Origin of the sequence: Microbaculum marinum, assembly GCF_037855135.1 — a bacterium.
Lineage (GTDB): Bacteria > Pseudomonadota > Alphaproteobacteria > Rhizobiales > Tepidamorphaceae > Microbaculum > Microbaculum marinum.
This window is the reverse complement of the sequence record NZ_JAZHOF010000002.1, coordinates 309012-362595: the sequence shown is the minus strand read 5'-3', so window position 1 is coordinate 362595 and position 53584 is coordinate 309012. Positions and strand designations below refer to the sequence as shown.

Below are 53584 nucleotides of genomic sequence, written 5' to 3'. Positions count from 1 at the left end.
GGCCGGCCGCGAGCCTTGCGAAGCGCTCCGCCCAGTCCGCGCTGTCCCAGCCCTGGATGGCAAGGAGGATGCTCATGCGTGCCATCTGCCTCGTATGGTCATTGCCTGGCGCCTACTGCGCCACCACGCCGTCGGGAGCGGCCTCGATCTCGAATGCGGCCGCCATCAGCGCCTTGGTGTAGTCCGTCTCCGGGCGCTCGAAGATCTTCTGCGCCGGGCCGTGTTCGACCACCTTGCCGGCCCGAAGGACGATGACATCATTGGCCAGCGCCCGGACGACCTTGAGGTCGTGGCTGATGAAGAGATAGGCCAGGCCGTGGCGCTTCTGCAGGTCGCGCAGCAGGTCGACGATCTGCGCCTGGACGCTCATGTCCAGCGCGCTGGTCGGCTCGTCGAGCATGACGAACTTCGGTTCCAGCACCATGGCGCGCGCGATCGCGACGCGCTGGCGCTGGCCGCCGGAGAACTCGTGCGGGTAGCGGTCCATGGTGGCGGGATCGATGCCGACCTCCGTGAGGGCGTTGGCGACGCGCGCCCGGCGCTCCTCGTATGAGAGGCCGGTCTGGTGCACCTTCAGTCCCTCGCCTACGATGTCGGCGATCGACATGCGCGGGCTGAGCGAGCCGTAGGGATCCTGGAAGACGATCTGGATGTCGTCGCGCATGGTGCGCATCTTGCCGAACGAGAAGGTGTCGATCTCCTGGCCGAGATAGACGATCCGGCCGTTGCTGGAGATCATCCGCAGCAACGCCAGCCCGAGCGTCGTCTTGCCCGAGCCGGATTCGCCGACCACCCCGAGCGTCTGGCCTTCGCGAACGGTCACGTCGACCCCGTCGACGGCCTTGATGTGACCGACGGTGCGGCGGAAGAAGCCGCGCTTGATCGGAAACCAGACCTTCAGGTCGTCGGCCTCCATGACCACCGGCGCGGTCGGATCGGCGGCAGGCGGATCGCCCTTCGGCTCGGCGGCGAGAAGGTGCCTCGTATACTCGTGCTGGGGGTTCTCGTAGACGTCCTTAGTGACGCCTGCCTCGACGATCTCCCCGTTGGTCATCACGCAGACCCGGTCGGCGACCTTGCGGACGATGCCGAGGTCATGGGTGATCAGCAGGATCGCCATGCCATGCTGTTCCTGCAGCTCCTTCAGCAGCTTCAGGATCTGCGCCTGGACGGTGACGTCGAGCGCCGTCGTCGGCTCGTCCGCGATCAGCAGGTCCGGCTCGTTGGCCAGCGCCATGGCGATCATGACGCGCTGGCGCTGGCCGCCCGAAAGCTGGTGCGGATAGCTGCCGAGCCGGGTTTCGGGGTCGCGGATGCCGACCCGGTCCAGCAGTTCTATGACGCGCTTGCGGGCCGCCGATCCCGACATGCCGCGATGGATCTCGAGGATCTCCCCGATCTGCCGCTCCACAGTATGCAGCGGATTGAGCGACGACATCGGCTCCTGGAACACCATGGTGATGTCGTTGCCGCGCACCCGCCGCAGGTCGCGGTCGTCCTCGTCGAGCAGGTTCTCGCCCCTGAAGAGTATCTCCCCCGAGGGATGCTCGGCCGGCGGATACGGAAGCAGCTTCAGGATGGACAGGGCGGTCACCGACTTGCCCGACCCGGACTCCCCGACCAGCGCCAGCGTCTCGCCCTTGGCGATGTCGAACGACACGCCGCGCACGGCATGCGTGACACCTCCGGCCTGGCGGAAGTCGACCCGGAGATCGCGGATGGAGAGGAGGGGTTGCGGGGTCATGTAGCGCGCCTCACCTGAACGTCTTTCGCGGATCGAAGGCGTCGCGGACGGCCTCGCCGACGAAGATCAGCAGGCTCAGCATGATGGCGATGGTGAAGAAGCCGGTGAGGCCGAGCCAGGGGGCCTGCAGGTTGGACTTGCCCTGGGCCAGCAGTTCGCCGAGCGACGGCGAGCCGGGCGGCAGGCCGAAGCCGAGGAAATCGAGCGAGGTCAGCGTCGTGATCGAGCCGTTCAGGATGAACGGCATGAAGGTCAGCGTCGCCACCATCGCGTTCGGCAGAAGATGCCGGAACATGATCGTGACGTTTCGCACGCCGAGCGCGCGGGCCGCCGCGATGTATTCGAAATTGCGGCCGCGCAGGAATTCCGCGCGCACCACGCCGACGAGCGCCACCCACGAGAACAGGAGCAGGATCCCCAGCAGGATCCAGAAGTTCGGCTCGATCACCGCGGCGATGATGATCAGCAGGTAGAGCGAGGGAATGGACGTCCAGATCTCGAGCACGCGCTGGAAGATCAGGTCGGTCCAGCCGCCGAAATAGCCCTGCACCGCGCCGGCGGCAACGCCGACGACGGAGGAGACGATGGTGAGGATCAGGCCGAACAGCACCGAGATGCGGAAGCCGTAGATCAGGCGGGCGACGACGTCGCGGGCCTGGTCGTCGGTGCCGAGCCAGTGCCAGTTGCCGATCGTGCAGTTCACGTCGTTGACGCCGTCCGGATAGCCCTGGCAGCGCTCCTCCAGGCTCATCAGCCAGAACGGCGGCGCCGGTGCTGGGACCGGGATCTCGTTGTCGACCGTGCGGTAGCTGTAGCGGATCGGCGGCCACAGGATCCAGCCGCCGGAGTCGTTGATCAGGTCCTGGACGAACGGGTCGCGGTAGTCGGCCTCGGTCTCGAAATCGCCGCCGAACTCCGTCTCCGGATAGAACGCGAAGATCGGCGCGTAATAGGCGCCCTCGTACTCCACCAGGATCGGCTTGTCGTTGGCCAGGAACTCGGCGAACAGGCTGAGGCCGAACAGGATCAGGAAGATCCAGAACGACCAGTAGCCCCGCTTGTGCGACTTGAAGTTGCTCAGGCGGCGCTGGTTGATCGGCGACAGGGCGAAACGGCCGCGGGCCGGCGGCGCATCGGCGACCGAGACCTCGCGGTCGCGTGGCAGGGATTCCGGATTGACGCGGGCTTCCACCTAGACCTCCCGCGATTCGAAGTCGATGCGCGGGTCGACCCAGGTGTAGGTCAGGTCGGAGATCAGCCCGACGATCAGGCCCATCAGCGAGAAGATGTAGAGCGTGGCGAAGACGACGGGATAGTCGCGGTTGACGATCGATTCGAACGACAGCAGCCCGAGGCCGTCCAGCGAAAAGATCGTCTCGATCAGGAGCGAGCCTGCGAAGAACGCGGAGATGAAGGCGCCGGGAAAGCCCGCGATGATGATCAGCATGGCGTTGCGGAAGACGTGCCCGTAGAGCACCTGACGCTCGGTCAGGCCCTTCATCCGCGCCGTCATCACGTACTGCTTGCGGATCTCGTCGAGAAACGAATTCTTGGTCAGGAGCGTCGTCGTCGCGAAGGCGCCCAGCGCCATCGAGATGATCGGCAGCGTCAGGTGCCAGAAGTAGTCGGTGATCTTCTGGTACCAGGGCAGGCTCTCCCAGTTGTCCGAGACGAGGCCGCGCAGAGGAAACCAGTCGAGGAAGCTGCCGCCGGCGAACAGCACGATAAGCAGCACGGCGAACAGGAAGCCCGGGATGGCGTAACCGACGATCACGATCGCCGACGTCCAGGTGTCGAATCGCGAGCCGTCGCGCACCGCCTTGGCGATCCCGAGCGGGATCGAGATCAGGTAGGAGATCAGCATCATCCACAGCCCGAGCGAGATCGACACGGGCATCTTCTCCACGATCAGGTCGATCACCGCGATATCGCGAAAATAGCTCTCGCCGAAATCGAAGCGGATGTAGCTGGAGATCATCTTCAGGAAGCGTTCGTGCGCCGGCTTGTCGAAGCCGTACTGGCGCTCCAGTTCCTTGATGAACTCAGGATCGAGGCCCTGCGCGCCGCGGTACTTCGACTGGACGGAATCGGTGCCGCCGGTCTGGGCGCCGCCGCCGGTCTCGCCGCCGCTTCCCCCGCCGATGCGCGCCGTGGCGGACACGTCGGTGCCCTGCAACTGGGCGATGACCCGTTCGATCGGCCCGCCCGGCGCGAACTGCACGATCACGAACGACACCAGCATGATCCCGAGAATGGTTGGGATCATCAGCAGCAGGCGCCTGAGGATATACGCGGCCATCGCGCTATGCGCCCTTGCCGAGCTTTTCCGCCTTGTCCGCGTCGAGCCACCAGGTCTCGACGACGCCAAGCGCGTAGCGCGGCTTTTCGGCCGGCTTGTCGTAGACGTCCCAGAATGCGACGTCGTGGGTGCCCTTGTACCAGTGCGGCACCCAGTAGCGGCCGGCACGCAGGACCCGGTCCAGCGCGCGCGCCGCGGTGATCTGCTGGTCGCGCGTCGCGGCGTTGATCACGAGGTCGGTGAGCGCATCGATCGCCGGGTTCCGGATGCCGGAGAGGTTGTTCGATCCCGGCACGTCGGCGGACGGGCTCGTCCAGAACTGCTTGATGCCCTCGCCCGGCGTCGGCGACATCGAATAGCGGCGCACGATCAGATCGAAGTCGAACTCGTTCAGCCGGCTCTGGAACTGCGAGGCGTCGACCGTGCGCGCGCGGGCGTCGATTCCGACCCGCTTCAGATTTCGGATGTAGGGCTGCACGACCCGGTCGAAGGTCGGCTCGTTGTCGAGGAACTCGACGCTCAGCGTCTCGCCCTCGGCGTTCTTGCGGACCCCGTCGACGATCTCCCAGCCGGCTGCGCTCAGGAGATCGGCGGCATGGCGCAGGAGCTTCCGGTCCTGGCCCGATCCGTCGGACACCGGCGGCGAGAACGGCTCGCCAAACACCTCGTCGGGAACCTTTCCGCGCCACGGCTCGAGCAACTCGAGTTCGGCCTCGTCCGGCAGACCTTCGGCCATCATGTCGGAGTTCTGGAAGTAGCTGTGCGTCCGCTTGTAGTGGTCGTAGAACAGCGTCCGGTTGGTCCACTCGAAGTCGAAGGCGTAGGTCAGCGCCTCGCGCACGCGCGGATCGGCGAACTTCTTCAGCCGGGTATTGATGAACCAGCCCTGCGCGCCGGACGGCGTATCGTCGGGGAGCGTCTCGCGAACGACGCGTCCATCCGTGACGGCAGGGAAATTGTAGCCTGTCGCCCAGACGCGCGCGGTGAACTCCTCCCGGAACAGGTAGCGCCCGGCCTTGAAGGCCTCGAAGGAGACGTCGCGGTCCCGGTAGAACTCGTAGCGGATCGTATCGAAGTTGAACTGGCCGCGGTTGACCGGCAGGTCCTTGCCCCAGTAGTCGTCGACGCGCTCGTAGTCGATGTATTTGCCGATATCGAGGCCGCCGACGCGGTACGGCCCCGAGCCCAGCGGCATGTCCATGGTCGATTCGTCGAACGGCCGCGCCTCGTAGTAGGCCGTCGAGACGATCGGCAGCGTCGCTACGGTCTGGGCGAGATCGCGCGCCTGCTTCCCCGAGAACACGACCTCAACCTCGTGCGATCCCTGCGCGGTCGCGGACACCATCTCGCGGATCGTCTGGCTGATCAGCGGGTGGCCCTTGTCCTTCAGGATGTTGAGCGAGAACTCGACGTCCTGTGCGGTCAGCGCGGTCCCGTCGTGCCAGCGCGCCTCGGGGCGCAGGAAGAATCGATAGGTGTTGCGGTCATCCGATACATCGACGGCTTCGGCGACCAGGCCGTAGATCGCGTCCGGCTCGTCGAGCGCGCGCACCATCAGGCTATCGTAGATGATCGTGAGGCCGACCGGCGCGTCGCCCTTCAGGATCAGCGTGTTCAGCGAATTGAAGGTCTGCGGATTCTGGTTGAACGCCCAGCTCGACGGCACCCGCGCCAGCCTGCCGCCCTTCGGCGCGGCCGGATTGACGTAGTCGAACGCCGCGAAATCCGCCGGATACTTGAGGTCGCCGAACACGGAGAGACCGTGCAGGCGCTCGGAGGCCCGGGCCGGCAGTCCCGGCAGGCAGGCGGCGCCGGCGATCGCGGCCGTACCGGCCAGGAGATCGCGCCGGCTGGGTCGGAACGACGACATGGCGGCCCTAGGAACCATTCTTGATGGCGGCCGCCTTTTCCGCGTCCCACCACCATGTCGAAGTCGAGAGCCCGTAGTCGGGCAGCACCTCGGGAAGCCCGAACCTGTCCCACCGCGCCGTTCTGATGACCGGGGTGTAGAATTGCGGCACCAGATAGTGGTTCCACAGAAGCACCCGATCGAGGGCTCGCGTTGCCGCGACCAGCGTCTCGCGATCCTCGGCATAGATGATCTCGTCGATCAGCTTGTCGACGGCGGGGTTCTTGATTCCGATCGTGTTGCGGCTGGCCGGAGCGTCGGCCGCCGCCGAGCCCCAGTAGTCGCGCTGTTCATTGCCCGGCGACAACGACTGGGCGAACATGTCGGTCGTCATGTCGAAGTCGAAATTGTCCATCCGGTTCTGATACTGCGAGGTATCCACCGTTCGGATCGTGGCCTTTATGCCGAGCCGCTGCAGGCTCTGGATGTAGGGTGACAGGATCCTCTCGGAATCGGGCTGATCGTTCAGGAACTCGACCGTGAAGGGTTCGCCGGTCTGGCCGTTGACCAGGACGCCGTTCCTCACTTCCCAGCCGGCGTCCTTGAGCAGTCCCGCCGCCTCGCGCAGGTTGGTGCGCGCCGCGCGCGTGTCGCCGCCGACCGGGTTCTCGAATTCGGTCGTGAACACCTCCGGGGGGACCTCGTCGCGCACCTTCTCCAGGAACTCCAGTTCCTTGCCCTCGGGAAGGCCTTTCGCCGCAAGTTCCGAATTCTCGAAGAAGCTGCCGGTACGCTTGTACTGGCCGTAGAAGATGTTCGCGTTCAGCCATTCGAAGTCGAACGCGTAGTTGAACGCCTGCCGGACCCGCGGATCCTGGAATTTCTGCCGGCGCAGGTTGAAGATGAACCCCTGCATGGGCTCCGCATTCTTGGTCAGGAACTCCTGCAGCACCACGTCGCCGCGCTGCACGGCGGGGAAGTCGTAGCCGGTTGCCCAGCGCTTGGCGCTGTTTTCCGCGCGCAGGTCGAACTGGTCCGCCTTGAACGCTTCCAGCGCGATCGTCATGTCGCGATAATACTCGTAACGGATCTCGTCGAAGTTGTTCTGCCCGACGTTGACCGGCAGGTCCGCGCCCCAGTAGTCCGGGACGCGCTCGTAGGAGATCGACCGTCCGGGCTGCACGCTCTTGATCCGGTACGGCCCGGACGCCAGCGGCGGCTCCAGTGTAGAGCCGCTGAAATCGCGCGGATTGCCGTTCGCGTCCTCGCCTTCCCAGTAGTGCTTGGGCAGTACGAAGAGCTGGCCGGTGATCTGCGGAAGCTCGCGGTTGCCCGACTGGTCGAAGGTGAACGTGACCTCACGCTCGCCGGTCTTCTCCGCGCTCACCACGTTGTGGTAGTAGTAGTTGTACTGGGGATGGCTCTTCTTCAGCGTCTCCAGGCTCCAGATCACGTCCTCGACGGTGATCGGCTCGCCGTCGTGCCAGCGCGCCTCGGGCCGCAGCCGGAAGGTCACCGAGGAAAAGTCGTCCGGGTACTTCATCGATTCGGCGATGAGGCCGTATTCCGAACTCGGCTCGTCGAGCGAGTTCGTCATCAGCGATTCGTAGACCAGCCCGGACCCGGCGGCCGGCGCGCCCTTGATGTTGAAGGGGTTGAGGGTGTCGAAGGTGCCGATCGCCGACTGGCGGAAGGTGCCGCCCTTAGGCGCGTCGGGGTTTGCGTAGTCGAAATGGGTGAAACCGGCGGGGTACTTCAGATCCCCGAACAGGGACGCGCCGTGTCGCCAGTTGCCACCGTCGGCCTCCGGCTCGCTCCGGATCTGGTTCCCGGTCTGATCCTGGGCCTCCACGGTCGCTGCGAACGGCGCCGCAGCCACCGCCACGGCAACGGCCATGGCTATCCGCCGGATCGGAATCCGCATCGCTCTCTTGCCCCTCTCTGGTTCGCTCGTTCCGGCTAATCTAGACCGTTTCCGGCCCTGCGCACCGTTCATGACGTAAATTTAATTCGGTCAAAGTTTGGCGCGCGGATGCAAAAACGCCCGCCAGCGGTACCGCGGCGGGCGTTGTTGGTCCAGACTTCACGGCTGGCGCTCGGGCCATTTCCGGCCGGCAGCACGATCAGTTGGTCTGCTGCGGCTCTGCGTTCGCATCGCCGCCGTCGTTCGCCTCGCCGCCCTCTTGCTCGGGCGGCACGACCTCGGCGGTCGGGAATGGCTGCGGATCGCTCGACAGGGTCTGGAGATAGGCCAAGAGGTTTGCCCGCTCCTCCGGCTTGCGCAGGCCGGCGAAAGCCATCTTCGTGCCGGGCATGAACTGTTTCGGATTGGCCAGGAAGTGGCTCAGGTTTTCGTAGGTCCAGTCGGAGCCTTCGGCATTGACGTGCTCCTTCATGGCGTCCGAATAGGCGAAATCCGGCACCGAGGCGATCGTCCGGCCGACGACATCCCAAAGATGCGGACCGACCTTGTTCGCTCCGCCCTCTTCGAAGGTATGGCACGCCTGGCACTTCTTGGTGACCGCTTCGCCGGCCGTGATGTCGGCCGACGCGAGAAGCGTGGGCAGGTCGACGACCTCCTCGCTCTCGGCCTCCGCCTCCCCGGGCGCGCCTTCCTCGGCCACGGCAACCTCGTAGCCGGGCTGTTCGGGCTCGTGCGGGGTGAAGAGTTCCTCGGCGAGGATCCCGACGCCCAGCGTCACCAGGAGGGTGAACAGTATCGCGCCCGCGAACTTGTTGAATTCGAAGCTGTCCATGCGCTCCGTACTCCAGGTCGATTGTCAATGAACGGCGCCGCCCGATCAGCCAGTCCGCACCGTTCGGAAAGGTGCGGAACTGATACTCGCAATTGCCCGGAAAAGGCAACACGTATAAAGGACGCACCCCGGACTTGGCCGGTTCTGGAGAGGCTTTCGATGACGGCGCTCGTGCTCATTCCCGCCCGCATGGCCTCGACGAGGCTGCCGGGCAAGCCATTGGCCGACATCGCCGGCAAGCCGATGATCGTCAGGGTCTACGAGCGCGCCCGCGAGGCCGATGTCGGACCGGTGATCGTGGCGACCGACAGCGCCGGCATCGCGCAGGCCATCGCCGCAGCAGGCGGCGAGGCCGTCATGACCCGCCCGGATCACCCCTCGGGGTCGGACCGCATCGACGAGGCGCTGCGGACCATCGACCCGCAGGGCAAGGTCGACGTCGCCGTCAACGTGCAGGGCGACCTGCCGGATCTCGACCCTGCGGCGATCCGCCTCGCCCACGACCTGCTCTCCGACGAGGACGTCGACATCGCGACGCTTGCCGCCGAGATCGTCGAGGCAGGCGAGCGCGACGACCCGAACGTCGTGAAGGCCGTCGGCAGCCCTGTCGCCCCCAACCGGCTGCGGGCGCTTTACTTCACCCGCGCCACCGCCCCCTGGGGCGAGGGACCCGTCTATCATCACATCGGCCTTTACGCTTGGCGGCGCAGCGCCCTGACCCGCTTCGTTAAGCTGCCCCCCTCGCCGCTGGAAAAACGCGAACGTCTGGAACAGCTTCGCGCGCTCGAGGCCGGCATGCGCATCGACATCGGCCTCGTTGACACGGTTCCGGTCGGTGTCGATACTCCCGCCGACCTTGAGCAGGCCCGCCGCCGGTTCGGCGGCTAGCGGCGTTCCCCGTACAGGATCGACGACATGATGACGACACGGCCGCGCCGGATCGTGTTCCAGGGCGAGCCCGGCGCCAATTCCCACATGGCCTGCAGCGACGTCTACCCGGACTACGAGGCTGTCGCCTGCGCCACCTTCGAGGACGCCTTCCAGGCGATCGCCGACGGCAGCGCCGCGCTTGGCATGATCCCGATCGAGAACTCGGTGGCCGGCCGCGTCGCCGACATCCACCACCTGATGCCGACGTCGGACCTGCACATCATCGGCGAGTACTTCCTGCCGATCCATCATTCGCTGGTCGCCGTACCTGGCGCCACCCTCGAGAGCGTCCGCACCGTCCACAGCCACGTCATGGCGCTCGGCCAGTGCCGCAAGGCGATCCGCAGGTTCGGGCTGACGGCGGAGGTGCATGCCGACACCGCAGGCGCTGCGCGAATGGTGTCGGAAGCTGGCGACCCGACAAAGGCGGCCATCGCCTCGCGGCTCGCCGCCGAGATCTACGGCCTCGAGGTGCTCGCCTCCGAAATCGAGGACGAGGACCACAACACGACCCGATTTGTCGTCCTGTCGAAGGAAAAGGCCTGGGCTGCGCGCGGTATCGGGCCCGTCATCACCACGTTCCTGTTCCGGGTGCGCAACGTCCCGGCGGCGCTCTACAAGGCGATGGGCGGCTTCGCCACCAACGGCGTCAACATGACCAAGCTGGAATCCTACCAGCTCGAGGGCGAGTTCTTCGCCACCCAGTTCTTTGCCGACGTCGAGGGCCATCCCGACGACCCGAACCTGAAGCTCGCCTTCGAGGAGCTCGACTTCTTCACCCGCGAGTTCCGTATCCTCGGCGTCTACCGCGCCAGCCCCTTCCGCGAGCGCATCAAGGAGCCGCGGGCGGACGGCAAGTAGGGTCCCCCGCTCACGTCATCCCGGAAGCCGCAACGCGGCTGTCCGGGATCGCCACAAGCGCAGATGCTGCAACCCTTGGCGATCCCGGCTCCGCGGCCGGGATGACGTGGGAAGAAGTGGAGTGGAAACCGACAACCGGCACGTGGCGACGCGCCCCCTTCGTGGAGCGAGCATCCGGTCGAACGTTTCCCACCCTACGTCATCCCGGAAGCCGCAACGCGGCTATCCGGGATCGCCACAAGCGCAGATGCTGCAACCCTTTGGCGATCCCGGCTCTGCGGCCGGGATGACGTTGAATCGAGGGCTCTTCCCAAACTAGCGATTCAGTTCGTCGAAGAGATCGTTCCAATCCGGATTCATCGCCTCGATCAGGTCGAACTTCCAACGGCGCTTCCAACGCTTCAGGCGCTTTTCGCGTTCGATTGCCAACGGCATCGTTGAATGGACTTCGTACCAGACCAGCCGCGCCGTCCGGTACCTTCGAGAAAATTCGCCGACCATTCCGTGGCGGTGCTCGTGGGCGCGCCGGGCTATGTCGTTCGTCACGCCCACATACAGCGTCCCGTACCGCTGGTTGGTAACGATGTACACATAGCCCGCCACGGCTGCGCCCCGGTCCTTCGTCCAGAGTCGGAGTATTTCTCCCACGTCATCCCGGAAGCCGCAACGCGGCTGTCCGGGATCGCAAGAGGCGCAGGCGCTGCGACCGGGCGCATAGCGAATGTCCGGAGGGAATCGGGCCGCTACGCCGGTCTCCCCGTCCTACAGGATCGCCTCGCCCTCGACGAAGCTCCTGAGCAGCTGGTGGGCGATCGCCATCTGCGGCGGCGCGGCGACGCCGTCGGGGTGCTCGCCGGCGAGGATCTGCACGACCTCGCCGCGCGAGAACCAGCGGCCCGCCTCCAGTTCGGTCGGATCGAGCACCAGTTCGCGGCCGCCGGCCTCGGCGAAGCAGCCGATCATCAGCGAGGCGGGGAACGGCCAGGGCTGGCTCGAATGGTAGCCGATGCGCAGGGCCGGGATGCCGGCCTCCTCCTTGACCTCGCGGCGGACCGCGTCCTCGATCGTCTCGCCGGGCTCGACGAAGCCGGCCAGCGCCGAGAACATGTTGGGCAGGAAGCGGGGGCTGCGGGCGAGCAGCACGTCGTCGCCGGAGATCACCAGCATGATGACGACGGGATCGGTGCGCGGAAAGTGGTGCGCCCCGCAACCGGCGCAGTCGCGCCGATAGCCTGCTTCCGCCATTAACGTCGCGGCGCCGCAGCGCGCGCAGAAGCCGTGCCGCGCGTGCCAGTCGAGCATGCTCTTGGCCTGCGCGATGGGCCCCAGCATGGCCGGCGTGACGATGCCCTGGACTGCGATCGAGCGCACGTCGATCGCCTTCAGCGCGGGGTCGCCCATGAACGATTCTCCGGGCTGCTCCTCCGCCGTCGCGTAGGTGACGGGGGCGGCGAACATCGCCGTGTCGCCATCCAGCCCGAGGAAGATCGCGCGGTCGTAGTCGGCCTGCATCCGGTCGGCGGCGCTCGCCTCGAAGACGGGATCGCTGCCGCCATCGGCGCCGACGCGGAACAGCGGCCGGTCGCCGGCAAACAGCAGATAGCGCGCCTCGGCGCGCACGGCATCGAGCCACTCGGCATCGACTCGCCGCTCGGCCGCGCGGTCGAGCAGGCTCAGGCTGTAGCCGGTGCGGCGGCTTCGCTCGTTCATTGGATTTCCTGATGCTGGCCCCGAAATGTCTGCGGCGGACCGTCGCACAGTGAGCGGACGGCGGCAACCGGGGCCGGTCAGCCGGACCCCTCGGCCAGCTTGTCGGCCAACCTGTCGATGAGTTCCATGCGGTCTTCCGACCGGTAGGCCAGGCGCGGCACCGCACCCCAGACCGGTTCGGGCCAGGCCGCATCCTCGCGGAAGCGCGCGATCACGTGCACGTGCAACTGGGCGACATGGTTGCCGAGGGCCGCGACGTTGAGCTTCTCGGCGTCCGTCACGTCGCGCAGCACGTCGCCGGCCCGCGCCACCTCGTCGATCAGCAGGTGGCGGACGTCGGCTTCCAGGTCGGCGATCTCGATCGCATCGGCGAGCCGCGGCACCAGGACGAGCCAGGGGTAGTTGGCATCGTTCATCAGCCGAACCTCGCAGAGGTCCAGCGCCGCGACGAACGCGGTGTCCGCCGCGAGGCTGGAATTCAGTTTGAACCTGGCGGTCATCCGTCGCGTCCCGTTGCGCATTGTCTTTGCGGCGATGATACAGCGCAACGGCAGGCGCGGACAGGGCCGGCGCTCCGGCATGCCCCACCGGCATGCCCCACCGGCATGCGGCGGAGCGTTTCCTCTGGACAATCGCCGGGACGACCGTCGCGGGGTTGCGCCGGGCGCGGGTAAGTCTGATATAGTCGCCTCAGGGAGGTTGGCGGCGGACGAGCCGCTCGCCAACCGGGTCAGGTCCGGAAGGAAGCAGCCCCAACGAGTTCTGGTTCGGGTTGTCGTCCAGCCTCCCGCCTAATCCGATCGAACACCGGCCCCGGAGAGGGCCGGCGCCGCCGGGCGCAGCGCTCCGGCGCGAGCAGGGACATCCGATGGACCAGCGCAGCCCGGACGATTCGCCCGGCCCGGCCCCTGGCCCCTCCCGGGGCCCTTCGGGGGCGGAGCGCGCCGCCGGGTACCGCGTGCTCGCCCGCAAGTACCGTCCCTCCAGCTTCGACGACCTGATCGGCCAGGAGCCGATGGTCCGCACCCTGTCGAACGCCTTCGCCACCGGCCGCATCGCCCAGGCCTACATGCTGACCGGCGTGCGCGGGGTCGGCAAGACCACGACGGCGCGCATCCTCGCCCGGGCGCTGAACTACGAGCCGATGGACGGTGGTCCCGAGGCAAAGGCGGCCGGGCCGACCCTGGACATGCCGGAAGAGGGCCGCCACTGCCGGTCGATCCTGGAATCGCGCCATGTCGACGTGATCGAGATGGACGCCGCCTCGCATACCGGCATCGACGACATCCGCGAGATCATCGAGGCGGTGCGCTACCGCCCGGCCGAGGCGCGCTACAAGATCTACATCATCGACGAGGTGCACATGCTCTCCAAGGCGGCCTTCAACGGGCTGCTGAAGACGCTGGAGGAGCCGCCCGAGCATGTGAAGTTCATCTTCGCCACCACCGAGATACGCAAGGTTCCGATCACCGTTCTGTCGCGCTGCCAGCGCTTCGACCTGAGGCGTGTCGACGCCGACCTGCTGGTCAGGCACCTGGCCGGTATCGCCCGGGCCGAATCCGTCGACGTCGAGGACGAGGCCCTGCGCCTGGTCGCCCGTGCCAGCGAGGGCTCGGTACGCGATTCCCTGTCGCTGCTGGATCAGGCGATCGCACACGGCGGCGGCAAGGTGATGACCGGCGAGGTCCGGGCCATGCTCGGCGTTGCCGACCGGGCCCGCGTCGTCGACCTGTTCGAGAAGGTGATGTCGGGAAACGCCGCCGCCGCGCTCGAGGAACTCGGCGCGCAATACGCCGAAGGCGCCGCCCCCGAGCTGGTGCTGACCGACCTCGCCGGCTTCGTCCATCTGGTGACCCGGCTGCGCATCGTCCCGGACTCCGCCGACGACGCCTCTCTTTCCGAGGCCGAACGCGAGCGCGGCCGGGAATTCGCCGGCAAGGTCCCGGTGTCAGAGCTCAGCCGCGCCTGGCAGATCCTGCTGAAGGGCATCGCAGAGGTCGAGACCTCGCCGCGGCCGCTCGCGGCAGCCGAGATGGTGCTGGTGCGGCTCGCCTATGCCGCCACCCTGCCCAGCCCGGAAGACGTCATCCGCAAGCTCGACGAGGGCGCCCCCGCTGGCGCGACCGCCGCGGCGCCACCCGTCGTCCGCAACGCACCCGCCGGCGCCGGAAGCGGGTTCGCCGGTGCAGCCTCCCCGGCCTCCGCACAACGCCGCGAGGCGCCCCCCGCCTTCGTCCCGACCGCTGCCGCAGGGCACGCCGGCAGCGCCAGCGCAGCGCGGTCGCAGCCGCTCTCCGGCACCGCTCCCGAAGCCGACCGGCAGCCGGAGGCGCCGAAGCCCGACCCGCGCAGCTTCGAGGCCGTCGTCGCCCTGGCCGAGGAGAAGCGCGACATCAACCTGCAGGTGGCGCTGGAACGGTTCGTGCGCATCGTCCGCTTCGAACCCGGCCGCATCGAGCTGGCGCTGACCGAGCATGCCCCCGCCAATCTCGTCCACGACCTGTCGCGCAAGCTCAGCGAGTGGACGGACCGGCGCTGGGTGGTCGCGGTCTCCCGCGACGACGGGGCGCCCACTCTTCGCGAGAAGGAGCAGGCGGAGCGGTCCGCGCGCATCGAGGACATGCGACGCGATGCGACCGTGGCGGCGGTGCTCGGCGCCTTTCCCGGCGCCGAGATCGTCGACGTGCGCACCACCGCGGTCGCCGAGGAGGCCGCGCTGCCGCCCGCACCGGCGGCTCCGGCCTTCGGCATCGAGCCTTCGCCCGACGACGTGACCGACGAGGACGAAGACCTTTAGCCCGCCGCGCGTGACGGTGCGCGGCTCCCGGAAAGCGCCGGGCAGGATAACCGATCAGGACAAGAGGAATCCGCGATGGACTTCATGAAGATGATGAAGCAGGCCAAGGAGATGCAGTCCCGCATGGCGGACCTCCAGGCCGAACTGGACCAGATCGAGGTGGAGGGCACCTCCGGCGGCGGCCTCGTCGCGGTCACCCTGTCGGCCAAGGGCGACATGCGCGGCCTCAAGCTCGACCCGAGCCTGATCAAGCCGGAAGAAGCCGAGATCCTCGAGGACCTGATCGTCGCAGCGCACGGCGACGCCCGCCGCAAGGCCGAGGCGGCGATGGCCGAAAAGATGAAGGACCTGACCGGCGGCCTGCAGCTTCCCCCCGGCATGACCCTGCCGGGGATGTAGGCCTGCACGGCGGCGCGTCGGAGCACAGTCTCCGCGCACTCCGGCGGGTCTTGTGATCCCCGGCAGCGGCCCGGCCCCGCCCCCGCGCGTATGTTTCACACCGCGCATCACCCCGACTCCTGGTCATTCCCGCGAAAAGCGGGAATCCAGCGCAACATCCGGCGCAGCCGCCGCATGGGGGCGCGTCAGCGCCCATCGGGACGGACCGGCGGCATGGACACGGCCAGTCAGTGGCCCGGATGGAGTGCAAGCCAAATCCGGGAACGGCGGCGCGGTCGTCCCCTACCCGATAGTGCCTCCGGCGCAGCCCCCGGATTACGCTGCCGCTTCATCCGGGCTACGTGCTCTGGGTCGGAGGCCCAGAACAGTCGCAACCCCGCCGCTGGCTGCGGATAGGCCCGTGGCGCAGGCTGCGATATGGCCAATCCCATGCGATCCACCTCGGCCGTCATGCCCGGCCTTGTGCCGGGCATCCACGGACGGCGGCCGCCGCGGAGAAGACGTGGATGGCCGGGACAGGACCGGCCATGACGACCGGGGACGCAGTCGAGGTTGGCGCGGACTGTCGATTTCCGTAGGCCTGCCAGTCCCTTACAGATTCCCGCCGACAATTTTATTCACACTCTCCAGAACGCGCGTATGCTCATTGTATCCCTCCCATGCGGGGGCGTGTCCGGATCCGACACGGACCACGCGGGAGGGAGCGGCGCCTCCATGGGTCCGTGTCGGCGGAACCATCGGGGAGGCTCCCGGATCGCCCGTCCGCAATACGACGGGCCGCCCAAGCGGGCCTTGAGGCGGGATTCCGTCCGGCCGTCCGAGGGAGGTCCACGGGGACCGTGGCGCAGGAGGCAGAGCCTCCTGGCAGCGCACCCCGGGGGCTCTTGACGGCGCGAGCCGTTCGCCCCCGCCGGAGCGCGATCCGGACTTGGCCTAAACCGCCGCGGCGGGCGCTCGGAAGAGCGCCACCACTAAACCACTAGCAAGGCACTCCTTCGAGCGCCCGCGCCCCCAGGCATTCGCCTGGACCATCAGAGGGGGGCAGACGGTCCCCGGAGTGGCTCTTTGACACGCGGCGATCGCCGCACCGCAGAGGAAGCAACCCGAGCCGGTCGCGGCGGCGGGGCAATCACCCGTGCCCCTCCCGCCGGTCCGTAGCCCGGATGGAGCGGCAGCGTAATCCGGGGAGCCCTGTCCGTGGTGCGCCAATCGTGCCGGATTTCGCTGCAGTTCCATCCGCCGCAACGCGGCCCCGGCGGACTCTACCGTCCCTCGCCTGCCGCAAACAGCGCGTTCAGGCCGCGCCGGTAGTCCGGGTACTCCAGCCTCACGCCGAGTTCCTGTCTGATCCGGTCGTTGCGGGCGCGGCGATTGGCCGAATAGAAGGTCCGCGCCATCGGCGACAGCTCGGCCTCGTCGAACGGCACCTCCGGCGGCGGCTCGACGCCCAGCAGCTCCGCGGCATAGGCGATGACGTCCTGCGGCGGCGCCGGCTCGTCGTCGCAGACATTGTAGACGCCGCCGGCCCGCGGGCGCCGCATCGACGCTTCGAGGACGCCGGCGATGTCGGCGACGTGGATGCGGTTGAAGACCTGGCCGGGCTTGACCAGGCGGCGCGCCTCGCCGCTGGCGACCTTGGCGAGCGCGTTGCGGCCGGGGCCGTATATCCCGGCGATGCGGAAGATCATCACCGGGATGCCGGTCTCCTCGCCGAACCGCCGCCAGTCGTGCTCGGCGGCCACCCGGCGGGCATTGCGCGGGCTCACCGGGTCGGGCACCGTCTCCTCGTCGATCCAGTCGCCGCCGTGGTCGCCGTAGACGCCGAGCGTCGACAGATAGCCGAGCCAGCGGATCGCGCCGGTCCATTCGGCGAGGTCGGCGCGGTGGTGCAGCAGGACGGGGTCGCCCGCCTCGCCCGGCGGAATCGAGACCGCCACGTGGTCGGCGCCCGCCAGCGCGGCGGGGACGTCGCGCCCGGCCTCGCGGCCGTCGAACACGACGGCGCCGACGCCCTCGGCGCGCAGCGCCGCGGCCTTCTCCGGCGTCCGCACCGTGCCGGCGACCTGCCAGCCCTGTGCCATCAGCCGGCGCGACAGCGTCAAGGCCGAGAATCCGAGGCCGAAGATGAAGAGCTTGCTCATGGATCGCCTTCCCAACGGGATTTTGCACTGCGGGTCAAGCCGCGGCCTCCGACAGCGCGGCGCGCCACTCTTCCCGCACCTGCGGATCGGCCTCGTGCTCCGGCCGCGCAGCGGCCAGCCTGGTCAGGTGCCGACCCGACAGCAGTCGCGACAGGGCCCAGACCGCGGCCCCGCGGACGAGCGGCGAACCGTCGTCGAGCCGCGCCCGCGCCGCGTCCGCCAGGGCCGGTTCGCCGCTGTTGCCGATGGCGATCAGCACGTTGCGGACGAAGCGGTCGCGCTTGATCCGCTTGACCGGCGACTTGCTGAACAGCGCCCGGAAAGCCGTATCGTCCAGCTCCGCCAGCTTCGCCAGCGCCGGCAGATCCAGTTCGGTGCGCGCGGCGAGCTTGGCGTCCCGGCCGGCGCGGGCGAACTTGTTCCACGGACAGACCGCCAGGCAGTCGTCGCAGCCGTAGATCCGGTTGCCGATCATCGGCCTCAGATCTCGCGGGATCGGGCCGGCATGTTCGATCGTCAGATAGGAGATGCAGCGGCGCGCGTCGAGCCGGTACGGAGCCGGGAAGGCATCGGTCGGACAGATGTCGAGACAGGCGCGACAGGAGCCGCAATGGTCCGTCTCCGGCTCGTCGGCCGCCAGCCCGGCGGTGGTGAAGATCGCTCCGAGAAACAGCCACGAGCCGAGGTCCCGGGAGACAAGGTTGGTGTGCTTGCCCTGCCATCCGACGCCGGCCGCCTCGGCGAGCGGCTTTTCCATTACCGGGGCAGTGTCGACGAACACCTTCACCTCGGCGCCGGTTCGCGCGGCGAAGTCGCGGGCGATCGATTTCAGCTTCTTCTTGACCACGTCGTGGTAGTCGTCGCCGCGGGCGTAGACGGAGATCATGCCGCGATCGCGGTGTTTCAGGTCGGCGAGCGGGTCGTGATCCGGCCCGTAGTTGAGGCCGAGGACCAGAATCGAGCGGACGTCGGGCCACAGCGCCCGGGGATGGCGGCGGCGCTCGGCGGTCGTCGCCATCCAGTCCATCGTCGCGTGGAAGCCGTCTGCGAGGTACCGCGACAGATTTTCGCCCTTGTCCGGTGCCGCTTCCGGCGTCGTCACCCGGGCGATCTCGAAACCTTCGGCGCGCGCGCGCCCGGTCAGCCACCCTTTCGGGTCCGCGTCGGCGATGTTCTCAGAAGTCGAGGTCGACATAGGTGCGCGAAGGCGCGACTCCGGCAAGCTGGTCCATCAGTAGCGGCCGGAAGGACGGGCGCGACTTCACCCGGGCGTACCAGGCCTTCGCCAGCTCGAATTCGTCCCACGGCACCTCGCCCAGATAGTCGATGCAGGACAGGTGCGCCGCCGCCGTCAGGTCGACGAAGGACAGGTCCTCGCCGGCGAGCCAGTTCCGTCGCCCGGCCAGCCAGCCGATATAGTGCAGATGATAGCGTATGTTGGCGCGCCCCGCACGGATCGCCGCCGAATCCGGCGCCCCGCCGCCCTGCTCGACGGTCATGAAGCGTTTGTAGATGCGTTCGGTGAGAAGGTAGGCGGAGACGTCCTGGTGGAAGCGGATGTCGAACCAGTCGAGCAGCCGGCGCACCTCGGCGCGCTCGCGCGGCGTCTCCGGCATCAGCCGCCGGCCGCCGAGTTCGGCGCCGCGCGTCTCGTCGAGATATTCGAGCACCGGACGCGGACCGCAGATCGCGGTGCCCTCCCCGTCCATCAGAACCGGCAGGGTGCCGGCGGGATTGACGATGAGGAACTCCCGGCGGCGCTCCCAGGTGCGCTCCTCGATGAACTCGGCACTGAGCCCGTATTCGCCGAGTGCGATGCGGACGCTGCGCGAAGCCGGACAGAAGGCGTGATGATAGAGTCTGAGCATTCGGTACCGTTTGCGAAGGCGCCGGGAAAGCGCGGTTTGCCCGTCAGGACAGCTTTTTTGGGCGATTGGCGCTAACAAAGCGTTCCGATATAGAGGCGCGTCACACGGCGAACAACCCGAATCGCATCCTGAAGGATCCCCCGTGACCGCCGACCAGCTTGTCGTCCTAGCGATTATCCAGGGCCTGACCGAGTTCCTCCCCGTCTCCTCGTCCGGTCACCTCAACCTGCTGCACCTCCTGACGACCTATCCCGACGAGGGGCCCGCCATAGACGTTGCCATACATGTTGGCAGTCTTGTGGCGGTGATGGCCTACTTCTGGCGGGACATGCTGTATCTGATCGGGGGGTTGCGCGATCTGGTACTGTTCCGGGCCACCTCGGCACGGCGGCTGATCCTGCTGCTGATCCTCGCCTCGGTGCCGCTGGCGATCGTCGGATTCGTCATGATCGAGACCGGCCTCGTCGACGCGGTGCGCTCGCTCGAGGTGATCGCGTGGACAACGATCGTCTTCGCGCTCGTGCTGTGGGCCTGCGACGCGCTGGGATCGCGCGCGAAGATCTTTTCCGACATCGGCATCTCCGACGCGGTCTGGGTCGGACTGGCGCAATGCATCGCCCTGATCCCCGGCGTCAGCCGATCCGGCATCACCATGTCGGCGGCCCGCGCGCTCGGCTTCGAGCGGACGGAGGCCGCCCGGTTCTCGATGGTGCTGGCGATCCCGGCGATCCTCGCCACCGGTGCCGGCACGGCGCTGACCATGTCCGGCGATCAGGCGGCGATCATCGCCGGCGACGCGCTGGTCGCCGCCGCGCTGTCGGCGGTTGCGGCCTTCGCCTCGATCTGGTTCATGATGGCGCTGCTGAAGCGCACCTCGATGATGCCCTTCGTCCTCTACCGGCTGGCGATGGGCGTCGTTCTGCTGTGGGTGCTCTACCGCTGAGCCGGCGGCAAATGCCGGTTACGGCCGCGGTGCCGTCGGGTCGGGTGTGGTGAACTGGCCGGCCTTGCGGTAGCGGTCGATATAGGTGGGCACGATCGATTCGATTGCGCGCGGGTCGATGCCGAGGTCCTCGATCGTGCGATGGTCCCTGACGGCTTCCTCGGAGACGACGTTGTCGCGGCCGAGTTGGCGGACCTGGTCGACGGTCAGCAGCGGCTTCGGCGCCAGTTGCAGGACCTGCGCCTTGAGACGGGCCATGCCGAAGGAAATCGGAACGAGAAGGCGCTTCCTGCCGGTGACGGCCAAGATGTACTCCATGAGCTGCCGGAAGGTGCGCACCTCGGGGCCGCCGAGTTCGTAGATCGTCCCCGGCCTCGCCTTGCCGTCGACGGCCAGCGCGATCGCCTCGGCCACGTCGCCCACGAAGACCGGCTGGAACCGTGTCTCGCCGCCGCCGATCAGCGGCAGCACCGGCGAGAAGCGCGCCATCGACCCGAACCGGTTGAAGAAGTCGTCCTCGGGACCGAAGATGATCGAGGGCCGGTAGATCACCGCGCCGGGACAGGCCTTGAGGACGGCCTTCTCGCCGGCGGCCTTGGTGGTGGCGTATTTCGAGTCCGAGTCCGGATCGGCGCCGATCGCGGAAACCTGCACGAAGCGCGTGATGCCGGCGGCCGCGGCCGACGCCGCTATGGCGCCCGGCCCGAATGCCTGGACGGCGTCGAAGGATTGCCTGCCGGTCTCGTAGAGCACGCCCACGAGGTTGACGACGGCGTCGGATCCCGCCACGGCCCGGTCGACGGACTCGCGGTTGCGGATGTTCGCCTGGACGGCATGGATCTGCCCGACCGCGCCGAGCGGCTGCAGGAAGCCGGCCAAATCCGGACGCCGCGCCGCCGCGCGGACCCGGTAGCCGCGCCGCGCCAGCGCGCGCACGACATGGCGACCGACAAAGCCGGAACCGCCGAAGACGGTTACCAGTTCGCTCTTCACGTATCCGGTTGCCATCGCTCCACCAGCCTCCCTTCGTCCACACAATCAGCTGCGCTGGTTTCAATTAAACGACGGTTCGGCGACTGTATAGGCCGGCGTCGCCGGACGCGGCGAAGGGTTGGCTGAGGGAATTCGAAGCGGCCCGGAAGCTCCGCGCCTATTGGCGCCGGCGGCGCGGGCGCGCTATCTGTTCCCTGCCCCGTTGCGACTGTCCCGCCTGAAAGTATCAAGGAGCCGCCATGACCGCTTGCCTGCTGCCCGCCTCGACCACGCTTGCGTCGGTGCCGATCCGATTCGTTGAGCCGGGCGAAGACGGGTCCCTGGAAGGCCTGGGCGATACGGAGTGTGCCTACCTGGAAGCGACCGGCTTCAAGCCGACCGCCGGACGTATCGCGCTGCTGCCTGATGAATCCGGAAAACTGTCGCGTGTCCTGTTCGGTCTCGGCCCCTCCGGCGCAACGGACAGGAACGGCCTGCTTCCGGGCAAGCTGGCTGACCTGCTCCCTGCGGGCACCTACCGGTTCGAGAACGATCCCGACGACGGGGCACTCGCCGTGCTTTCCTTCGCGCTCGGGCGGTACAGGTTCGACGCCTACAAGGCCGGCCGGGCGGACGGACAGGGGAAGGATGGGGGCGACGACGTGCGCCTCATCGTGCCCGACTGGATCGACGCCGAGGATGTCGAGCGGATAGCGGCGGGAATCTCGCTGGCGCGCGACCTGATCAACACGCCGTCGAACGACATGGGCCCCGCCGAACTGGAGGCCGCCGCGCGGCAGCTTGCCGAACGCCACGGCGCGGCTGTGGCGGTGACGGAAGGCGACGACCTGCTCGAGGCGGGGTTCCCGATGATTCACGCGGTCGGACGCGCCAGCCACCGCGCTCCCCGGCTGATCGACATCACCTGGGGCGATCCCTCCGCGCTGAAGCTGACGCTGGTCGGCAAGGGCGTCTGCTTCGACACCGGCGGCCTCGACATCAAGCCCGCCGCCGGCATGCTGATGATGAAGAAGGACATGGGCGGCGCCGCCTGCGTGCTCGGCCTCGCCTCGATGGTGATGGCGGCGAAGCTGCCGGTGCGGCTGCGGGTCCTGGTGCCGGCGGTCGAGAACGCGGTGGGGGGCAACGCCTTCCGGCCGGGCGATATCCTGCGGAGCCGCAAGGGCGTCACCGTCGAGATCGGCAACACCGACGCGGAGGGACGGCTGGTGCTGGCCGACGCGCTGGCGCTGGCCGACGAGGAGCATCCCGACCTGCTGATCGACATGGCGACGCTGACCGGCGCCGCGCGGGTGGCGTTGGGACCGGATCTGGCCGCCTTCTTCAGCCGTGACGAGGCGCTGGCGGTCGAGATTTCCCGCCAGTCCCACGCCGTCCAGGACCCGGTCTGGCAACTGCCGCTCTGGCAGCCCTACGAGAAGATGCTGGAGAGCAAGGCCGCCGACATCAACAATGCCGGCAGCGGTCCCTTCGCGGGCGCGATCACGGCCGGCCTTTTCCTCGCGCGTTTCGTAGAAAAGTCCACGTCCTGGGCCCATTTCGACGCCTATTGCTGGAACCGGAGCTCGGCCCCGGGCAGGCCGGAGGGCGGCGAGGCGCAGGCGATCCGGGCGCTCTACGCCCTGATCCGCAACCGCTACGCGGCCTGAGCGCAGTCGCCTGGAGCTTTCGTGACCGTCTTGAAGCGAATTCTGCACAGGGGAGCCGTTCTCGCCGAGAGCGCCTGGGACCGGCGGCCGTTCCGGCGCGAGACGTCGTCGCCCTACATCGATCCGTTCATCGGATATTCGGCGCCGGACCATATCGTCGCGAGGGGGCGTGTGCTCGACGGCAAGCCGGTCGCCGAGAACGTTGCGCCCGACAGCTCCCTGTGGAGCAATTTCCGGAACATGATCAAGCGCTTCATCACACACGAGGTGCCCGGCGTCGAGATCCGGATAGGGAACGTCCGCGACGTCGCCGATGAAGAGGGATACTTCCACATCGACCTGCCGCGTCCGGCCGACGGGGCGGTCAGCGTGGAAGCAAGCCTGACCGGATACGATTGCAAGGTGCTGCTTCCGATCATCGTCACCGATCCGGCTGCCCGCTTCGGCATCATTTCCGATATCGACGACACGCTGATCCGCACCGACGCATGGTCGTTGTGGCGCAATCTCTTCAATACGCTGACCGGAAACGTCGCCAGCCGGCAGGTCTTTCCCGATGCCAAGACGCTGCTCGAACGGCTTCACGCCGGTGTCAACCCGGTGTTCTACGTCAGTTCGTCGCCCTGGAACCTGCACGCCTTCCTGGTGCGCGTATTCGAGCGCAACGGGCTCGTGCCCGGCCCCCTGTTTCTCCGGGATCTGGGAATCTCCAGAACCAAGTTCATCAAGGGCTCGCACGGGGAGCACAAGGGCAAGATGATCGACAAGATCCTGGCCGCCAATCCGGACCTGTCCTTCGTCCTGATCGGCGACACCGGCCAGCACGATCCGGAGGTCTACCATGCCGCGATCGAACGCCATCCCGGACGCTTCACCGAGGCCTGGTTCCGGATCCCCCGCGAAGGTCTCGCGCCCCGCTACAGGGAATGGATCGAAAGGATCCGCGACGCCGGGATCGCCACGCACGCCACCACGGACTTCGGCGTGGGCGGGACGATCCCGTCTCAGCGGGAGCCGGCGCGGAACGCGCTCGGAGACATCCCGTAGGCCTTGCGGAACGTGCGGCTGGCGTGGGCGGAATCGGCGAAGCCCCAGCGCATCGCGATGTCCGTGATCGACAGGTGCGCCATCCGCGGATCTGTCAGGTCACGGCGCATCCGCTCGGTGCGCCGAAGGCGGATGTGGGTCGACAGGGTGCGGCCGCTGTCGGCGAAGGCCATGTGCAGGTAGCGCGGGGTGACGCCGACCGCCGCGGCGATGGTGGTGGGCGACAGGTCGGGGTCCTCGAGCCGCGCCTCGACGATCCGCAGGACGCGCGACATCAGGTCGCCGGCCGCCGCCGGCATTTCCGTCGGCGCCAGCAGGCGGCCGAGCAGGTCGACGATCAGATCGCTCGCCAGCGGCACGTCGCCGGCCGGGATCTCGTGGGCGAACCGTCCGAGCGCCGTGACGTGGCCGGCGACCAGGGCGCCCAGTCCGGCATGGCCGTTGAGCGGCCGGGTCCCCTCGAACCGGTCTCCGGAACAGGCGCGCGCGAGCCGCTCCCGCGGGATCAGCACGGTGATCTTGTGGAGCGGACCGGCGACCTCGAAAGCGAGCGGCCGAGCGGCATCCCAGAGCAGCATGTCGCCGCTGCCGAGCGTTGCGGCGGTCTCGCCCTGCCGAACCCGCTCGGTTCCCGACAGCACCAGCAGCAGACCGAGGTGGTCGCCCTGCGTGCGGCGGATCTCCGGCGTGCCGCGCCATCCGGCAAGCGGCGCGCTGCGGCAGTCGATCAGCGTGCAGCCGCCCAGCTCCCGCCAGTCGAGCCGGCACTGGTAGGCCGCCCGGTCGCGCAGCTTCAGGCTCCAGGGCAAATGCACCTGGCTGAGCATGTGGCGGGCAGCTTCGGCCCGCACCGCATCCGGCAGGTTTCGTGTCGACCACTGGCCGGCGGAGACCCCGGCCGAGCCGCTTCCAGCTGCGTTCATCGCGTTTCCCCAGGCGGACCTCGTTGACGGTTGCGTGACGGCCGTGCGGTCCTTTGCCGGACATTATCACACCGCCGCTTCCCTCTCGCACAAGCGATTTCCCTCCTGGACAAGCGCAGGCGGGAGGCGCCAGCCATCGTTGCCGCCGCACCGGAACATCCCAGAGGAGGAAACGATGAGGCGCGATATCGAATTTCGGACCGAGGACGGCGTGACGCTGCGCGGCTGGCACTTTCCCGCCAAGGGCGTCGACGGGCCGGCTCCGACCGTGATCATGGCGCACGGCTTCACGGCGACCCGCGAGATATTCCTCGACGACTTCGCCGAGGTCTTTGCAGAGGCCGGTCTCGGCGTGATCGTCTACGATCACCGCGGCTTCGGCGTCAGCGACGGCGAGCCGCGCAGCCACGCCGATCCCTGGGCCCAGATCGACGGCTACCGCGACGCAATCACCTGGGCCCAGAGCCAACCCGAAGTGGATGCCGAGCGTATCGGCATATGGGGATCGAGCTATTCGGGCGGGCACGTGCTGGTGGTGGCGGCGATCGACCGCCGGGTCAAATGCGTGGTCTCGCAGGTGCCGCTCACCTACGGGCTGGAGACGGCCCGCCGCCTGATACGCGGCGACATGTGGACGGGCCTGCGCGCCGCCTTCGAGGGCGACCGCGCCGCCCGCATGGCCGGCGATCCCGGCGCAAAGATGCCGGTGACGGCGCCGGAAGGGCAGCCGTCCGCCCTGCCGACGGCGGACACCTACGAGTTCTTCATGGGCTTCCAGGAGGCCCGCGAGACCAACTGGAAGAACGAGGTGACGCTACGCTCGATCGAGATGTTCACCGAGTACGAACCGGCTACCTACGTTTCCCGGATCGCGCCGACGCCTCTCTTGCTGGTGGTGGCGAGCGGCGACCATCTGACGCCGTTCGACCTGACCGCGCGCGCCTACGAGGAGGCGCTGGAGCCGAAGAAGCTGCTGGTCCTGCCCGGCGGCCACTTCGACGCCTACACGGACGAGCCGTTCAGGATATCGTCGGCCGAGCAGCGCGACTGGTTCGTGAAGCATCTGTAGGCGTTGTCCCGGGCCGCAGGCGGCCGAGACGCTCCGCGCCTCGCTTTCCCGGGGGGCGCGACGCTATTCCGGTCGGATGCCGACCAGGATCACCATCGCGAACAGCGCGAACAGGGCGATCTTCCAGGCATCCGACCGTTTCCTCAGGCCCGGAAGGCCGAGCGGCCTGATCAGGTGGACGAGCATGGCCAGCCCGAGGACGATCGCGACGGCCTTACCCATGGGCTGCGTCTGTCCGGCACCGCACCCCGCTCACTCGGCCACCCAGGCCTTGGCGGCGTCGCGCTCGGACAGCGGGAAGACCTTGACCTCGCAGGGCATCATCGGGGCGAACATCCGGGTGGCGCCGGCATAGAGCGAATCGTCGGTGACCACGGCGACCTTCCTGAAGTCCTTTATGTGCTTGAGGCCGAACAGGGTATCGTCCCACATCGCCGTCGGGTCGTAGCCATCGAACCCGTCGCCCAGCACATAGAGGAACCGGACCGGGCCGCTCTCCGCGATGGCCTTCTCCAGAGCCGGGATCAGGCGCTCCTTGTAGTCCGAGTTGCTGACCCGGCCGCTGGCCTCGAACCCTATGACGTTCTCGGGCAAACCCCAGATCGGCGTGAGCATGCGGGCCTCCTTGCTGTTTTTCCTGCCGCGCAGACCGTAGAGTATCCGTGCCGGCCAAGGAAGGCATGGCAACCTGTTCGCGGCAGTTGACATCGACCGGCACAATCTGCTCGGTGTGCCGCTCCTGCGGCGACGGCTGCGGCTGTCGGCGGGGATCGATCCGGGACCACGAAAGCGGGCATTCCTGAAGGTCATGGGCGCGGGACACGACCACGGCAGTCACGGGCACAACCATGGCCCCGGGCACGTGCACGGGTCCGCCAATCAGCGCCGCCTCGGAATCGCCGCGCTGATCACCGCGGTGTTCATGGTTGCGGAGGCGATCGGCGGCGTGCTGACCGGATCGCTGGCACTGGTCGCGGACGCGGCGCACATGTTCACCGACGCCGTGTCGCTCGGCTTCGCCTGGTGGGCGTTCCGGCTCGCCGGGGCCGATCCGACCGAGAAGCGCACCTTCGGCAACCGCCGCCTGCCCGTGCTGGTGGCGTTTGCCAATGCGATCGCGATCTTCATGATCACGGCCTTCATCCTGATCGAGGCCGCCGAGCGTTTCCAGGAGCCGGTCACGGTCCTGGCCGGTCCGATGCTGGTCGTCGCGGTCGCGGGACTGATTGCCAACATCGTCTCCTTCCTGGTGCTGATGGGCGGCCACAAGGAGAGCCTGAACGTCAGGGGCGCGCTGATCCACGTCGCCGGCGACCTCCTGGGATCGATCGCCGCCATCGTCGCCGCCGGCGTGATCCTGGCAACCGGCTGGATGCCGATCGACCCGATCCTGTCCGTGCTGGTCGGCCTGCTGATCCTGCGCTCGGCAATCAAGCTGTGCCGCGAGTCCGGCCACATCCTGCTCGAGGGCACCCCGGCGGGCCTCGAGCCCGGACGGGTCCGCACCGTGCTCGAAGGCCACATCGAGGGCGTGGCCGCGGTCAGACACGTCCACGTCTGGGCACTCGACGAGAACCGGCCGCTGATCACGCTGAACGTGGTGCTCGAGGACGATGCCGACGGCTTCCGGACAATCGCCGCCGTCAAGGCACGAATCAAATCCGAACTCGGCGTCGACCACACTACCGTCGAAATCGACCCGCCCGATATCGGCCACGGCGCACAGGCCCCGCGGGGTGCGGCGACGTGAGCGCCGGGGATTGCATGCCCGCTTGTCGCGCTTGACGAGTCGTTTACCATGTCCGGGCAGCATCGGGCGGGGGCATTGGCAACTTCGGAGGCGATCCGTCGCGGATCCGCCCTCCCGCAAATGACGGCAGCGAACCCATGACGCAGTTTCGATCGGCCTGTCGCCCCTCCACCGGACTCCGCCTTCGTGTCGCGACGGTGCTGACGGCGCTTGCCTGCCTGCTGGCGCCTGGCCTTTCGGGCGCCGGCGCCCAGGTCGCCAAGGACGTGTTCGGAAGCAAGACCGGGCCGGCGCCGCTGCAGTCGCGTGCGATCGGCTCCTATGCCCGCGGCTGCCTCGCCGGGGCCGCGGCACTGCCGGTCGACGGGCCGGCCTGGCAGGCCATGCGGCTGTCGCGCAACCGCAACTGGGGCCATCCCGAACTCGTCAGGCTGGTCGAGCAACTCGCCGTCGGCGCCCGCTCCGAAGGCTGGAACGGCCTGCTGGTCGGCGATCTGGCCCAGCCGCGCGGCGGACCGATGCTCGACGGACATGCCAGCCACCAGATCGGCCTCGACGCCGACATCTGGCTGACGCCGATGCCGAACCGCACTCTGACCGCCCAGGAGCGCGAGTCCATTTCCGCCACCTCGATGCTCAAGGACGGGGTGCGCGAAGTCGATCCGAACATCTGGACGCCGGCGCACGCGGCGCTGATCCGCCGGGCGGCGAAGTTCCCGCAGGTCGCCCGCATCTTCGTGCATCCGGCGATCAAGAAGGCGTTGTGCGACTTTGCCGGCAACGACCGCGACTGGCTGCGCAAGGTGCGGCCCTGGTGGGGCCACCACTACCATTTCCACATCCGCATCAGCTGCCCGGCCGGCAGCACAGGCTGCGTCAACCAGGCCCCGCCTCCCGCCGGGGACGGCTGCGGCAGCGATCTCGCCTGGTGGCTGAGCGACGAGCCGTGGAAGCCGGCCGACGGCCCGGTCAAGCCGAAGCCGCCGATGACGATGGCGGACCTTCCGCAGGAGTGCCGGATGGTGGCCGACGTGCAGGCCCAGGCGCCGGTGCCGACGAACGCTCCGGCGCCGCGTCCCAATCCCCTGCCTCGGCGGTGAGGCGGCACGGGCGTCCGGCAGCGCCCGACGCGGGCCCGGGCCAGGTGGGCCTGGACTCAGCCGTGCTCGGCGAATTGCCGGAACGGCTCGCCGTGACCGTCGCGGAAGCCGGCATCCCGACATACGAGGACCTTGTGGACCTCGTCAGCCGCGGCCTGAACGAGCTCGGCGTGCCGCTCTGGCGCACGTTCATCGGCATCGAGACGCTGCATCCCACCGAGAGCGGCAGGACGGTGACGTGGTCGGAGGGCGAGATCACGACATTCCACCGTGAGCGCGACGGGGTCGCGGAAAGCCACGACTATCTCGACAGCCCGGTCCGGATCGTCGACGAGACCGGTGAGCCGCTCCGGATCCGGCTGACCGAGACCGATCTGGCGATGCCGACCATCGTCGACATGCGCCACGCCGGCGGGACGGACTACATCATCCACCCCCTCCCCTTCGTCGACGACACCCGCACCGCGGTGATCTCGTTTGCGACGCGATCTGCGGACGGGTTCTCCGAGAGCATGCTGGCCCGGCTGGCAGCGGCGACCGCCGTGATCAGTCCGCATATCGAGCGGCTCGCGGTCCGCGAGATCGCCGTCAACCTGCTCGATGCCTATGTCGGGCCGCGATCGGGCCGGCGCGTCTTCGAGGGACTGATCGACCGCGGCGACCTGGTGACCGTGAACGCCGCGATCCTGTTTGCGGACCTGCGCGACTACACGGCCCTGTCGGAGCGGCTGCCGCCTGCCGCGACCGTCAGGCTGCTCGATGCGTGGTTCGAGACGCTGGGCGGTCCGATCGAGGAGCACGGCGGGGAGATCCTCAAGTTCCTCGGCGACGGCCTGCTGGCGGTGTTCCCGGACGACGGCGGACCTGCGGCGGCCTGCCACGCGGCGCTGGCCGCCGCACTCGGCGCCGACCGGGGCTTCGCCCGCGTCCCCGAAGCCGCCGGGCTTGGCGCCGGCGACATCGGCTACGGGATCGGCCTGCACCACGGCGAGGTCGGTTACGGCAATGTCGGCACCCGCCGGCGGCTGGACTTCACGGTCATCGGCCAGGCGGTGAACCTCGCCAGCCGGCTGCAGGATCTCTCGAAGCGATTCCCGCAGACGATCATGGCGTCGGCGGCGTTCGCCGCCCATGTCGGCGAAAAGCTCGTGCCGCACGGCCGCCACGGCCTGCGCGGCATCGCCCGGCCGGTCGAGGTCTACGCCGTGCGGTGACGCGGCGCCGGCCGCGGAGCGAGCGCCGCGACCGGCCGGCGCGACACGTCAGGCGGCGACGCCCGTGCCGATCGGGCAGGCGACGCCGGTACCGCCAAGCCCGCAGTACCCGCCGGGGTTCTTGGCTAGATACTGCTGGTGATAGTCCTCGGCGAAATAGAACGGTCCCGCCTCGACGATCTCGGTGGTGATCGGTCCGAGGCCGCGGTCGGCGAGGGCCGCCTCATACGCAGCCCTGGAGGCTTGCGCAGCCTCTCGCTGCGCGTTGCCGTGCACGTAGATGCCCGAGCGATACTGGGTACCGACATCGTTGCCCTGGCGCATGCCCTGGGTCGGGTCGTGGCCCTCCCAGAACGCCTTCAACAGGGCCTCGTAGGAGATCTGCCGCGGGTCGAACACAACCTGGACGACCTCGTTGTGGCCGGTCCGGCCGGTGCAGACCTCCTGGTAGGTGGGATTGGGGGTTTCGCCGCCGGAATAGCCCACGGCCGTCACCCAGACGCCGGGCAGGTTCCAGAAGATCCGCTCGACGCCCCAGAAGCAGCCCATGCCGAACGTTGCGATCTCCAGGCCGTCGGGATAGGGACCGGCAAGGTCGCGGCCGTTGACGAAATGACTGGGCGCGGTGGGTATCGGTTCGGATCGCCCGGGCAACGCCTCACCGGGAGCCGGCATCTTCACGTCTTTCCGGAACAGAAACATTCTCGATGTCTCCCTTGTTGCGGACCGGGTCCGGCCCGATAGCCGTTCACCTGATCTCGAGTTCGGACAGCCTGACCTCGCGCTTCCTGCGGCCGGCCAGCATAAGCAGCACCCCCAGCAGGCCGAGCACGACGAAGGTCGGCGCCTGCAGGAGGGCGACGATCACCGGATCCCACAGGAACGGATGGACGCTGCCCTCCACGCCCGCCTGGGCGGCACGCAGGCTTTCGGGGCTGACCGAGAACCACAGCGCGCCGAGCGGAGTGGTCACAATGCTGCCGGCGGCAATCGTCTTGGCGCCGTCGACCACCAGCGCCACCAGCGCGCCGGCCAGCAGCCACAGACCGACAAATCGGGACAGAAATCGCAGCATCGCGCGCGGCCTCGCCTGGAAACGGATCGTCCATTACATAAGCGCAGCGGGACGCCGAGCCAAGCGCGAGCCCGCGGGCCCTCACGACAACTTGCATATTGGGCGCAAGGCGGTGTATTCGGGCCGTCCGCGAAACGGAGGGGTGGCCGAGTGGTTGAAGGCGCACGCCTGGAACGCGTGTATACGGGCAACCGTATCGAGGGTTCGAATCCCTCTCCCTCCGCCACTCGCCCTTGCGAAAGCGTTCTCCCCATCAGGCTCCGGCCGAATTTTCTCGTTGTTTTCGGGGGTTATGCGCAGTCGGCTTTGCACTGGTGTCCTTGCCACAGTAGCCGGATACGTTCTCTGGAGCTCGATATTCTCCGAACCTCTCGACTGCGCGCATTCGGTACAAAGCCCGTAACCAGTTGTAAACATGCGGAGAGTTCCCCGCGCCACCTGAACACTTCGATGCCAGTGGCGTTCGTGAAATGGAACAGAAATCCAACCCGTTCTTTCCCCCGTCCAGCCTCGCAAATCCCTTCCGCCATTGAGAATTCAGGGCGATGACGGCATCTTGTTGGTGGAGGAGGCCGTACATGACGGAATTGGACCTCGACACCGACAAACTTGATGACGCGGCGCTGGCCATCCTCAGCCTGACCTTGCATGACAGCAACCGTGTCTGGAAAGGGATCGACTGGTCCATCAGCGACCGGCTGCACGCGAAGGGCCTGATCCACGATCCCGTCGGCAAGGCGAAATCGCTCGCTCTGACGGAAGCCGGACTGGCCCGAGCCGAAGCGACTCTTGCCGAGTTGTTCATGAAACCGCACTCGAACGATCCACAAAGGTCCGACCCATGAAACCGGCCGACGAGGCTCGTATCGCTGCCCGGCTGGCGCAGCTGATGGCGATGATCTGTGTGCGCAATACGGGAATCGAGGAACTGCACGCCGGGACTGTCCCGGTCACCCACGCGGGCGACTATTCGGACGTATTCATCACTGACGCCGACGGTCGGCAGATTCCCTGGACCGATGCATCCCATCTCGACGACGACCGGATGCGACACCTGATGCGGCAGATTGTCGACCGACTCTACACGTTTCACCTCAAGGCTGGCGATCCGGGGTTCCGCGACCACCTCGACCGTTGGCTGGCCGTCGCCGAGCGATGGGACGAGCCGAAGCTGGACGAGGCATTCCTTTCAGGAATCGTCGGCAACGAAGCAGCCAAACTGCCGAGATAGTCGTTCGCAGTCCAGCCAGGATTCGAGGACGATCTTGTGCCAGAACTATTCAACTGGCTCGGCAACGGCCGTGTGTTTCGTGATGATGTCCTGTACGTCGCCCGGCTTGAAGGCGACATCCCATGACCAGCACCCAAAACCACCCGACGCGTTGATGGCCTTTACCCATTCGTTCAGCGCATCCCGCTTTGCCTTGTTCTGGGGGCTGTCGGTTCCCTTGATTTCGAGGGCAAGCATCTTGCCGACAGACAGCCGGACAAGGAAGTCGGGCACATACCGGCGACGTGAACCGGCCCACATATACTGAATCTGGAAGCCGAGGTGATCGTTCTTCGCATAGGCGACTACGTCGTCCCGCCCCTCGAACACATTCGCCGCGTGTCCCTCCCACGACGAATCGCCGACGAGGTGGCTGATGTGCGACTTGATGGCCGGGAAGCAGGGCTTGGTCGTATACCAGGTGCGCATCTGACCGGTGGCGCCGATCGGGTTCTCTTCATCAAAGACCGGAGTGAGGCGCTCAGTATTCTGCTCGCTCACATGACGCATGACGTGCTGGACGACGAGATCGATGTTCAAGGCGATCAGGATCCGGCGACGCAATGGGTCCGAGTGGAAGAGTGACGGAATGTCGAGAAGCTTCGAATTCAGAAAGGTCTCGACTATGCGCACCAGCTGAGCCGCGAGGTACTCCTCGGTTCCGGAGAAGCTGTGCCGCAGTTCGGCGAAGCCTTTTCTGGCAGCTTGAAAGACAAGTCTCTGCAGGCGAAACCCGTCCGGAAGGCGTTCGAGATCGATCGCGGTGACCTTGCCCATGTCTGTGGCCCCTCCCAAGGCGGGGGCCAGTTCAGCACTTATGGGGGTCGAGGCCGGGTCGAGCTCAAGTGCAGGCACCTTGTCCCACGCCATGGTCAGCTGTGGCTTCACCACGGTCTCGACGCGCAGGACATTGGGCCACTTGATCTCAAGGTGTGCCCGATCAGGAATGACCTCGATCTGGGTGGTCGGTCTGGGGGGTGGAGGCGGGTCGCCACCTTCCCCGGTTTCCGAGATGGACAACGGAACGCCGAAAACGTTCACATACTCTGGCAGGAACAGCCCGTTCTCGTCCGTGTCGTAAGAGACCCTGCGAAGACCGCGGCCGACGACCTGCTCGCACAAAAGCTGCGAGGTGAATGCGCGCAAGCCCATGATGTGGGTTACATTCTTCGCGTCCCAGCCTTCGGACAGCATCGCGACGGAGATGACGTTCTGCAGGTCCTGGCCAGCAGCGCCGCGCTTGCCGACATTGTCGACGATCTCACGCAGCAGTTCCTCCTTCTTCATCCCCTGAAGCTGCTGCTTTCGTGTCTCCGGCAGGTTTGCAGCCTCGATGATTTCCTTCAGCCTGTTCTCGTAATCTTTGTCGGACGTGGCGGCTTCGCCGATTTCCGCCTTCTCCAGCACCTTTGAGTCGACACGCAGCGTCCTGTTCGGCGCATGCAGCTCCGGCCAGTGCGAGTCGCCCTGGTTGAAATAGTGCTCGACCCGCGCGGCCGTCTCGGTGCGGTTGCAGACCGTAAGCATCACCGGCGGGGAATGATGACCTGCCTCTCGCCACTGCCTCTGCGTTTCGCGCCAGTCCGCGCCGAGAAGCGTATAGGCGTCCTGCACCAGCTTCGGCAGTGCCTCGTGCGGTTCGGCCTTCGCCCTGTTCAGATCCTCGGAGACCGAAGGATCACGGTAGATGTGATAGAGCTTCGACCGCAGCGTCCTCGCGTCGGGCAAGGCATCGTCGCGCACCACGACGCGCGGCGTCTTTACCAGCCCGGCCTCGATCGCGTCGTTCAGCCCGAAATCCGAGATGATCCAGTCGAACAGCGCCGTGTCCGTGCTCTTCTTGCCGGTCGGCGCAAACGGAGTCGCTGAAAGGTCGAAGCAGCGCTGGATGCGACGCGTCTTGTGGATGCGGTCCAGCCCCTCGATCCAGCGGGTGGCCTCGTCGAGGTCAATCCCCTGCTCTGCGGCCATCTTCTTGCTGATCTTCACTTCGGGCGGTTTCCGATAGGCGTGGTGGGCCTCGTCATTGATGACGATGATATCCTTGTGTGCCGCCAGCTTGCCCAGCACGCGTCGGGTGAAAGCCTCGTCCGACTCCCGGCCCTTCTTCACGACCGAGCGTTCCTGCTCCTTCAGCGGCATCAGCGTGTGCCAGTTCTCGATCAGCACCTCGGCCTGGTTCAGCTTCTGGCGCAGCGCCTCGGATGGGCAGAGGTTGAACTCGTCGTAATAAGAGCCCTCGCTGGGCAGCAGGACCTGCAATCGTTCCTTCACAGTCAGGCCGGGCGCCACGATGAACACTGCGCGGCTGAAATCCTTGTTCCGCTTCGGGTAGGTCAGCGCGTTCAGGACCTGCCAGGTGATGATCATCGCCATCACCGTGGTCTTGCCCGCGCCCGTGGCCATCTTGTTGCAAAGGCGCTCCCAGGTCCCGCCGTCGCCGGGGATCGCGATGCCCTGCTTGAATGCCTCCGCCCCCTCGACCCACCAGATCAAGGTTTCGATTGCCTCCAGCTGGCAGAAATAGAACGGGTGCTGTCGCGCGTCTCGGTCGTGCCAGTGTTCCAGAAGCTTGCGGGTCACGATGGTCACGCCGGGCCAGCCCGCCTCGCGCCAGGCGTCGACCCGGGCGCGGATGGTATTGACCAGGTCCAGCACTTCTGTCCGCTTCGTGTTGTTGCGGGCGTCGAAGACCTCGTAGCTCGCCGGGCGGCGCTCGGGCTTGATTTCGAGCTTGCCACCCTTGCCCTCGATCCAATGCTGAGCCGGGCAGACGAATGGCGTGTTGATGATGAGGGACATGGGTTCAGCCCTCGAGCGGCATGATCTTGAGGGACTCGATCCCGCGATCATCGACGATCTTCACCGCGATGCGCCGGTTGTCGCCCGCCGCAAAAGGCAGCGACACGGTGCCATGGAACTGCTCCAGCAGATCCTCGTCCAGTTCGGATCGGACGGTCGCCTTCAGCCGGTTCCATCCGCCCTTGGCGTCCGCCATCGGAAAGAACACCTGATGGGGCATGAGGGAGCGTTGGTCGTAATCGGTGTCCAGCGACCACATGGCGATCTGCTTCTTGCCGCCCGACACCAGGTCGCCCGCCTTTGGATCGAAGTAATCGAAGCCGTTGACCTCGACCTCCCACATCCCGTCCTTGCGTTTGCGCAGCTCTACATCGGGCTGACCCATCAGCCAGAAGGACTGGTTCGAGGAGCGCGCCTTCTTCAGATCCTCAGTCAGCAGGTCCGTGTTCATCTGCGCCTTGAGCAGCGTGACGCCGGGCCAGTTGACCTCGTCAATGTCCTTGGCGGCCTCGGGGTCAAAGGTGAAGGCGCAGAACAGGATGAACTTCGGCGCGGGACGCAGGGTTTCGGCCTCGGTCAGGGCCAGTTCCACCTGGCGCTGTTCGAGGGCTGCGTGTTCGGGACCAAAGCTGACGACGACCCGCTCTCCGGTATCGGCCAGCGATCCGCTGGCATGGAGGTGGCGCAGACCCGGCAGCGTTTCGAACTCGGCAAAGCGCAGCATCGCGCCGCCCTTCGCCCGGACGCCGGTCTTCAGAAGCTCGTCGCGCCAGAGCGACTGGCGCGAGGTCTCGCCCGTGCGGGCAATGCTGTCGTCTGCCTCAACGGGCGGAAGGCTGTCATCGAGCGACAGGACAGTCGGTGCGGGCACCGCTTCGACCGAGAAGGGCCCGGTGATGCGCAGGCGGTTCCGGTCGATGCGCGGCTTGTCGTAGAGCGTTTCCTGATCGGCATGGTCGGAGATGGACTGGTCCATGCGGCGCTGCATCGCCTGCCGGGCAGCGTGAAAGGCGTCAAAAGGCGCGCGGGCGGCTTCCGGCCAATCCTCGGGCCAGTCGAAGGGCACCTCCCATTCGTGTAGGGTTTCGCCCTTGGCGAAGTCCACCGGCTTGCCCTTGCGTACGCCCTGCGCGGGCTTGAGAGGCTTCGGCGGAGCGGTGGCCAATGCGGCAATCAGGTCCGTCAGCGCCGAATGAATTTTCGGATGATCTTCAGACCAAATTGTGTCGATGTCACTGTTGCTTCCAATCGATCCCAGAGTAATGCGCTGCGCCGTCTCGTAGTCAAAACCACCAGTCAACCCTTCGTGTGGATATCTAAGCGAGTAGTAATCGAAAGCCGCGGTCATCAATCTTTGCTTGGCAAGCGTGATGGCCACACGGGACGTATCGCAGGTAATCCAGCGGCGCCCCCATTTTTCTGCCACGAAGGCAGTGGTGCCCGAGCCGCAAGTCAGATCGAGGACCAGATCGCTCGGATCGGTAGTCATTAGAATGCATCGCTCTACAATTTTTATATTTGTCTCGACAACATACTGCATATTTGACGCACCGCCGAAGCCCAGCCAGATCGAATGAAAGACCTTGTACTCAAAGTCTGTGGCTTCTTTTCTTAAGCGAAGCGAAGTTGTCTTTGGAATAATTCTCCCTGCTTTCGCTACTCTATCCAAATTGGGGATCGGCACTTTCCAGTGCTCATTGGGAGCGCAAGGCCACTCCTTCCCCATAAACACATATGGGACAGTCGTAGTGCTGCGATATCCGTCTGACTTCAGCGGATCCTCAGAGAAATCATCACCGTTATCGGCTTTTTTCTCATATAGCGTTCGATATTTCAGATTGTCCTTGTCCTTTGCGTAGAACAGAAGAATGTCACAAACTTTTCCTAGATGACTTCCGGCAACAGAGCCTGTCTTTGAGAATGAAATCTGCGAAACAAAATTCTGAGTACCAAAAATCTCATCAAGTATTCCGCGAACCAAGTGAACATTTTCGTCCGAAATCTGCACAAAAACACAGCCACTATTGCTGAGTAAGTCGCGTGCAAGGATGAGTCGATCTCGCAAGTAGGTGAGATAAGAATGTATGCCGAGTTCCCAAGTGTCCCGAAACGCCTTGATCATCTCTGGTTCTTGAGTGAGGTCTTCGTCCTTGTCTGATTCCGAAAGCTTGCGCTTGTTCGTGAAGGGCTGGAAGTTCGACCCGTATTTGATGCCGTAGGGCGGGTCGATGTAGATCATCTGAACCTTGCCGCCCATGCTTTCCTTGGTCAGCAGCGAGTTCATCACCAGCAGGCTGTCTCCCGACACCAGCCGGTTCGACCAGCCCTTTTCGTGGGAGTAGAAGTCGAGCGCCTGGCGCAGCGGCAGGTTCTCGAACGGCGCTGCGAACAGGTCGGGTTGCCGCCATTGCGCGCCCGCATCCTTGCCCTTCAACCGCTTCGCCGCGTTGGCGAGGATGGTCGCAGGGTCCACCCGCTCATGCACGTGCAGGCTGACGGTATCGACGTCGAACGACGTCCGCTCGGCCTTGCCCGTCCAGTTGAGGTAGGGCTGCTGGAGCCGCTTGAGCTCGTGCAATGCGTCCTTCATCGCCTGCGCGTCATCGCTGGCCAGGGCGTCGTCGATCAGCTTTTCCACCCCTGCGCGGGCAGAGTCGAAGTTCAGCACCGGGTCCAGGTGCGGGTCGTAGGCCCATGTGGTGCGCGCGCCGTCCGGGTCCGTCCCGGCGTGGACCATCCCCACCTCGGGGTTGTTCACCCGCGTCTCGCCATGACGATAGGACAGCACCTGCACCGGTTCGCCGGACCTGCGTGAAGCCGCTGATTTTTTCGCGCTTCGGGCTTTGCCGCGAGGCTCCGTCGGCTCGTCCTCGTCCTGCATCTCCAGTGTCAGGTCGGACACGTCGGCTCGATAGATCGATCCACCGCGCCCGCGCCCGCGCCCGAGGACACCTTCGTCAACCAACTCATCGCGGGCGGCCGCGTAGTCCTCGTCGGACAGCACTGGCACATGCTCGCGCAACAGGGCCATCATCGCGCCATTGCCGATCGACGATCCGTCTTCGGGCATCAGGGAGAGGATCAGGTCGGTCAGGCTGTCGGACATGCGCGCGAATTCCAGTACTTGCAGAAAGGGCTTGTTTTCCATGACCCTATCGCGGGAATTGTCCGTTTGCACGCGCGATTCAGTCTTGCGCGCTGTCTGCAGTCCAGAGGGCCTGCTGTTCTTGCCAGTCGGGCGGGAACGAACCCATCAGGTCGGCGAGCGTGACATTCGCGGGCTGGCGACCGTCCATGATGGCATCGACGATTGCCGGGGACAGCAACGACAGCCGCATCAGCCGCGCCATGTAGGTGAAGGCGATACCCTCCTTCTCGGCCAACTCCGAAATCGACGAGAACTCGCCCGACTCCAGCATCCGCTTCCACCGGAAGGCACGCGCCAGCGCCTTGACCAGCGTGTTGTCCGCCTTGCGGTCTGGCCGGACGCCTTCCGGCAACTGCATCTCCTTCCGCCCGCCGCGCTTCACGACGCGGAACGGGGCGTAGAGCGTCACCGTGTCGGGGATCGGAGCCACGCGGGTCATGCGGCCGCCCCCATGTCTCCAGCCAACATCTCTCGCGCAAGGCCGCCAAGGCCATCGACACGGAGCCGCACGTTCAGGCCTTCCGTGCCGATGTCCACGCGCTCGACCAGCAATGTCACGATGCGTGCCTGCTCGGTGGGGAAGAGTTCGTCCCACAGCGGGTCGAGCTGCTGCAGGGCCACGCGGGCGTCGGCCTCGGAGATATCGTCGGTGTGGGCGCGTGCCGCCTTCCATGTCCCGGCCACGATCTCCGGCTGGCGGAACACAGCGCGCAGCTGATCGATGACGGCGGCCTCCATATCCCCTGCTGGCACGCGGCCCACCGGGCACGATCCAGCGCCGTGTTTCAGCACGGTCTGGCTGACATAGTAGCGATAGAGCCGGTCGCCCTTGCGGGTATGCGTCGGCGAGAAGGCGGCGCCATCGGGCCCGAACAGCAGCCCCTTCAGCAGCGCGGGCGTGTCGGCGCGGGTGCGCGCGGCGCGCTTGCGCGGACTCTCCTGCAGGATGGCGTGGACGCGGTCCCAAATCTCGGGATCAATGATGGCGTCGTGCTCGCCGGGATAGCTGTCGCCCTTGTGCACAGCCTCGCCGATATAGGCGCGGTTGTTCAGCATCCGGTAGATGTACTTCTTGTCGATCCGGTTGCCGCGCGGCGTGCGGATGCCGCGCTTCGCGACCTCCCGCGCCAGTTCCGTGCAGGACCCGATCTCGAGGAAGCGGCCGAAGATCCAGCGAACGTGCTCGGCGTGCTCTTCGTCGACCACCAGCTTCCGGTTCTCGACGCGATATCCGTAGGGCGGGACGCCGCCCATCCACATCCCCTTCTTTCGGCTCGCGGCGACCTTGTCGCGGATGCGCTCGGCCGTGACCTCGCGCTCGAACTGGGCAAAGGACAGCAGGATGTTCAGCGTCAGCCGCCCCATCGACGTGGTCGTGTTGAACGACTGCGTCACCGAGACGAAGGTCACGGCGTTCCGGTCGAACACCTCGACCAGCTTGGCGAAGTCGGCGAGCGAGCGGCTGAGGCGGTCGATCTTGTAGACCACCACCACGTCGACCAGCCCGTCCTCGATGTCTTCCAGCAGCCGCTTCAATCCGGGGCGCTCCAGCGTACCGCCCGAGATGCCGCCATCGTCATACTGATCGCGGACGAGCACCCAACCCTCGGACCGCTGGCTGGCGATGTACGCCTCGCACGCCTCTCGCTGGGCGTGGAGGCTGTTGAACTCCTGCTCCAGCCCTTCCTCGGAGGATTTGCGGGTGTAGACCGCACAGCGCAGCTTGCGGACGACCTTCGATTTTTCGGGCGGCTTCGTCATGTCCGCCCCCTGTGGTTCTTGAGGCCGAAGAAGACCCACCCGTTCCAGCGGGTGCCGGTGATGGCGCGGGCGATGGCCGACAGCGACTTGTACGGCCGACCTTGCCACTCGAAGCCGTCGGTGGTGACGGTGACGACCTGCTCGACACCCTGCCATTCGCGCAGCAGCCGCGTGCCGGTGATCGGGCGGTCACGGTCGGCGCGCATGCCACGCTTCTTCCTGTCGCCGCCGTCCAGTTCCTCGCCGAGCCGTTCCAGACGCCGTGTCGTTTCGGGCTTCAGCCCGCCATAGGCGAGTTCCTGGATTCGGTATGCCAGGCGGGACTCGAGGTAGCGGCGGTTGAACGGTGGCGGCTCGCTGTCGAACAGGTCGCGCCACTGTTGCTTCAGGTCGGGCGTCGGCGTGGTCTTCAGCGCGGCCAGGCGCGCGGGGATAGGATCGGGCTTGTTCATGCATTTCTCCGATGAGTTGGAGTTGCATGACGGCATTGGTCGGGCGGATAGTGTAGGCAACGTTCTCCAGTATCCTCAGATACTTCGCCCCCATCCCGCATCCGTAGCCGAACCAGCCCGAGCGCCAGCAGACCGCATAATTCGGCACGGCGCTCTGCGGGCGTCATCTGGTCGGGCGGGAGCGGATTGGGGCGTTTCATGCGGGCCTCGGAGCAGTCGTCTCCTCTGGCCTCTACTCGTCGATGTCGGAAAGCGTCCCAACCGATCCCGCACAGGTTGAAGAATCGATCAAAAGAACGTAACAGGAACACTTGTCTTGCAGGAAAGGGGATTCGTTGTGGCCGGCAATTTGAAGAAGTTCGTGAACCCCCGGTTCATCAAGACCATTGATCTCGCCCTGATGAAGCCGCTGCTGGCGCGGCACGAGGGCAAGTACAAGGGCTTCTCCGTCGACCTGCTGGACCAGGAGGAGGATGTCGCCCGCGAGGCGCTGGAGAAACTGCTGACCGGCGCCGAGGACAGCTACCCCGAGGGGCTGCGCGGCGATCTGCACCGCATCGCGGAACTGGGCGATGCCCGCGGCCTCGAGATCATCCAGGCGCAGGCTGCCCGTCAGGGCGTCGATCTGTTCCCCGACATGAAGACCGGCGACGAGGACTCGCCGAACAAGGCGCATGATCCCAAGCACATCGCCGTCCGGGTGTTTCTGGAGCATCCCGATCTGTTTGACGCGGCCGCCGATCACATGGCGATGCTCACCGCCGACCGCCTGCATGAATATGCCGGGCGGGAACGTGGCGTCGCGATCGATCTGACGGCGGAGAAGGTCGAGGCGTTCCGGACGGCCGTTGCCGCGCTCTTCCGTGACGCGTTTCTCGGGGACTACTGCCGGGTCGGAGACTACGACGACGATGACGAGATCAACCTCGTGGTCAGCCACGGCTCCATGGTTTCGACCATGCCGGTCGTTGAGGGCCAGGTCGAACGGGTCATCAGCGTGCGCCAGATTTCCCACGCCGTGCTGCGATACTCCGAGAACACCGGGATGTTGCGGCTGGCCCGCATCAGGAAGGCGCATCAGCCCGAGATCGCGGAACTCTTCGCCTCGATCATCCTCGACAGGCCAGGCTTCTTCGACGGTGACGACGCGCAGGACCTCTATACCCTGCGCCCGGTCGAACTGGCCGGACCGGGCTTTACCTTCGATGCCGCCTACGATCCGCTGATAGACAAGGTGCTGATCATCGAGGCGGCGGCCGACCTGATGGCGCCCGGCAAGAAGGGGTATCCCCGCGTGGTGCGCACGCTGCGGTCGCGGGATCTCGGCGGTGACGCGCTCCAGCATTTCGGCAGCACACCGGTCTCGTTCGGCGGCGCCTGGAGGCTGGGCGAGCTCGTGTTCCGGATCTTGTTCAAGGGCGACGGCAAGCGCCAGCCGCAGGTCACGGTCAAGCTGCGGCCCCCGGGCGTCGTGCAGTTCCGCCGGACCCAGCATGAGGCGCGGGTGATGAAGCTGATCGAACGGAACGGGCTGATGAATGACCGAGACGATTTTGAGGTTGTTGACGCGGCTGAGTGAGGCTGGCGACGACGCAATCCTGCCTGGCGAGCTTGCCGCGCCGTTCTTCGGTCCGGGCTTTGACCGGCTGCTGGCGAAACGTGTCCTCGTCGAACAGGCGCCGCTCTCCGATTGGGATGTCTGCGACGCCTGCGAATGCGGACTCCCCTGTCGGCCGATCCGGAAAGCGGGCGATGGATATCGTGCTGAGTGCCCGCTCAACCGCCGACACGACGTCGATCTCACCGAGGACGATTTGCGCGAGTTCCGCATGGGTGCTGCGGCATTGGCATCCGTAATCGGCGCGGCGGCAGGGTTCAGCGCGACCCCGAAACTGGCGGCGGAGAAGGTCTGGCGGCTCGGCGACACGCCATCGGGTCGGGCGGTGTTTCTTGCGCTGGAGCCCGTAGCCCTGACCGGCGACGGCATCATCGCATCTTTGCGCCAGGCCGCGCAGGGTTCGGACATCACGATCCTCGCACCGGCGTTGCCAGCGGAGACTGCCCGGCGACATCAGGATGCGGGCTTTCATCTCATCGAAACCCTTGAGGTGCTGACGCCCGCCACAAATGGCCTCGGCGGCACAATCGACGTCGCGGCTCTGGCGCCGGTCCCGCTGGCGCCCGTGCTTCGCGTGCGAAGGGCCACGGCCGAGGTTCAATGGGATGGTCGCTCCGTCATCCTGTCGCGTCAGATTTTCCCCGTGTTCGAGCGTCTGCTGGAAAAGGCGCAGTCGCGCGACCAGGTCGCCTCCGGATCCCATGTCGAAGCCACGACTGCGCGCGAGGCCAAGGATCTGATCCGCGAGCTGCGCGACGCTTTCAAGGCTGCGGGGTTCACCGATACCGAGAGCAAGGCCCTGATCGAAACGGTGCGCGGCCGGGGCTATCGGCTCAGCGTCCCCGCAACAGAGATCGTGATCGAGGGTTGAGCCGGATGCTCGACGAGGGGTCGTCCGCCGACATCTTTTCTCACAAGATATACTTGGCTCAGAATCACCCAGTCCACCAAGCCGCAAATGCTCAGAAAAATGACGAAGACACGCAATAACCATTACGTACCCCAATGGTACCAGCAGGGCTTCTTTGAGCCAGGCCAAAACACCTATTCGTATCTTGATCTGATCCCGCCCCAGCACGTGCGATCGGACGGTCGCGTTGTAACTGGGAGATCGAAATTCGTTTCGCCCACATCACGAGCCTTCTGCCAGCGGGACCTGTATTCTACCTTCTTCGGTACGTCGGTGAATGACGAAATTGAGCGGAAGCTATTCGGTGATATCGATACGCGCGGAGCTCATGCCGTCCGCGCCTTTGTGGGCGACGATGCCAGCGAGCAGCATCGTCACTTCAAAACATTCTTTGAATATCTCGACATCCAAAAAATCCGTACGCCTAAAGGGCTCGACTGGTTAAGTGCGCAGTACCCTCGACTGACGCAGAACGAACTCATGTTCGAGATGCAAGGCATCCGCATGATGCACTGCACGATTTGGACGGAAGGGGTTAGAGAGATCGTGTCGGCGCAGGACGCCGACGTTAAATTCATCGTGAGCGACCATCCGGTCACTGTCTACAACTACGCCATACCACCCGATGGGACGGGCAACTGCTATCCGAAAGAACCGTCGATCGCGCTTAAAGGCTCGCAGACTGTCTTCCCACTCAATCGGGATTTTTGCCTCATACTAACGAATCTTGAATATGCAGAAGAGCATTCGGCCAACCCGCTTGAGAAGCGGACCTTCGCGGGCAACTATCGCAATTCGATGGTTCGCACTGACGCGTTCATACGTACGCGCAAGCTTGCGAGCCAAGAGGTCATCCGGATCAACCGACTGCTCAAGGCGCGAGCGAGGCGGTACATCGCGGCTGGCAAAGAGGAATGGCTTTTCCCAGAGATCTCGTCTGCTGAACCTTGGGCCGACCTGCGCGGTACCTTCCTTCCCCCCAAGAACGATCTTTGGCGCTTTGGTGGCGAGATGTATGCTCGCTTCGAGAACGGCGAAGTCTATTATCAGGACGCTTTCGGAAGGACTGAAAAGGAACGTGAATTTCTAAGGAAGAAGCCGCCAGCGAAGACACCTCACTCTCGCGATCCCTGCGGTTGCGGGTCGAGCCGCGCGTTTGGTGCGTGCTGCGAGCGCAAGCCCGTTGCGCTCCGACCCACATGGGCGGAGCGCAGTATCCGCGAGCGCAACTTGATGCTTTTTACAGGCATCTCCAAAATTCTGGGTCTCGCGGAAGACCGCGATTGGGCCACCGTGCGCCGCGAGATTACCGATGAGAAGATCAAGGAAGTGTATGGGATCTACGACGCCTTGTGGCCGCGCGAGACAAACTTGCTTGCGATGCTGCCAAAGCCTGATGGTTTGGCTCGTGGGATTTACACCGGATTTCTACATCCTTCTTTTATTTCGAACAGTGCGCTTGGCCTATCACTCTATTTCGACGAACTGCTGATCGAGCACCCCTTTATTCACCCAAGAACCGTAAACAAGGAGTTCAGTCCGCTCGAACACCCCAAGACGTATCGGCAGGAATTCCTGAAGTCGGTCATTTTGTTCATGGCGATCATGCCGCTTGTCGAACAAGGTCTCGTCACCTTATTTCCCGATCCCTGCAACTTCGATTTTCATTTGCGCGATCAGATGTTCGAAATGGCAAAGTTTCGGTCACAGGGAATGAGAGTCGATCCAGATGAAGAACCCGGCTTGGCGGAGCTGATGAAGGATGACCACAAGCGGAGCATGTTGCTGCTGCCACGAGAGGCGCTTCGGCGCCAAGTTCTCCGAAATTCTCCCGAACTGGATGAAAAGGCTGTCGAGGACCTTTTGGATGGCTTCGAGATGCTTCGTGAGCAAGACCCACTTGCCGTGCTACAAGAGGGATCGCTCGAGGGCGGCGAGGGTGGCGGACAGTTCACGCCGTTTAAGTTGGCGCCAAACTTCGAGATCTCGATGTATCTCGCGCAGGCTACCGGCTCATGCATCGTCACCGACAGCGTGTTCCGCTGGCGCGAGCTGGTGACGGCAGCAGGACGCGGCACGCAGGGTGCACCGCCGCTGAGTCAGTTACGAGCTGGCATGGAGCAAGCTGACTTTATCTTCCCGTACGACGTCCAGGAAATCGCCGCCTTCGCCGGGCGTCGAGTATTTCGAGGCTATCCAGACATCATGCGAAAGGTCTTCAAGTACCTGTCAGCGTTTCCGAAAGGAGGCGCAAAGCCAAATTTTGAAGCCAGCCTCAATGCTGAATTCAAGCGTGTCCACGCCTCGACGGTGCAGGTCGCGAAGAAGTCTGGAGCTCAGCTGTCGGAAGCGCGGGTGTCGTGCCTTTTGCCCGCTGGTGGCATCCAGGACAACACCGTCAATCGGCTCCTCTTGATGTCCAGCTCCGAGCACCACCTCGCGAGTGTGCCGATGGCCTTGTTTGTAAAAGGCAATGGAGCGGAACGGTGACCGCCAGGCACTGTCAAATAGAATCCCCGTCCGCCTGAACATCTGCATTGCGCGAGCACCGGCTGTGCGTGACCCCGACTCAATAAGTTGGCCTAGTTCCGGCAAATAAGTCGGCCCACCAAACCCCCACCTTATTCCCACGCCGTTCCCACCTGCGCGGCGACCGCATCCGGCACCTTGGGCTCATCAGAAACGATGACCGAGGCGCACAGCGATGCAGATCGAACTCTTCCCCGACGACATTGAAACCATCATCCGCGAGGCCGATGCGGCGGCGCAACGCCTCCGGCGCAAGCTGAGCCTGCCGCTCTGCGAGCGCGAGGATCTGGGCCAGGACCTTCTGGTCGATCTGCTGCGCCGCTTGTCCGCCTACGATCCGTCGCGTGGCAGCATTGGCGCCTTCGCCAACATCGTCCTGCGCAACCAATCCTCGCGGATCGCGATGCGTCACCACCGTCAGCGCCGTGCGCAGGGCGGGTCGCTGCTCTCGCTCGAGGTGCCGCTGGCCAGTACCCGCGAGCCGGTCGGCGACACGCTGACCGAGGACGACGGCCTTGCCGCCTGGCACGGCCAGACCTGCTGCGCCGCCGCTGTCACCGAACTTCACCACGCCCTGCAGGCCGCCCTCGCGCGGCTGCCGGCCGAGGATCGCCGGTTCTGCGCGGCGCTGGCGCATCGCCCCGTCACCGCGCTCGCGGCCGAGGGTTTCGGCAGCCGGTCCGCGCTCTACCGCCGCCTCGCCGATCTCCGCCACGTCCTCACCGTCCACGGTCTCGGTCCAGCCTGGGACGATCTCGCGGCGGCCTGAGTAGAGGCGAAAGGAGGAGATCATGTTCATGGGCACCACCCCCTTCATCACGGTCCGCGCCCGCCGACCGCTCACCGAGATCGAGTTCTGCGCCTGGGTGGCGCAGGCCGTGCCGGGCGACCGGCTCGAATACCATCGCGGCTTTCTGGTTCTCGACATCTTCCCGATGTTCGCCCGGCTCCCGGATCAGCAGCGCGCGGAACTGGCACGGCTCGGTTCGCGCGCCTTCTGGGCCGCCGAACAGGGCCTCGTGCACCTGGTGCAGGAGCGCACGGGCCCCGACCAGTTCGCCTACATCGCCGTCGCCCGCCCCAAACCGAAGGCCGCGGCCGTCTCGCTGTCCGCGCTCCTGCTCGCCGAGCAGGAGGCCGCCTGATGACCGCCTTCCAATCCCTTTTTGCCGATCATGGAGACCCTTACATGCCATTCCCCGCGAACACCCCCACCGTCGACGACCTGCCGGGCCTCGGCTTACAGGACATCGCCCAGCTGCCCGTCGAACTGCTGGCCATCCTGCAGCGCGATGTCGATGAGCGCATCAAGCGCGACAAGGATGCGAAGACCCGCCTCGATGGCGCACTGACGGTCCGCTACGCCACCCGCGCCGCCGAGGAACGGCAGGCGGCGGGCAAGGACACCGGCACGATCCGCTTCGACGACGGCGATTTCACCGTGGTCGCGGATCTGCCGAAGCGGGTGGATTGGGACCAGGATCGCCTCGCCGCCATGGTCGAGCGTATCCGCGCCGCCGGGGACGATCCCGCCCAGTATGTCGACATCGCCTTCAAGGTGCCCGAGCGCAAATACGCCGCCTGGCCCGATGCCATCCGTGCCGGTTTCGAGCCCGCGCGCACCGTCCGTCCCGGCACGCTGAAGATCGAGATCGTCCCGCAGGGGGACGATCAATGAGCCTCCCGATCATCAGCGCCGACCAGCGGCTGGCCGAGCCACGCGGGATCAAGGGCTGCATCTTCGGCAAATCCGGCATCGGGAAGACGTCGCTCCTCTGGACCCTGAACGCATCGACGACCCTGTTCATGGATCTCGAGGCGGGCGATCTCGCCATCGAGGGCTGGGAGGGCGACAGCATCCGGCCGCGGACCTGGACGGAATGCCGGGATTTCGCGGTGTTCATCGGCGGACCGAACCCGGCGCTGCGCGACGAGCAACCCTACAGCCCCGCGCATTACAAGGCCGTCTGCGACCGCTTCGGTGATCCGGCCGCGCTCGACCGCTACGACACGATCTTCGTGGACTCGATCACCGTGGCGGGGCGGCTGTGCTTCGGCTGGTGCAAGGGCCAGCCCGAGGCGCTGTCGGAGAAGACTGGCAAGCCGGATGTGCGCGGGGCCTACGGGCTGCACGGCCGCGAGATGATCGGCTGGCTCACCCATCTCCAGCACACGCGGGCCAAGAACGTCTGGTTCGTCGGAATCCTCGACGAGAAGCTCGACGACTTCAATCGCAAGGTGTTCCAGCCGCAGATCGACGGCTCGAAGACCGGGTTGGAGTTGCCGGGGATCGTCGACGAGGTAATCACCATGGCGGAGCTGAAGGCCGATGGCGATCCCTATCGCGCCTTCGTTTGCCAGACGATCAACCCCTGGGGCTTTCCGGCCAAGGATCGCTCCGGCCGTCTGGATCAGGTCGAGGAGCCTCACCTCGGCCGCCTGATGACGAAGATCCGCGCCCCTGTCGCGCCAGCGCCCAAGCGCCTGACCTACACCCCGCCACCCGCCGATCCGGCGGCTGACGCCCAATCCCAACTGCAATCCTGATCAGAAAAGGAGGTTCCCCATGGGTTCCTGGAACGATTTCAACGACGCGCAGAGCAACACCAACCTGATCCCCAAGGGCACGCTGGCCAAGGTGCGCCTGACCATCCGCCCCGGCGGCTTCGACGATGCCTCGCAGGGTTGGACCGGCGGCTATGCCACGCGCGGCTCGACGGGTGCTGTCTATCTCAACGGCGAGTTCACGGTAACCGAGGGTCAGTATGCCCGGCGCAAGATCTTCACCCTGATCGGGCTTTACAGCCCCAAGGGGCCGGACTGGGCGAACATGGGCCGCAGCCTCGTGCGCGGCATGCTGAACTCGGCGCGCGGGATTTCCGACAAGGACATGTCGGCCGAGGCGCAGGCGGCGCGGCGGATCAACGGCTTCGCCGATCTCGACGGGATCGAGTTCATCGCCCGCATCGACATCGGCACCGACGCCAGCGGCGACGACAAGAACGAGATCCGCAGCGCGGTCACGCCGGATCATCGCGATTACGCGCGGGTCATGGGGACTGCACCGCTGCAGTTTGGCGGACACGGTGCAGCCGGGCATGCCCCGCAGCAGACCACCCCTGCGGCACCCGCACATCAGCCCAGCCAGCCCTCGTCCGCCCCCGGGTTCGCCGGTCGGCCGAGCTGGGCGCAGTAAGGGGAGACCGGCCATGCGCCTGCGCCCCCGCCAGAAGACCTTCGTCGAGCGCAGCGTTGCTGCGCTCGCTTCCCGCGGCAACACGCTGGGCGTGGCGCCCACCGGCGCGGGCAAGACCATCATGCTCTCGGCGGTCACCGGCGAGATGATCGGCGGCGGGGCCAAGGCCTGCGTGCTGGCGCATCGCGACGAGCTGACCGCGCAGAACCGCGCCAAGTTCCAGCGCGTGGTGCCGGGCGTCGCCACCTCGGTCATCGACGCCACGGAGAAGTCCTGGGGCGGCCAGGTCGCCTTCGCCATGGTGCCGACGCTGGCGCGGGCTTCGAACCTCGCCGACATGCCGCGCCTCGATCTGCTGGTCGTCGACGAGGCGCACCATGCCGTCGCCGACAGCTACCGCCGCATCATCGACCGCGTGCGGGAGGCCAATCCCGACGCCCGCATCTTCGGGGTCACGGCCACGCCGAACCGGGGCGACAGGAAGGGCCTGCGCGAGGTCTTCGACAATGTCGCCGACCAGGTTCGGCTGGGCGAGTTGATCGCCTCTGGCCACCTCGTCCCACCCCGCACCTTCGTCATTGACGTGGGCGTCCAGGACGAACTGCGCTCGGTCCGCAAGACCATGTCGGATTTCGACATGGCGGAGGTGGCCGGCATCATGGACCGCGCGCCCGTCACCGACGAGGTGATCCGCCACTGGAAGGAAAAGGCGGGCGACCGGCAGACCGTGGTGTTCTGCTCCACCGTCGCGCACGCCGAGCATGTCACCGACGCGTTCAGGGCTGCTGGCGTTTCCGCCGCGCTGATCCACGGCGATCTGGCGGCAGAAACCCGCAAGGCGATCCTCACCGACTACGCGGCGGGCGACATCCGCGTCGTGGTCAACGTGGCGGTGCTGACCGAGGGCTGGGACCACCCGCCCACCTCCTGCGTCGTGCTGCTGCGCCCCAGCTCCTACAAGTCCACGATGATCCAGATGGTCGGGCGCGGCCTGCGCACCGTCGACCCCGAGGAACATCCCGGCATCGTGAAGACCGACTGCGTCGTGCTGGATTTCGGGACGTCGAGCCTCACACACGGCACGCTGGAACAGGATGTCGATCTCGACGGGCGCATTCCGACGCCTGGGGAAGCCCCGACGAAAATCTGTCCCGAATGCAAGGCCGAGATCCCGATCGCGGTCACCGAATGCCCGATCTGCGGGTGCGAGCTGCCGCGCGAAGGCGCGGAGCCCATCGACAGCTTCGTCATGACCGAGCTCGATCTTCTCGAGCGATCGAGTTTCGCGTGGGTGGACCTGTTCGGCGACGACGCCGCGCTGATGGCCAACGGCTTTCACGCCTGGGGGGGCGTGTTCTTCCTCGAGGGCCGCTGGCACGCGGTCGGGGGCGCCAAGGGCAAGGCGACGCGGCTCCTGAGCGTGGGCGAGCGCATCGTCTGTCTCGCGCAGGCCGACGACTGGCTTAACACCCATGAGACCGACGAAAGCGCCTTCAAGTCGAAAGGCTGGCTGAAGCAGGACGCGACGGAAAAGCAGCTGAACTGCCTGCCGCCCGAGTTCCGGCGCGATTACGGCCTGACGCGCTATCGCGCCTCCGCACTGATCTCGTTCCAGTTCAACAAGCGCGACATCCGGCGCCTCGTCACGGCGGCCGAGCCCGAGCGGAGGGCGGCGTGAATCATGTCGCGCAAGTCCCATCCCCGCCCGCAGCGCCTGCGGATTGCCCGGAGCGTATTCGGCTCTGGCACCCGCGCCTCAAGCCTTGCGCCGTCTGTCTGCGCCCCGCGCGCGGCTTCGGTTTCTTCAACCCCTACAAACCCCGCCCTCGCGAACACCGCTGGTTCTGCTCGATGCACTGCCAGGCGTTCTTCGCGGCTCGCCACCGGAAAGGACTGACCATGCAGGGAACGACCGATGAAGAACGCCTCGCCATTGCACTGGTGATGAAGCGGCTGGGCCAGACGATGGACCTGATCGGCTGGGACAAGCGGCTGCGCGATCTCACCGAAACCGATGTCACCGCCCTGATTGAGGAGGTGCTGGAAGGTTACGGCGCCGAGATGTCGCGCATCGCCGCCGGGAGCGAGGTGCCGTTCTGATGCTGGATTTCAACCCGCGCCCCTCCATGGCCGAGCGGATCAACGCGCTGGTCGACGCCGCGCTGATCGCCGCGCGGGAGACCACGCCGCCCCGGACCTATCTCGGCGCGTCCCGTCTGGGGCATGCCTGCGAACGCGCGCTGCAGTTCGAGTTCGCGGGTGCGCCCAAGGATGAGGGCGCGGATTTCGGCGGCCAGACGTTGAGGATCTTCGAGATCGGTCACCATCTCGAGGATCTGGCGATCCGCTGGCTGCGGGCGGCGGGGCTCGACCTCTACACCCGCAAGGGCAATCGGCCCGATGGGGATCAGTTCGGCTTCTCCGTCGCGGGCGGCCGCATCCGTGGCCATGTCGACGGGATCCTGGCCGCAGCCCCGGCCGCGCTCGGTCTTCGCACCCCGGCGCTCTGGGAATGCAAGACGATGAACGCGAAGAACTGGCGGGCCTGCGTCAAGGACGGGGTCGCCGTCTCCAAGCCCGTCTATGCCGCCCAGATCGCGATCTACCAGGCCTACATGGAGCCCTCGGTGCCGGGGATTTCCACGGCCCCCGCACTCTTCACCGCGATCAACAAGGACACGGCCGAACTGCATCACGAGCAGGTCGCCTTCGATGCCGATCTGGCGCAGCGCATGTCCGACCGCGCGGTGCGGATCCTGCAAGCCACCGAAGCGGGCGAGCTGCTGCCCCGCATCGCCGCCAGCCGCGACTTCTTCGAATGCCGGTTCTGCGCTCATGCCGAGCGGTGCTGGGGGCTGGCTGCATGACCGACGAGCCCACCGAGCCATCCGAACCCGATCAGGAGCCAGCCATGCGCGACGACACGACGCCCGACGAGCCCAAGGAAAACATTGTCCATTTCAACCCGTGGCGCGACTTCAACGATGCCGCCCCGCAGATCGACGTCTTCGGCGACGAGCCCGACCCTGCGCAGATCGCGCAATTCATGCAGGTCGTCTTCGGGTATTGCGACGGTCTGATCCCTGTCCGCAGCTTCATCGACAAGGGTCAGGGCATCGATGGTCGCCCGCACAACATCTGGCTGGAAGCGGATCATTCCGCCCCCGAGAAGATGGCGACCTTCGCGACATGGGCCTCGCGCGAGGGCGCGGCAGTCTATGTGATCCCCGGCACCGTGGCCGCGCCCGGTCAGGCAAAGGCCGCCGATATTCTGCAGATGCAGACGGTGGTGGTCGATCTCGACACCGGTGACATCGCCGCCAAGCGCGCGCACCTCGAGCGCCACCTCGGCGCGGCCAGCATGGTGGTGGAAAGCGGTGGCGTGACGGCCGAAGGGCAGCGCAAGTGCCACGTCTGGTGGGCGCTGACCGAACCCGCCGAGGGCGACGACATGGCCCGCGTCTGCCGTCTGCGCGGCGACATCGCCGCAAAGGTCGGCGGCGACATGCATTTCCGCTCCGCCCATCAGCCGATCCGGGTGGCGGGCTCGGTCTACTACAAGAACAACCTCAAGACGCAGGTGCGCATCGTCGAACTGAACGCCGACCGCGAACGCGATCTGGCCGAATTCATCGAAGCCGTAACCGACATGCCGCCCGCACCGGGCGTGTCCCTGCAGCCTGCGTTCACCCATCCCGACAAGCCCGCCATGGACGAAGTGCTGGTCACGCCGGTGCGGGAGGGGGCGCAGGACGACTGGTCCCGCTTCGAAGGTGCGTCCGCCGCGATCGGGCATTTCATCCGCATGGTCCACGAGGGCCGGATGACAAAGGACGAGGGCTGGATCGGCATCTGCGGCTACAACGCCGCGATGCTGCGGCCCCAGTGGCCGGTCGAGCGGCTGAAGCGGGAATCCGAGCGGCTCTGGGAACGGCATGTCGAGAAATACGGCCCGCCGCTGATCCGGCTGGACTCCGGCGCACCGGGACCGGTCGAGATGCCCGCCTTCACGTTGGGCGCGCTGCTGGACGATCAGAGCCCGATGCCGGAGGACATCATCGCGCCCCGGGTGCTGACGCCGGGCGGACTGCTGGTGCTGGGCGGTGCGCCCAAGGTCGGCAAGAGCGACCTGCTGATCTCCTGGCTTGTCCACATGGCCGCCGGTGTGCCCTTCCTCGGCTTCACGCCGCCACGGCCGCTGCGGATCTTCTATCTGCAGGCCGAGATCCAGTATCACTATCTGCGCGAGCGGCTGAAGCAGATCGCCCTGCCGCCCGACGTGCTGGCCGCCGCGCGCGACACCTTCGTGGCCACACCCAAGTTGAAAATGCTGCTCGACAACGAGGGCAGCGTGCGGGTTGCCCGCGCGATCCGGACGGCATTCCCGGATGCGCCGCCCGACATCCTCTGCGTCGACCCGATCCGGAACCTCTTCGATGGCGGACCCGATGGCGGTGGCGAGAACGACAACACCGCCATGATGTTCTTCCTCAAGGAACGGGTCGAGGTTCTGCGCGACCACATCGACCCGGACTGCGGGGTCATCCTGATCCACCACACCAAGAAGCTCAGCAAGCACCAGGTGAAGGAGGATCCGTTTCTCGCGCTTTCGGGCGCCAGCGCCCTGCGGGGCTTCTACACCTCCGGGCTGATCCTGCACCGCCCCGACGAGGACGCGTCAGAGCGCAAGCTGGAGATAGAGCTGCGCAACGGCCCCGCGCTGCCCTCGAAGCTGATCGACAAGGTGCGCGGCCAATGGGTCGAGATCAACCCGATGAACG

General features: G+C 66.2%; 48 protein-coding genes, 1 tRNA gene and 1 other RNA gene (1 of these 50 running past the window's edge). 27 read left to right on the top strand and 23 right to left on the bottom strand.

Going from position 1 to position 53584, the window contains the following annotated elements:
- Positions 1–112: 112 nt before the first annotated feature.
- The 6 genes from V3328_RS05255 to V3328_RS05230 all read right to left on the bottom strand — a co-directional run bounded on the left by V3328_RS05255 (position 113) and on the right by V3328_RS05230 (position 8648).
- Positions 113–1744 carry an ABC transporter ATP-binding protein gene (locus tag V3328_RS05255; RefSeq protein ID WP_340328564.1) on the bottom strand — a complete coding sequence of 544 codons (1632 nt, stop codon included), beginning with the start codon at positions 1742–1744 and terminating at the stop codon, positions 113–115.
- A 10-nt stretch (positions 1745–1754) separates the two neighbouring features.
- Positions 1755–2909: an ABC transporter permease gene (locus tag V3328_RS05250; protein ID WP_340328882.1), complete on the bottom strand. Its 1155-nt coding sequence runs from the start codon at positions 2907–2909 to the stop codon at positions 1755–1757.
- Positions 2910–2936: 27 nt separating this feature from the next.
- The gene (locus V3328_RS05245; RefSeq protein WP_340328563.1) at positions 2937–4043 is read right to left on the bottom strand and encodes a microcin C ABC transporter permease YejB; all 1107 of its coding nucleotides are present in this window, start codon (positions 4041–4043) and stop codon (positions 2937–2939) included.
- Between the two features lie 4 nt (positions 4044–4047).
- A complete protein-coding gene (locus V3328_RS05240) occupies positions 4048–5913 on the bottom strand; it encodes an extracellular solute-binding protein (RefSeq protein ID WP_340328562.1) in 1866 nt (621 codons plus the stop codon).
- 7 nt (positions 5914–5920) lie between these two features.
- Positions 5921–7789 carry an extracellular solute-binding protein gene (locus tag V3328_RS05235; RefSeq protein WP_340328561.1) on the bottom strand — a complete coding sequence of 623 codons (1869 nt, stop codon included), beginning with the start codon at positions 7787–7789 and terminating at the stop codon, positions 5921–5923.
- A 226-nt stretch (positions 7790–8015) separates the two neighbouring features.
- Positions 8016–8648: a c-type cytochrome gene (locus V3328_RS05230; protein WP_340328560.1), complete on the bottom strand. Its 633-nt coding sequence runs from the start codon at positions 8646–8648 to the stop codon at positions 8016–8018.
- A gap of 159 nt (positions 8649–8807) precedes the next feature.
- Between V3328_RS05230 and V3328_RS05225 the strand changes: the two genes are divergently transcribed.
- Together V3328_RS05225 and V3328_RS05220 are read left to right on the top strand one after the other, a co-directional pair.
- Positions 8808–9536, top strand: a complete 729-nt coding sequence (locus V3328_RS05225) for a 3-deoxy-manno-octulosonate cytidylyltransferase (protein WP_340328559.1) — start codon at positions 8808–8810, stop codon at positions 9534–9536.
- A gap of 30 nt (positions 9537–9566) precedes the next feature.
- A complete protein-coding gene (locus V3328_RS05220; protein WP_340328881.1) occupies positions 9567–10439 on the top strand; it encodes a prephenate dehydratase in 873 nt (290 codons plus the stop codon).
- Positions 10440–10754: 315 nt separating this feature from the next.
- On the opposite strand, the gene V3328_RS05215 is transcribed toward V3328_RS05220, so the two are convergent.
- The 3 genes from V3328_RS05215 to V3328_RS05205 all read right to left on the bottom strand — a co-directional run bounded on the left by V3328_RS05215 (position 10755) and on the right by V3328_RS05205 (position 12649).
- Positions 10755–11042, bottom strand: coding sequence for a GIY-YIG nuclease family protein (locus V3328_RS05215; protein ID WP_340328558.1), 288 nt, complete (start codon positions 11040–11042; stop codon positions 10755–10757).
- 159 nt (positions 11043–11201) lie between these two features.
- Positions 11202–12149: an NAD(+) diphosphatase gene (gene nudC, locus V3328_RS05210; RefSeq protein WP_340328557.1), complete on the bottom strand. Its 948-nt coding sequence runs from the start codon at positions 12147–12149 to the stop codon at positions 11202–11204.
- Between the two features lie 77 nt (positions 12150–12226).
- Entirely contained in the window at positions 12227–12649 is a 423-nt protein-coding gene (locus tag V3328_RS05205; protein WP_340328556.1) for an HIT domain-containing protein, read from the bottom strand.
- 193 nt (positions 12650–12842) lie between these two features.
- Between V3328_RS05205 and ffs the strand changes: the two genes are divergently transcribed.
- The 3 genes from ffs (at position 12843) to V3328_RS05190 (ending at position 15345) form a co-directional block, all read left to right on the top strand.
- An RNA gene (ffs, locus tag V3328_RS05200) (signal recognition particle sRNA small type) lies at positions 12843–12941 on the top strand.
- Between the two features lie 76 nt (positions 12942–13017).
- Positions 13018–14946, top strand: a complete 1929-nt coding sequence (locus V3328_RS05195; protein WP_340328555.1) for a DNA polymerase III subunit gamma/tau — start codon at positions 13018–13020, stop codon at positions 14944–14946.
- A gap of 75 nt (positions 14947–15021) precedes the next feature.
- On the top strand, positions 15022–15345 hold the full coding sequence (locus V3328_RS05190) for a YbaB/EbfC family nucleoid-associated protein (RefSeq protein ID WP_340328554.1): 324 nt from the start codon (positions 15022–15024) through the stop codon (positions 15343–15345).
- A gap of 1262 nt (positions 15346–16607) precedes the next feature.
- Here the strand turns inward: V3328_RS05190 and V3328_RS05185 are convergent.
- From V3328_RS05185 to V3328_RS05175, 3 genes are read right to left on the bottom strand one after another with little or no spacing between them, the layout of a single operon-like run.
- A complete protein-coding gene (locus V3328_RS05185) occupies positions 16608–17486 on the bottom strand; it encodes an SDR family oxidoreductase (RefSeq protein ID WP_340328553.1) in 879 nt (292 codons plus the stop codon).
- A 34-nt stretch (positions 17487–17520) separates the two neighbouring features.
- On the bottom strand, positions 17521–18681 hold the full coding sequence (gene queG, locus V3328_RS05180) for a tRNA epoxyqueuosine(34) reductase QueG (protein WP_340328552.1): 1161 nt from the start codon (positions 18679–18681) through the stop codon (positions 17521–17523).
- Entirely contained in the window at positions 18662–19354 is a 693-nt protein-coding gene (locus V3328_RS05175) for a glutathione S-transferase family protein (protein ID WP_340328551.1), read from the bottom strand. Before V3328_RS05175 ends, queG begins: the two co-directional genes overlap by 20 nt.
- Positions 19355–19496: 142 nt before the next feature.
- On the opposite strand from V3328_RS05175, the gene V3328_RS05170 reads away from it, so the two are divergent.
- A complete protein-coding gene (locus tag V3328_RS05170) occupies positions 19497–20297 on the top strand; it encodes an undecaprenyl-diphosphate phosphatase (protein WP_340328550.1) in 801 nt (266 codons plus the stop codon).
- Positions 20298–20315: 18 nt separating this feature from the next.
- On the opposite strand, the gene V3328_RS05165 is transcribed toward V3328_RS05170, so the two are convergent.
- Positions 20316–21305, bottom strand: coding sequence for a complex I NDUFA9 subunit family protein (locus tag V3328_RS05165; RefSeq protein WP_340328549.1), 990 nt, complete (start codon positions 21303–21305; stop codon positions 20316–20318).
- A gap of 224 nt (positions 21306–21529) precedes the next feature.
- Between V3328_RS05165 and V3328_RS05160 the strand changes: the two genes are divergently transcribed.
- A complete protein-coding gene (locus V3328_RS05160; RefSeq protein ID WP_340328548.1) occupies positions 21530–22939 on the top strand; it encodes a leucyl aminopeptidase family protein in 1410 nt (469 codons plus the stop codon).
- Positions 22940–22960: 21 nt separating this feature from the next.
- Entirely contained in the window at positions 22961–23986 is a 1026-nt protein-coding gene (locus tag V3328_RS05155; RefSeq protein WP_340328547.1) for a phosphatase domain-containing protein, read from the top strand.
- Here the strand turns inward: V3328_RS05155 and V3328_RS05150 are convergent.
- Positions 23944–24909, bottom strand: a complete 966-nt coding sequence (locus V3328_RS05150; protein ID WP_340328546.1) for an AraC-like ligand-binding domain-containing protein — start codon at positions 24907–24909, stop codon at positions 23944–23946. The genes V3328_RS05155 and V3328_RS05150 overlap by 43 nt on opposite strands.
- A 175-nt stretch (positions 24910–25084) precedes the next feature.
- Between V3328_RS05150 and V3328_RS05145 the strand changes: the two genes are divergently transcribed.
- On the top strand, positions 25085–25978 hold the full coding sequence (locus V3328_RS05145; protein ID WP_340328545.1) for an alpha/beta hydrolase: 894 nt from the start codon (positions 25085–25087) through the stop codon (positions 25976–25978).
- Positions 25979–26041: 63 nt separating this feature from the next.
- Here V3328_RS05145 and V3328_RS05140 read toward each other — a convergent pair whose 3' ends face one another.
- Positions 26042–26200: a hypothetical protein gene (locus V3328_RS05140; protein WP_340328544.1), complete on the bottom strand. Its 159-nt coding sequence runs from the start codon at positions 26198–26200 to the stop codon at positions 26042–26044.
- A 30-nt stretch (positions 26201–26230) separates the two neighbouring features.
- Positions 26231–26593, bottom strand: coding sequence for a SpoIIAA family protein (locus V3328_RS05135; RefSeq protein WP_340328543.1), 363 nt, complete (start codon positions 26591–26593; stop codon positions 26231–26233).
- Positions 26594–26786: 193 nt separating this feature from the next.
- Between V3328_RS05135 and V3328_RS05130 the strand changes: the two genes are divergently transcribed.
- The 3 genes from V3328_RS05130 to V3328_RS05120 all read left to right on the top strand — a co-directional run bounded on the left by V3328_RS05130 (position 26787) and on the right by V3328_RS05120 (position 30042).
- Entirely contained in the window at positions 26787–27728 is a 942-nt protein-coding gene (locus V3328_RS05130; protein ID WP_340328542.1) for a cation diffusion facilitator family transporter, read from the top strand.
- A gap of 137 nt (positions 27729–27865) precedes the next feature.
- Positions 27866–28828: a penicillin-insensitive murein endopeptidase gene (mepA, locus tag V3328_RS05125; RefSeq protein WP_340328541.1), complete on the top strand. Its 963-nt coding sequence runs from the start codon at positions 27866–27868 to the stop codon at positions 28826–28828.
- 62 nt (positions 28829–28890) lie between these two features.
- Positions 28891–30042, top strand: a complete 1152-nt coding sequence (locus V3328_RS05120) for an adenylate/guanylate cyclase domain-containing protein (RefSeq protein WP_340328540.1) — start codon at positions 28891–28893, stop codon at positions 30040–30042.
- Positions 30043–30090: 48 nt separating this feature from the next.
- Here the strand turns inward: V3328_RS05120 and msrA are convergent, their stop codons facing one another.
- Together msrA and V3328_RS05110 are read right to left on the bottom strand one after the other, a co-directional pair.
- Positions 30091–30744: a peptide-methionine (S)-S-oxide reductase MsrA gene (msrA, locus tag V3328_RS05115; RefSeq protein ID WP_340328539.1), complete on the bottom strand. Its 654-nt coding sequence runs from the start codon at positions 30742–30744 to the stop codon at positions 30091–30093.
- A gap of 46 nt (positions 30745–30790) precedes the next feature.
- Positions 30791–31117 (bottom strand): hypothetical protein, encoded by a 327-nt coding sequence (locus V3328_RS05110; protein ID WP_340328538.1) that lies wholly within the window; start codon positions 31115–31117, stop codon positions 30791–30793.
- A 136-nt stretch (positions 31118–31253) separates the two neighbouring features.
- Here V3328_RS05110 and V3328_RS05105 point away from each other — a divergent pair.
- The 3 genes from V3328_RS05105 (at position 31254) to V3328_RS05095 (ending at position 32348) form a co-directional block, all read left to right on the top strand.
- A tRNA-Ser gene (locus tag V3328_RS05105) sits at positions 31254–31343 on the top strand.
- 352 nt (positions 31344–31695) lie between these two features.
- A complete protein-coding gene (locus tag V3328_RS05100) occupies positions 31696–31962 on the top strand; it encodes a DUF6429 family protein (RefSeq protein ID WP_211317147.1) in 267 nt (88 codons plus the stop codon).
- A complete protein-coding gene (locus V3328_RS05095; protein ID WP_340328537.1) occupies positions 31959–32348 on the top strand; it encodes a hypothetical protein in 390 nt (129 codons plus the stop codon). The genes V3328_RS05100 and V3328_RS05095 overlap by 4 nt, the downstream gene beginning before the upstream one ends.
- A gap of 45 nt (positions 32349–32393) precedes the next feature.
- On the opposite strand, the gene V3328_RS05090 is transcribed toward V3328_RS05095, so the two are convergent.
- The 5 genes from V3328_RS05090 to V3328_RS05070 are packed head-to-tail and all read right to left on the bottom strand — an operon-like array spanning position 32394 to position 40550.
- Positions 32394–35189, bottom strand: a complete 2796-nt coding sequence (locus V3328_RS05090; protein WP_340328536.1) for a BPTD_3080 family restriction endonuclease — start codon at positions 35187–35189, stop codon at positions 32394–32396.
- Positions 35190–35193: 4 nt separating this feature from the next.
- Positions 35194–38337 (bottom strand): site-specific DNA-methyltransferase, encoded by a 3144-nt coding sequence (locus tag V3328_RS05085; protein WP_340328535.1) that lies wholly within the window; start codon positions 38335–38337, stop codon positions 35194–35196.
- Between the two features lie 37 nt (positions 38338–38374).
- Positions 38375–38776 carry a hypothetical protein gene (locus V3328_RS05080; RefSeq protein WP_340328534.1) on the bottom strand — a complete coding sequence of 134 codons (402 nt, stop codon included), beginning with the start codon at positions 38774–38776 and terminating at the stop codon, positions 38375–38377.
- Positions 38773–40098, bottom strand: coding sequence for a recombinase family protein (locus tag V3328_RS05075; protein ID WP_340328533.1), 1326 nt, complete (start codon positions 40096–40098; stop codon positions 38773–38775). Before V3328_RS05075 ends, V3328_RS05080 begins: the two co-directional genes overlap by 4 nt.
- On the bottom strand, positions 40095–40550 hold the full coding sequence (locus V3328_RS05070; protein ID WP_340328532.1) for a DUF2924 domain-containing protein: 456 nt from the start codon (positions 40548–40550) through the stop codon (positions 40095–40097). Before V3328_RS05070 ends, V3328_RS05075 begins: the two co-directional genes overlap by 4 nt.
- Before the next feature lie 361 nt (positions 40551–40911).
- On the opposite strand from V3328_RS05070, the gene V3328_RS05065 reads away from it, so the two are divergent.
- From V3328_RS05065 to V3328_RS05010, 12 genes are all read left to right on the top strand, one after another.
- Positions 40912–42129: a hypothetical protein gene (locus V3328_RS05065; RefSeq protein ID WP_340328531.1), complete on the top strand. Its 1218-nt coding sequence runs from the start codon at positions 40912–40914 to the stop codon at positions 42127–42129.
- On the top strand, positions 42089–43039 hold the full coding sequence (locus V3328_RS05060) for a winged helix-turn-helix domain-containing protein (RefSeq protein ID WP_340328530.1): 951 nt from the start codon (positions 42089–42091) through the stop codon (positions 43037–43039). Before V3328_RS05065 ends, V3328_RS05060 begins: the two co-directional genes overlap by 41 nt.
- 99 nt (positions 43040–43138) lie before the next feature.
- Positions 43139–45568, top strand: coding sequence for a DUF4238 domain-containing protein (locus V3328_RS05055; RefSeq protein ID WP_340328529.1), 2430 nt, complete (start codon positions 43139–43141; stop codon positions 45566–45568).
- 214 nt (positions 45569–45782) lie between these two features.
- Complete coding sequence (locus tag V3328_RS05050) at positions 45783–46376, top strand: hypothetical protein (protein WP_340328528.1); 594 nt, start codon at positions 45783–45785, stop codon at positions 46374–46376.
- A 22-nt stretch (positions 46377–46398) separates the two neighbouring features.
- Positions 46399–46752 (top strand): hypothetical protein, encoded by a 354-nt coding sequence (locus tag V3328_RS05045; protein ID WP_185961871.1) that lies wholly within the window; start codon positions 46399–46401, stop codon positions 46750–46752.
- Entirely contained in the window at positions 46752–47285 is a 534-nt protein-coding gene (locus V3328_RS05040) for a hypothetical protein (RefSeq protein WP_340328527.1), read from the top strand. Before V3328_RS05045 ends, V3328_RS05040 begins: the two co-directional genes overlap by 1 nt.
- Entirely contained in the window at positions 47282–48154 is an 873-nt protein-coding gene (locus tag V3328_RS05035; protein ID WP_340328526.1) for an ATP-binding protein, read from the top strand. Before V3328_RS05040 ends, V3328_RS05035 begins: the two co-directional genes overlap by 4 nt.
- Before the next feature lie 19 nt (positions 48155–48173).
- Positions 48174–48803 carry a hypothetical protein gene (locus V3328_RS05030; protein WP_340328525.1) on the top strand — a complete coding sequence of 210 codons (630 nt, stop codon included), beginning with the start codon at positions 48174–48176 and terminating at the stop codon, positions 48801–48803.
- A 13-nt stretch (positions 48804–48816) separates the two neighbouring features.
- Positions 48817–50481, top strand: coding sequence for a DEAD/DEAH box helicase (locus V3328_RS05025; protein WP_340328524.1), 1665 nt, complete (start codon positions 48817–48819; stop codon positions 50479–50481).
- Positions 50478–50903: a DUF6511 domain-containing protein gene (locus V3328_RS05020; RefSeq protein ID WP_340328523.1), complete on the top strand. Its 426-nt coding sequence runs from the start codon at positions 50478–50480 to the stop codon at positions 50901–50903. The genes V3328_RS05025 and V3328_RS05020 overlap by 4 nt, the downstream gene beginning before the upstream one ends.
- Positions 50903–51670 (top strand): hypothetical protein, encoded by a 768-nt coding sequence (locus V3328_RS05015; RefSeq protein ID WP_340328522.1) that lies wholly within the window; start codon positions 50903–50905, stop codon positions 51668–51670. The genes V3328_RS05020 and V3328_RS05015 overlap by 1 nt, the downstream gene beginning before the upstream one ends.
- Before the next feature lie 44 nt (positions 51671–51714).
- A protein-coding gene (locus V3328_RS05010) for an AAA family ATPase (protein WP_340328521.1) crosses the window boundary here: on the top strand, positions 51715–53584 show its 5' portion. Its footprint extends 449 nt past the window's final position; only the first 1870 of its 2319 coding nucleotides appear in the window; it begins with the start codon at positions 51715–51717; the stop codon falls past the right edge of the window.

Bases quoted from the DNA above. Each gene is read 5' to 3' on its own strand.
- V3328_RS05255 (WP_340328564.1), bottom strand. From the start codon at position 1,744: ATGACCCCGCAACCCCTCCTCTCCATCCGCGATCTCCGGGTCGACTTC.
- V3328_RS05100 (WP_211317147.1), top strand. From the start codon at position 31,696: ATGACGGAATTGGACCTCGACACCGACAAACTTGATGACGCGGCGCTG.
- V3328_RS05085 (WP_340328535.1), bottom strand. From the start codon at position 38,337: ATGGAAAACAAGCCCTTTCTGCAAGTACTGGAATTCGCGCGCATGTCC.
- V3328_RS05190 (WP_340328554.1), top strand. From the start codon at position 15,022: ATGGACTTCATGAAGATGATGAAGCAGGCCAAGGAGATGCAGTCCCGC.
- V3328_RS05045 (WP_185961871.1), top strand. From the start codon at position 46,399: ATGTTCATGGGCACCACCCCCTTCATCACGGTCCGCGCCCGCCGACCG.
- nudC (WP_340328557.1), bottom strand. From the start codon at position 12,149: ATGAACGAGCGAAGCCGCCGCACCGGCTACAGCCTGAGCCTGCTCGAC.
- V3328_RS05135 (WP_340328543.1), bottom strand. From the start codon at position 26,593: ATGCTCACGCCGATCTGGGGTTTGCCCGAGAACGTCATAGGGTTCGAG.
- V3328_RS05015 (WP_340328522.1), top strand. From the start codon at position 50,903: ATGCTGGATTTCAACCCGCGCCCCTCCATGGCCGAGCGGATCAACGCG.
- V3328_RS05150 (WP_340328546.1), bottom strand. From the start codon at position 24,909: ATGAACGCAGCTGGAAGCGGCTCGGCCGGGGTCTCCGCCGGCCAGTGG.
- V3328_RS05235 (WP_340328561.1), bottom strand. From the start codon at position 7,789: ATGGCCGTTGCCGTGGCGGTGGCTGCGGCGCCGTTCGCAGCGACCGTG.
- V3328_RS05220 (WP_340328881.1), top strand. From the start codon at position 9,567: ATGACGACACGGCCGCGCCGGATCGTGTTCCAGGGCGAGCCCGGCGCC.
- V3328_RS05140 (WP_340328544.1), bottom strand. From the start codon at position 26,200: ATGGGTAAGGCCGTCGCGATCGTCCTCGGGCTGGCCATGCTCGTCCAC.
- V3328_RS05230 (WP_340328560.1), bottom strand. From the start codon at position 8,648: ATGGACAGCTTCGAATTCAACAAGTTCGCGGGCGCGATACTGTTCACC.
- V3328_RS05040 (WP_340328527.1), top strand. From the start codon at position 46,752: ATGACCGCCTTCCAATCCCTTTTTGCCGATCATGGAGACCCTTACATG.
- mepA (WP_340328541.1), top strand. From the start codon at position 27,866: ATGACGCAGTTTCGATCGGCCTGTCGCCCCTCCACCGGACTCCGCCTT.
- V3328_RS05055 (WP_340328529.1), top strand. From the start codon at position 43,139: ATGACGAAGACACGCAATAACCATTACGTACCCCAATGGTACCAGCAG.
- V3328_RS05090 (WP_340328536.1), bottom strand. From the start codon at position 35,189: ATGTCCCTCATCATCAACACGCCATTCGTCTGCCCGGCTCAGCATTGG.
- V3328_RS05195 (WP_340328555.1), top strand. From the start codon at position 13,018: ATGGACCAGCGCAGCCCGGACGATTCGCCCGGCCCGGCCCCTGGCCCC.
- V3328_RS05130 (WP_340328542.1), top strand. From the start codon at position 26,787: ATGGGCGCGGGACACGACCACGGCAGTCACGGGCACAACCATGGCCCC.
- V3328_RS05035 (WP_340328526.1), top strand. From the start codon at position 47,282: ATGAGCCTCCCGATCATCAGCGCCGACCAGCGGCTGGCCGAGCCACGC.
- V3328_RS05175 (WP_340328551.1), bottom strand. From the start codon at position 19,354: ATGCTCAGACTCTATCATCACGCCTTCTGTCCGGCTTCGCGCAGCGTC.
- V3328_RS05165 (WP_340328549.1), bottom strand. From the start codon at position 21,305: ATGGCAACCGGATACGTGAAGAGCGAACTGGTAACCGTCTTCGGCGGT.
- V3328_RS05095 (WP_340328537.1), top strand. From the start codon at position 31,959: ATGAAACCGGCCGACGAGGCTCGTATCGCTGCCCGGCTGGCGCAGCTG.
- V3328_RS05145 (WP_340328545.1), top strand. From the start codon at position 25,085: ATGAGGCGCGATATCGAATTTCGGACCGAGGACGGCGTGACGCTGCGC.
- V3328_RS05075 (WP_340328533.1), bottom strand. From the start codon at position 40,098: ATGACGAAGCCGCCCGAAAAATCGAAGGTCGTCCGCAAGCTGCGCTGT.
- queG (WP_340328552.1), bottom strand. From the start codon at position 18,681: ATGTCGACCTCGACTTCTGAGAACATCGCCGACGCGGACCCGAAAGGG.
- V3328_RS05160 (WP_340328548.1), top strand. From the start codon at position 21,530: ATGACCGCTTGCCTGCTGCCCGCCTCGACCACGCTTGCGTCGGTGCCG.
- V3328_RS05070 (WP_340328532.1), bottom strand. From the start codon at position 40,550: ATGAACAAGCCCGATCCTATCCCCGCGCGCCTGGCCGCGCTGAAGACC.
- V3328_RS05030 (WP_340328525.1), top strand. From the start codon at position 48,174: ATGGGTTCCTGGAACGATTTCAACGACGCGCAGAGCAACACCAACCTG.
- V3328_RS05240 (WP_340328562.1), bottom strand. From the start codon at position 5,913: ATGTCGTCGTTCCGACCCAGCCGGCGCGATCTCCTGGCCGGTACGGCC.
- V3328_RS05205 (WP_340328556.1), bottom strand. From the start codon at position 12,649: ATGACCGCCAGGTTCAAACTGAATTCCAGCCTCGCGGCGGACACCGCG.
- msrA (WP_340328539.1), bottom strand. From the start codon at position 30,744: ATGTTTCTGTTCCGGAAAGACGTGAAGATGCCGGCTCCCGGTGAGGCG.
- V3328_RS05025 (WP_340328524.1), top strand. From the start codon at position 48,817: ATGCGCCTGCGCCCCCGCCAGAAGACCTTCGTCGAGCGCAGCGTTGCT.
- V3328_RS05060 (WP_340328530.1), top strand. From the start codon at position 42,089: ATGACCGAGACGATTTTGAGGTTGTTGACGCGGCTGAGTGAGGCTGGC.
- V3328_RS05050 (WP_340328528.1), top strand. From the start codon at position 45,783: ATGCAGATCGAACTCTTCCCCGACGACATTGAAACCATCATCCGCGAG.
- V3328_RS05225 (WP_340328559.1), top strand. From the start codon at position 8,808: ATGACGGCGCTCGTGCTCATTCCCGCCCGCATGGCCTCGACGAGGCTG.
- V3328_RS05245 (WP_340328563.1), bottom strand. From the start codon at position 4,043: ATGGCCGCGTATATCCTCAGGCGCCTGCTGCTGATGATCCCAACCATT.
- V3328_RS05080 (WP_340328534.1), bottom strand. From the start codon at position 38,776: ATGACCCGCGTGGCTCCGATCCCCGACACGGTGACGCTCTACGCCCCG.
- V3328_RS05185 (WP_340328553.1), bottom strand. From the start codon at position 17,486: ATGAGCAAGCTCTTCATCTTCGGCCTCGGATTCTCGGCCTTGACGCTG.
- V3328_RS05110 (WP_340328538.1), bottom strand. From the start codon at position 31,117: ATGCTGCGATTTCTGTCCCGATTTGTCGGTCTGTGGCTGCTGGCCGGC.